This window comes from Mesonia ostreae, assembly GCF_031845265.1.
GTDB lineage: Bacteria > Bacteroidota > Bacteroidia > Flavobacteriales > Flavobacteriaceae > Mesonia > Mesonia ostreae.
Map to the genome: position 1 here is coordinate 1 of NZ_JAVRBG010000009.1, position 57,671 is coordinate 57,671.

Consider the following 57,671-nt stretch of genomic DNA (forward strand, 5'->3'; position numbering starts at 1 on the left):
TAATTTTGATACACCATTAGAAATGATGGAAAAACTTTTGTTTAACTCAAAAGTTGCGTTTATTACTTGAATCTAGCCCTAAATACTAGAACATAGATTGAGAATAACCATTTCATCCTAATCGAGTTGAATTCTTTCAAGCGAACCTTCTTCTGAATGGCAAGTCTACATCAACTATTGCCTAGGAACAAAAGTCCCCGAGTTCCGATTTAAGCCACAGAATCAATCAAAATATCCAGTATTTGAATTGCTGCATCACTAATTTTGGTACCCGGACCAAAAACAGCAACCGCTCCCGCATCAAATAAATAGTCATAATCTGCCGAAGGAATAACTCCGCCTACAATTACCATAATATCTTCTCGGCCCAATTTTTTAAGTTCTTCAATTACTTGCGGCACCAAGGTTTTGTGTCCAGCAGCAAGAGAGGAAACTCCCAATACGTGCACATCATTTTCTACAGCTTGTTTAGCTGCTTCTTGTGGCGTTTGAAATAACGGACCTATATCTACATCAAAGCCGACGTCTGCATATCCTGTAGAGACTACTTTTGCGCCACGATCGTGACCGTCTTGTCCCATTTTTGCAACCATGATTCTTGGTCGGCGACCTTCTAAATCGGCAAATTTATTTGCTAAATCTTTCGCTTTGCTAAACGAAGAATCGTCTTTCATCTCTTTACTATACACGCCGCTAAATGATTTTATTTGTGCTTTATACCTGCCAAATTCTTTTTCTAGCGCATCGCTAATTTCGCCAATACTCGCGCGTTCTCTGGCAGCTTCTACCGCTAAAGCTAATAAATTTCCTTCACCTGTCTTTGCAGATTGCGTTAAATCCTCTAGTGCTTTGCTTACTTTCTCTTGATTTCTAGTGGTTTTTATTTCTGCTAAACGTTTAAGCTGCTGTTTTCTGACCGTTTGATTGTCTACTTCTAGCGTTACGATAGGATCTTCCTTGTCTCTACGGTATTGATTGACCCCAACAATAATGTCTTTTCCGCTATCAATTCTTGCTTGTTTTTTGGCTGCTGCTTCTTCAATGCGAAGTTTTGGAATTCCGTTTTCAATCGCTTTGGTCATTCCGCCAAGCTCTTCCACCTCTTCAATAAGTTTCCAAGCTTCCTCCATAATATCTTGGGTTAGCTTTTCTACATAATAACTTCCTGCCCAAGGATCTACCGTTTTGGTGATCTGAGTTTCATCTTGGAGATACAACTGCGTATTTCTTGCAATTCTTGCCGAAAAATCTGTAGGTAAGGCGATGGCCTCATCTAAAGCATTGGTGTGTAAACTCTGGGTTCCGCCAAAAGCTGCCGCCGAAGCTTCTATACAGGTTCTCGCTACATTATTAAAAGGATCTTGCTCTGTTAAACTCCACCCGCTAGTTTGGCAGTGTGTTCTTAAGGCGAGGGATTTTGGATTCTTCGGATTAAATTGTTTTACTAATTTTGCCCACAACATACGAGCAGCACGCATTTTGGCAACTTCCATAAAATGGTTGAGTCCAATGGCCCAAAAGAATGAAAGACGAGGTGCGAAAGAATCAATATCCATTCCTGCGTCTAATCCTTTACGGATGTATTCTAGCCCGTCTGCCAAAGTATACGCCAATTCAATATCACAGGTGGCACCCGCTTCTTGCATATGATATCCAGAGATACTAATGCTATTAAATTTTGGCATCTTTTTAGAAGTGTACTCAAAAATATCAGAAATAATTTTCATGGAAGGTGTGGGAGGATAGATGTAGGTGTTACGCACCATAAACTCCTTAAGAATATCATTTTGAATGGTTCCTGCTAATTTTTCAGGCTGTACACCTTGTTCTTCCGCAGCGACGATATAAAACGCCATAATGGGTAAAACCGCACCATTCATCGTCATGGAAACCGACATTTTATCGAGCGGGATTTGATCAAATAAAACCTTCATATCTTCAACCGAATCTATTGCAACTCCAGCTTTACCCACATCGCCTACCACGCGATCGTGATCACTGTCATAACCTCTATGTGTAGGCAAATCAAAAGCGACGGAAAGTCCTTTTTGGCCTGCTGCTAGATTTCTCCTATAAAAAGCGTTACTTTCTTCTGCGGTAGAAAACCCAGCATATTGCCGAATCGTCCACGGCCGTTTTACATACATGGTAGAGTAGGGGCCTCTTAAGTAAGGCGGAATTCCTGCTGCAAAATTTAGATGATCTACCTCTTCTAAATCTTCTTTTTGATAGGCAGACTTTAACTCAATGTTTTCTGCAGTAGTGTAAGTGCTGCTTTTTACATCTTTATTGGGTTTATTTTTTAACTCTATATGTTGAAGGTCTTTTCTTTTCATAGTAGACTTCTTTTTTAGATAGCTTTTGGGTTGATAAAATTTAGTTCATCTAAAGTTTAGCTTTCAGCAGAAATTTTTTCAGCAGGATAACACGCGTATCACTATTCTTTCTTTAATCGTTCTTGTTCTAAGGTTTCTGCTAAACGTCTTTTAATGATAGGAGGGAGCAAAGTTTTTCTTTCTTTCTTCTCTAAAAATGGAGAATGCTCCAAATCATTTTTCATTTTATCCTCTGGATTTTCGTATTTATTGGTTCCTACCAAAATAGATTTTCCAGCATTAAATTCTTCTTGTTCCTTTTGAGCGGCTTCTTTTATTTTTCGCTGAATAATTCCTTCTTTTAGCTGCACTAAAAATCCGCCTCCTTTCTCCATACTTTTAAAAAGTGCTAAAGCTTTTTCGGCCAGTTGTTGCGTAAGATCTTCTATGTAATAGGTGCCATCTGTAGGATTGCTTACTTTGTCAAAATGACTTTCATTCTTTAATATAAGTAATTGATTTCTAGCGATTCTGCTTCCAAATTCATTTTCTTTATGAAAAATCTTGTCGTAAGCCAGATTACAAATAAAATCAGATCCTCCTAAAATAGCACTCATACACTCGGTGGTAGTTCGCAGTAAATTAACGTTGTAATCGTAAATAGTCTTGTTACGATCTGAAGGATAAGTCAGTATTTCAATTTCTTCTGGTAGTTGATATTCGGCAGCTAGGCTAGCATAAAGCTGTCTCAGGGCTTTAAGTTTAGCAATTTCAAAGAAATAGTTTGAGCCTACTGCCACTTTGAAGATAAGTTTCTGTGTTTTTAGAACTTTGAAATGCTGATTAAGGTATTCATTGGCGTGCGCTAAAGCATACGCCAATTGTTGCACCATATTAGCGCCTGCATTTTGGTAAATACTTGTATCTATGCTTATATGAGCTGTCAAATTTGAAGTATGCGCTAAGATATAATCTAAAGCTTCTTGATCATTTTTTAAGGAATGAAACCAATTTCCAGTGGCTGCAAGTTCTCCTATAGGATCAATTCCTATACGGATTTGATGTTTATTTCCTTTTAAAAATTCCGAGAAAGTGATGATATATTTGGGATTAACAAACTGAAATTCTACATAAATAGGTGTATGTTCTAAGTCTATATTTTTTAAGATTTCAACCAGATTAACCGATTCACTTTCAATCACTAACCATAATGATTCTGAACCTTTACTTAAACTGTAGTTAATATCATCTACAATCTTATTAGAATCACTCACCATTAATTTTTCAACAATATTCCAATCCTGCGGACTTGCAATGGAAGGCTTGTTTTGTAAATCCTCTTGATGGTAAAAAGGTTTAATGTCAATTCCTTCTGGAGTATGTGTGATCAAACTTTCATAGTTAGCTCCTTTTAAATCAACTTGTATTTTTTGTCTCCATTCTTTAGCGGTTACCGCCTCAAAATCTTTCATTAAATTTTTTGTCATGGCTTATTTTTTGGAGTGCTATCGTATTCTATAATATAGATTTCTTCATCTTCTTTTTTCATAAAATATTCTTCGCGAGCATATCTTTCTAAAGCAGAAGAATCATTTAATCCGTTAATGATGGTTGTATCGTGAGTGATTTCAGCTCTATAAAAGGCTTTATTGTCTTTGAGCTCATTTATATCTTCATTTAATTCTTGATGTACCAACCAAGAATTACTGTCTAGAAACAGCATCCAGACGCCAAAAAGCAATAAAATAAGCACATATTTATTGCTGATGATGCGAAACCATCTATTTTTTAAAAGCGCTTTAAGACCCATAAGAGCGAAGATACAAAATTAGTCTAAACGCTGTCTAATAATTGTTTGCACAATATCAACAGCCACGGTGTTGTAACGGTTGTAAGGAATAATGATGTCTGCATATTCCTTGGTAGGCTCAATAAACTGCTGGTGCATAGGTTTTAAGGTGGTTTGATAACGATTAAGCACCTCGTCAATATCTCTGCCGCGTTCGTTAATATCTCGTTTTAGTCTTCTTATCAAACGCTCATCACTATCTGCATGAACAAATATTTTGATGTCACACATCTTTCTCAATTTGGGATTGGTGAGAATAAGAATCCCTTCAACAATCATTACTTTTTTTGGCACTGTGGTGATGGTTTTTCCTGTACGATTGTGATCTACAAAAGAATACACGGGCTGCTCTATTGAATTTCCTTTCTTTAATTCCTTCAAATGGCTTACCAGCAAGTCAAAGTCGATGGATTGCGGGTGATCAAAATTGATCTGTGTACGTTCATCATAAGAAAGCTCGTTCGTCTCCCGGTAATAAGAGTCTTGCGAAATCACAGCCACTTCTTCGTGTTGCAATTCTTCTACAATGGTATTTACAACAGTTGTTTTACCACCTCCTGTACCGCCTGCAATTCCTATAATAAGCATAATTTATCCTTTGTGAATTCGCAAAATTACTATTTTTAGGAAGCAATTCTATATTTTTTTATAGATAATGCCATATTTATAGTTTGATAAGAATTTTAATAGCGCTTTCGCGGAATAAAATGCAGCCGTAAAACCCTTCCATCATTCCTTCGGAATGCCATACTTGGACCAAGCTCAGCACAGGCTCTTCCCTTATTAAGGGAAAGAGCTTTTTAAAATTTTTATAATTCCCAAAACTCTAAGTAATTTATTATTCTTTCTTATTTACTTCTTAATACAGTAAAAACATGAATCAAAAGCTCCCCTCCTTAAGCAAGGAGGGGTCTTTTTTACTTGTAAAAAAGGGGGTGGATATGAGAACCCTTCTTTCATCACTGGTATCTTGACTCCCGGCCAGAATGAATTCTTTCTGGCTGGCGCTCGATATGACATTTGAAATCTAAAAATAGATTAAAACTCCAGTAAATTAATGACTATGCTCTGCATCTCCTTTTTTAAGTTCGGCCATCAGGTAATAAGCGTTGTTAATGGCAAACTTAGCTGTAATTTTTGGTTTTTCTAAAAATTTAACCGCAATCCAATCACCTTCCTTATTAGAAGTTCTCACTTCTAATGGTTTAAAACTCCAAGCATCTCCTTCTCGTTCTGCCGTAAAGACATAAGATTTTCCTCCCTCTTTGGCTATTGCAGTTACTGGAAAAGCTTGTGTTTTGTTATTTTCTACTTCAATACGACCCTGAATATACATTCCTGGAAGAAGATTATCGTTTTTGTTATCAATTTCGGCGTGTACGTGAACCGCTTTGGGATTTTGCTCAAAAGTTTTTCCTACGGAATATATCTCGGCTGTCAACTCTTCTCTAGGAAGCGACTGAATAGAAAAACGTATCTTTTGTCCTTTTTTTACTTTATTCACATCCTTTTCAAACACCATTAAATCGGCGTGAATGTGATGGGTGTTTACAATCTCAAACAAGCTGGTTTGTGGTTCTACATATTGTCCGGTTTTAATTTTGACGTCTTGTACAAAACCTTCAATCGGACTTTTAAGCGCTATTTTTTGATAAATAGTTCCGTTTTGTACCCCTGCGGTAGAAATATTTAATTGCTTTAACTGAGCTTTAAGTCCTTGCATCATCGCCTTAGCAGCCTTGTAGTCTGCTTCTGCTTTCTGAAAATTCATACCAGAACCCACGCCGGCTTTATACAATTTCTCTTGGCGCTCATATTCCTTTTTTAAATATTCACTATTGCTGTAGGCATTGAGGTAATCGGTTTGTTTTTGTACGATGTTGGGGTGCGACAAATATGCCACCACTTGGTTTTTTTTCACTTGTTCTCCTTCAATCACCTCAATAGACGCAATGTTAGAACCCATAACCGAAGTGATTACAGCTTCATTTTGCGGCGGAACTTCCAACTCTCCGTTGGCTTCCACAAAACCGCTCATATTCCGTAAAGAAATAGTATCTATTTTCATTTGTAGCGCCTCAAACTGCTGCGCGCTCAGCATCACTTCTTCTTCGTGATTCCCTTCATCAGTATTTTTTTCTTCTTTTCCTGAAGTAGAATTGTGCTCATCTTCTTTTGACTGCTCTTGACAGCTTATAAGCGCAAGAATCAATACAAGAATTACAGGAAATTTATATAAAATTGATTTTTTCATAATTTAATTTTTAAAATATTGTATTTCAAAGCTTTGTGTAAGATAGTTTTCTAAAGCAGTCATCGCATCCTGCTCAATTTGGATGGCATCACGCATCATTTGAGTAAACCCGGTATAATCTACGGCTCCTTCTTTATACGCCAATAATGCGCCTTTGCGTTGCTCTTTGGCTAAAGGCAGACTTTCATTTTTATAAAACCGCCAAGTATTTTGCCATTTTTTATAGGTTTCCCAAGATTGTAAATAAGTGCTTTTTAATTGACTTTTAGTAAACTCAGCTTCTGTGGTTGCAATTTGCTGATTGATTTTTGCCGTTTGAACTCGGTTTTTCTCTGTTCCAGAAAATAACGGAACTGAAATTCCTGCTTGGTAACTATAAAAATCGGTGGAACCATTTACTTTTTGCCAACCTCCCTGAAGATTTAATTTAGGCAAGCGGTCGGCTTTTGCTGCTTTGTATTCTGCTTTAAAAGTTTCTATTTGTTGTTGCGAAGCTTGATATTCGGGATGATTTTGCAACTCAAATTCTTTTCCTATTAAGGCAACATCTTCATCTTTAAACTGAAGCGGAACGCTATACAACTCATCAGCCATCAGCCAGAGATTAAATTGCTGCAAACGCACCAAATAATCTTGCTTTGCTTGCTGCAACTTATTTTGAATCTGCAAAGCCTGATTTTTCGCCGAAGCAAAAGTCAGTCTAGAAATAGCTTCCAACTCATAATTAAGTCTTACTGCCTCAGCGAATTTTTGATATACTGAATCTAACTCTTTATATAAAACGAATTGCTTTTGTGCAATATAAACAGATTTCCACGCTTGCTGCACTTCTTTTTTCACTTCCAATTCCGTGAGTTGATAGGCAATTTCGGCTAACTTCACTTGTTGTTCAGCCAATCGTTTTTTAGCGGAAATCCCAAAGAGATCAATCCCTTTTTGTCCTAAACCTACCAAAGTGTAAGTGCCACGCTCGCTAGAAATTTCCTCGCCTCCCGTAAAAATTTCAGTTGTACCAAAATCATAGGCTAAGGAAGAAAGTTGCTTTTGTTTTTCAATCGCTAACTGACCTGTTTTCAATAAAGGATAATTCTTTTCAGCCAAATCTAACGCCTCTTTTAAGGTAATCACTGTTAAAGAATCTTCTTTTTCTAGCTTTCGCTGAATTTGTGCCGAACTCCATTGAGGAATAGCAATAGCGCCGAGAAGTATTGCGGTAGCGACTATATTCTTATTAATTCTTACTCTTTCTGCTCGTTTTTCGATCCACTGGTAAAATATAGGTAAAATGAACAAGGTAAGTAGAGTGGAAGTGATAAGACCGCCAATTACTACTGTCGCTAATGGACGTTGTACTTCGGCCCCCGCAGATGCGGAAATCGCCATTGGTAGAAAACCGAGAATATCTGTTAATGCAGTAAGCATAATCGGTCTAATCCTTCTTTTGGTTCCTTGAATTATTCTATCTTTTAGATTGGTGACGCCTTCTTCCTTAAGTTCATTTAAGCCGCTAATCATCACTAATCCGTTAAGAACGGCAACCCCAAAGAGAACAATAAAACCTACGCCTGCCGAAATACTAAACGGCATATCCCGCAACCACAAGGCAAAAACACCACCAATGGTCGCCATAGGAATGGCAAAATAAATCATTAAGGTTTGCGAAAAAGATTTTAAGGCGAAGTAAATGAGTATAAAAATAAGGATTAACGCAATAGGAACAACCGTTTGCAACTTGTTGCTCGCACGTTCTAGATTTTCAAAAGCACCTCCATAACGAATGTAATATCCCGGCGGAAGCTCAAACTCGGCATCCAAAATGGTTTTTATTTCTTCTACGACCGATTTTACATCCCGATCTCTGATATTGATTCCCACATAAGTCCTTCTATTGGTATTATCTCTACTAATTTGCATAGGTCCCGGCTCATAATCGATGTTGGCCAATTCGCGTAGCGGAATTTGAGTTCCGTTGGCAAGTGGGACAAATAAGTTTTTAAGATCGTCAATATTCTGTCTATTTTCCTCTTTTAACCGAACCACCAAATCAAAACGTTTTTCCCCTTCAAAAATAACACCTGCGTGGCCACCAGCAAAAGAAGCTTGCACCAAACGATTAAGCTGATTAATGTTTAAGCCATAACGAGCAACTTTATAGCGGTCATAATCTATAGTAATTTGAGGAAGACCGCTGGTGGCTTCCACTTTCATGTCGGCTACACCACGAACGTTTCCAATAAGCTTACCCATTTCTTCAGCTTTGCTAGATAAAATTTCTAAATCTTCTCCAAAGAGTTTAATGGCTACATCTTCTCGCACTCCAGTTAGCAATTCGTTAAAACGCATCTCTATAGGCTGAGTAAATTCATAATTTACTCCTGGAAGCATACTTATAGATTCTTTAATCTTCTCTACTAATTCTTCTTTAGAGCTGGCTGAGGTCCATTCAGCTTTAGGTTTTAAGGTCACAAATACGTCGGCTATATCCATAGGCATAGGATCTGTAGGTACATCGGCAACGCCAACTCGGCTAATGACATGTTTTGCTTCGGGAAATTCAGCTTTTATCATTTGCTCTATTTTGGTAGTGGTTTTGGTAGTTTCGGTTAAGGAACTTCCAGGTTTTAAGATGGCGTGAAAAGCAATATCACCTTCATCCAACTGCGGAATAAACTCTCCGCCCATACGAGTAAACATAAAAATGGTCACCGCAAAAAGACCTACAGCAATGCCAACAATAAGTTTACTTTTATTAAGCGATTTGGTTAATAAACCTTCGTATTTATTCTGTGTAGCGAGAATAAATTTATCTCCGTAAGACTTCTTGGATGTTTTTGGAGCTCTTAAAAACAAAGCAGAAACCATAGGTACGTAGGTAAGACATAACAGCATCGCACCAATCATCGCAAAGATAAAAGTGAGCGCCATTGGCTGAAACATTTTTCCTTCCACGCCTTCTAAAGCTAAAATGGGTAAGAATACAATAAGAATAATGAGTTGCCCAAAGAATGCGGCATTCATCATTTTTTTAGATGATGTTGAGGCGATTTCATCTCGCTGTGAAGAAGTAAGCTTCTTCTTTTTATGAATCTGACTGTATAATAAAAAGACGGTACTTTCTACAATAATCACGGCACCATCTACAATAATACCAAAATCGATAGCTCCCAAACTCATGAGGTTGGCCCAAACGCCAAACGCATTCATCAATATAAAAGCAAAAAGCAAAGAAAGCGGAATGGTGGAGGCCACGATTAGTCCGCCGCGCCAATTTCCTAGTAATAATACCAAAACGAAAATAACTATAAGTCCGCCTTCTAATAGGTTATTTCTTACTGTTCCTGTGGTCTCGGCAATCAATTCACTACGGTCTAGAAAAGGTTCTATATAAACTCCCTCAGGTAAGGATTTTTGGATTTGTTCTACCCGCTGTGTCACTTCTTTAATCACGTTGTTGGAGTTAGCTCCTTTTAACATCAACACCATTCCACCAACGGCTTCGCCTTTTCCGTCTTTAGTTAATGCACCATAACGCACAGCGCTACCCATACTTACTTCTCCTATATCTCTTATTTTAATAGGAATGTTATTTTGGGTTTTTACAACAATACTCTCGATGTCTGCTTTGGTTCTCGCCAAACCTTCTCCACGAATAAAGTTTGCTTGGTGGTTACGTTCTATATAAGCGCCGCCTGTATTTTGATTGTTGTTTTCTAATGCGGTATATACTTCGGAAATACTCATTCCAATGGCTCGCAAATCTTGTGGATTTACGACTACTTCGTATTGCTTTTTGTTTCCCCCAAAGGCGTTTACTTCAATCACGCCGGGAACCATCGCCATTTGTCTGCGTACAATCCAATCTTGCATGGTTCGTAGCTCGGTGAGAGAATATTGATCTTTAAATTCTTCTTCTACTTCTAATGTGTATTGATAGATTTCTCCGAGTCCGGTGGAGATTGGACCCATTTCGGGCTCTCCAAAACCTTGCGGAATTTGTTTTAGAACTTGTGGCAGTTTTTCGCCTACCAATTGCCGCGGAAGGTAATTTCCCATATCGTCATCAAAAACAATGGTTACTACCGAAAGTCCAAACCTAGAAATAGACCGGATCTCTTTAACATTTGGCAGGTTGCTCATGGCAATCTCTACGGGATAGGTTACAAATTGTTCTATGTCTTGAGTTCCCAAATTGGGAGACTGGGTAATGACCTGTACTTGATTGTTGGTAATATCTGGAACGGCATCAATGGGGACTTTGGACATACTCCAAATCCCAGCACCAATGAGTACGAGGGTGAAGAGACCAATCACAAATTTGTTGTGAATGGAAAAATCAATGATTTTGTTAATCATGGGTATAAATTTTAATTCAGTTAAATCGAATTTCTAGAAATAAGCCTAAAAGTTTCGATTGAAAAAAGTTCGATTTTGATTTGAAATGTGAATAGAATCTACATATTGAAAAATCAAACGTATCAATTCCGCGAAAGCGAAATTTAAAATAAGAACATACGTATCCTTATAATTACTGAATTAAACTCGGGGAGGTTGGAGTAGTGGGTTGGTAATGTCTTTGCCAGAATTATCTATATGTGCAAATTTTTGTGTAGAAGCCTCATTATGAAGGGTTTCAAAATTGGTTACCTGATATTTAATCACATGAATGTGACAACAGTGGCACTGGCAAAAAGGAGAGCATAAATCTAAGAAATTGTCGTGAGAATGCGAATGTTGCTCTGTATTTGCTACATTTTCTACCAAATCATTAGAGAGATTTTCTTGTGCTACATCGTTGCAAGGAACGAAATTGATCCCTAGAATATAGATGGAAAATATAAGCGCGATAACTCTCAAAAAATATGATTTTTGTAAAATTACGAAATAATTAAATACAAGTATTTGAAGCAGCGTATTTTTTAAATTATTTAGGCAATCCTCTCCTAGGTAATTAGCTCTGTTCATTTTTTTCATTGATGAAAAAACGACCCAAAACCTGCCCATAGCGAAGAAGTACGTTTGGGCGGGAAATCTGGGCTTACAAAACTCTGTCTAAATTTTTTGCTTGCCTCCTAAATTTTAGGAACTCGCTATAAAAATTAATCTTTAAAGAATATTTAGGATGGCTCAAACCCGTCCGTATCGGTCCAGGCGGACAGCTTAAAATTTTACGGGCACTTCACTTCATACCTGCCCGACTTATCATTCAGGCAGGTTTTAAGATAAATTTTCGATAGGCCAAACACGAGCTTTGAAAGAAATAACCCTAAAGATTGAAAATACTGCGAAAACCACTTAAAAGAGAGCTTTCAAAATTTATTTAAAAATCGTTCAGGACGCCATTATTTCTTAGGAAAATAGTACATTAAACTTATCCAAACGCATAGAGTCAAGAACTCTGTTTAATATCTAATGAAAAATTCCAGTTTTCACGTGAATTTGGATTTGGCTTACTGGATAGTTTCTTGAATAGAACCACAATGCAACATTTTATCGCCAAAATACGGGTTCATAATTTCTTTTTCTCTGGAAAACCAAAATGCACCTTCATTATCGAACGCCATTGGGCAATATTGCTTGTAAAGTTCACCAGAAGTTATTTGTTTAGAAAAAACAGGAGCTAAGAGGGCACTAAGTTTAGAAAACGCAGTTCTTTGCACTTCAATATTATCTTCGTTTTCAGCAATTTCTTTGGCCAAATCTACTTGTGTCTCGTCCCTTAAATTTTTTAACAAGGCATTAGCCGCTTGTTTTGCCGATGTAGCGTCCGTTTTTACCAAAGCATCTTTTAAATTGAAATAAGAGTTTGCCAATTGCTCGTCCTTATCTGTTTTAAAGGTCAGTTTTGAAGTATTAGTTCTGTTTTGTTCTTCTTTTGAAGTCATTTCTTGTTCAGTCACCGTAGAATCGGAATTAGAACTTTCTGTCTTTTTATCATCTTTGCAAGCTGTAAAAGCCAATGCAGACAAGAGTGTGGTAGTAAGTAATATACGTTTCATAAGATTATAATTTAAGTTGAATATAAAATTTACGCTAAAATAAGAATTTAAGTGAATGGATGCGAGTAATAAGCTAGAAAAGAGAGGATAGAATATAGGGCATAGACTTGATTGTAACTAATCTGTAGTTTTTATTTCAAAATTTTATACTGTTGTTTAGTACCGATAATTTTAGTGAATTCTTCAATACATAAGTAAAAAGGAAATAGAATGTAGAGCATAGAAAAGAGAACGTATAAATTAGATTGATAGCAACTAGGCTGTAGAAAGTATATTAAAATATTATTTCATACTATTAAGTAGGAAAAAATCCGTAGTAAAGGAATTATTCCTATTTTTACGTAATAGAAGTAAACAGGGTTTTTTGAAATGGGGGAGTATCAAATTACTGGATATTGAAGATAAAATTGAGATTTGGAAATTAATTCTGATGCAAAACGCAAACTATTTTTGAAGTTGAATGCTATATCTTTCACACTGATTATTTTTGAAATCTGATGAGGTTGATGGTTTTTTATATTCGACATTTATGCCATTCTAAACTTGTTGTTTGTAATATTTTTTAAGCTCAAAAAAGAAAAGATTATGGGTGCAAAATGAGGCACTAGAAGACAACTATTTTCCTTCAAAAACTCATAAAAACAGCGATAGAAAAATCTTATAGTTATAAATTTGGAATAAAAAGTGGAGGCGGGCAAAGTCGGAATTAATTGTCGAAATAAGTATACACTACACCCGAACTGACATAGTGACACTAAGGTATTTTATTTTATTTGTATATAATTATAAATCAGATAAATAAGTTGTATTATTTAAAGTTATAATTTGATTAAACTTTAAAGTTTTTATTAGGAATTTATTTAGCTAAACTTACTTTTTAAGCCTAGTTTTTAAGGAATAATATCATAAATAATACACCTTAAATTTTAAAACAATTCTCTTTTTCATAAAATCTTTAATCTGTAGTTAACGTATGTAAATTTTCAGGTTTTAATTGGGCTTAATTTAAGTTTATATTGGTCTTAAATGAGTATTTCTCGAAGCATTTATTTGTTCTATTCTTCGGTTTTCTTGCCAATAAAATAGACAGATTTTGCGTTTAAAACCTAGTATTTTTTAAAGGAAATAGGTTATTTTATTCAGAAGAAATGGCGAAGTTTTGAATAAGGAGTTACGAGAAAGTTGACGTGGAAATCGAGAAAGAATTTGCAGTTCTTTAGTGAACGCTTTGCTGTTTAATTTGGAAGTCTTTTTAAGTAAATTTCAAAAATCTAAAAGTTTAAATTCGCTATTCAAGCTTTTTTTTAAAGAAAAATAATTTCTTAGCTTTTTACAATCGCTTTAAATAGTATGAATCCGAAGAGCCTATTGGTTATTATGTAGTTTTTCGAATTACAATTCTGTATATTTCAGTTTCACTAGGAAGAATACAAAAAATCAAGTTGATTTTAGAAAGTACACTTCCTATCAAATTATTAGAATAGCTTAAAACCCATTTAAAATGAATAAATTTCCGAAACGGCATGAAGCTTTAGAACCCGTGAGCGAGGAGCATTATAAAGTATTATTCTTTGGATGGAAAATTAGTGAAGGTTTGCGAAATGGTGTCGAGACTGCGAGAATTAAAGCCTACGCAGATTGGTTTAAGAAGAACTATCTAGAACCGCATTTTGAGATTGAGCAAAAGTATGTTTTTCCTATTCTAGGCTTAAATAACGTACGGGTAAAAAGAGCCTTGGCAAATCATCGCAGACTAATGCGTTTATTCAACGAAACCGAAGAAGTGAATAAGGCATTGAATAGAATAGAAGAGGAGGTAGGTCGTTATATTCGTTTTGAAGAACGCGTTTTATATAATGAGATAGAAGCAGCTGCTTCAAAAGAGCAGCTGCGAGAAATTGAAATACAGCACCAAAAAATTGATTTTTCTGATCAAGCTTGGAAAGACGAATTTTGGGCTTCTTAAGCGTGTTTTTGATGCATTTTCTTCAATATATTTCCATAATTTTTGGTAAGCTTGGTTAATGTGGATATATGTTCTTTCACTATAAAAAAATTTACAGAAACTGCTGTTAACAACATCCAGTATTGGGCTCACAAGAATTTTGAGAAGAAACTACAGCAGAGTTTTGTTGAATTTTCTGTTTTTTGGTTGCTTCTTTTTCGGCGTAGACCGTAATACTAAAGATTCCTGCTCCATTTGTATTAAAAGCTGACATCTCTTCCTTAGAGAGATATTTTTCAAGAATATCGTCTGGAATACGAATAGGTTTTTCCTTTTGAATGTTTATATTTTGGAAGCCAGCATTTTTGATTAATTCTAAATAATCAGATTTCTGAATCGCACCAGCCACACAACCGGCATACATTTCGGCATCTTCTTTTAATGCATTTGGAAGTTCGCCTACCAAAACCACATCTGAAATGCTAAAATGACCGCTAGATTTTAAGGTTCTATAAATTTCTGCAATTACTTTCTTTTTGTTGGGTACTAAATTCAGCACGCAATTGCTCACAATAACATCAGCCACGTTTTCATTAACGGGCATAGCATCAATGTCGCCTTCGCGAAACTCTACATTATTAAGTCCCAATTTTTCTGCATTTCTACGGGCTTTTTCTATCATAATGGAGGTAAAGTCAATACCAATAACTTTTCCCTCGCTTCCGGTTTCGTTTCTAGCGACAAAGCAATCATTTCCAGCGCCAGATCCAAGATCAATTACCGTATCTCCCCTTTTTATTTTGGCAAATTCCGTAGGAAGTCCGCAGCCCAAGCCTAAATCGGCATCCTCTACATAGCCCTTGGTTTGGGAATAATCGTCCATCATAATATTGTAAACTTTGTTGGAAGGCGTGGTTGCGCCGCAGCAAGAAGAAGCATTTAAGGTCTTTTCTTGTTCCGCTATTTTCGTATAGCGTTCTTTCACGATATCCTTTAATTCTTGTTCATTTTTCATAAGTATATGTATTTATTGCCAGGATTAGATGGCTTATGTTTTTATTTTCTAACAGCAATCAGGTTCTGGAATATCTTGGTCTAAAAACTGATGCATCACCTCTTTCATTGCGGTCCAATTTTTAAAATCTATACAGTAGCAAACCCTCGTTCCTTCAATATTTCCTTTAATTAAGCCTAATTTTTTTAACTCTTTTAGGTGCTGAGAAATGGTGGGTTGCGCCAATTTTATTTCGTTTACCAAGTCCCCGCAAACGCATGTTTTAATAGTGAATAAATGTTGCAAAATGGCTACACGTGCTGGATGCCCAAAGACTTTTGCGAAAAGAGCAATTTCATTCTGTCGTTCTGTAAAAATTTCTGTTTTAGATACTCCCATATTTAATTCATTGTTATATTGCAATATTACGATGAATAATTTAATTCGTATATTTTTTTCCGGATTATTTGTTTTCAATAAATCGTAAAATAGGATATTAAAATTTAAAAGTGGAAGTATTTCCTTAGCAGAAAATGCTTTTTCTGGTTATACTAAGTCGGACGCACAGTGTTTATAATTTTCTGATTAAAGGTTGATTCTATACCATTTAATAGTTTCTTTTAGTAATATCAATGTCCAAATCAAGCTTTAAATTTTTATTTCTTCTTATTTTGATTTAGATATCTGATAGTGAGATATTTTAAATGAATTTTTAGGGTCTTGGTGGTTTTCTCTAATTGTGGACTTTCCTGAATCGTCTGAAATGAAACAAAGGAATTATCAGAATGATTACGAGCCTTATTTCCTGAAGGAACTCTTTCAGGCCGGCGCTCGGCGACTTTACCAATAGCCTTGTATTCTGGACACTAAACGAAAATGTAAATGAATATTCGCTAAAAAATCAGAAGATATTGAATTCAAGAATAACTATAATTTTGTATACTTAGAAGATATTAAAAGATACAGAAAGCAGCAAAACTGCTAACAAAAGATAACCTATGAAACACCTCAAACTAAATTTTGGAGATATAGCGCAGCCAGAAATTCTTTAATATGACAAAGAAGTTGAAAAAGCCTGCATTCATATTTGCAAAACTTTGAATATTGATAATATGCCAGACTATGATTCAAAAACACTATTTTGAATTACAGCAGGGGGAATTTAAGAAAAAAGTAGTCGTATGCGAAAATAAGTTAAAAGTCGGAGACAGAATTTTTTAAGATTTCTTGATCAAAAAATTTGACGCCGATACTAATAATGTGTTGTTTGTTTTTAAAGGAGAGGTCTTAACCGATACCGTTCATTTTTCTGACTATAATCAAACCAAGGTTTTGCACGCTATACAGGATGATGTGCTTAGTTTCGAAAGAAATATGCGGCAATACCTCTTTCTTAAAAACTTTAGAAACGAGGATATCTTAGAGTATTTTAAATACCGAGCTGGAAAAAATGAAAGCTCTAGAAGATTTTATGAAGGTAAACTTCACCGCTTAGAGAAACGTAAAGATGAACTTACTCAACTGGGAGAATTTCAGATGTTTGACCTCAAAGACTTATTGGAGTTTGGAAACGATTCTCAGTCTCATCATTTAATTGGGTATTCCAAGATAGATTTGCAGGGGAGAAGTGTGTATGAATCGACTTTGGTGAATAGTTTGAGAAATATGGCAATGCACGGATAGAACCCTGCGGAGCTAGATGAAGAGACCTGGGTATATTCTATAGAAAGTCTAGAATATTTATTTGAGGGTTTAAAAGCTTTGGAAACTTTTACCAATCGCATAGAAAAATTAATCGCAGACCTTGAAAATTACCAAAAATCGGTACGCATGTATAATCGGAGTAAGCTAGAATTCATACATCAACACCATCCCAAAGCTTTAAATTACTTTATATCGAATTAGAATAAGAGAATAGAAGGGGATAGGAGTTGTTATGAGAGCAACAAAAGCTATGGCATGTGGCTTCGATACAATTTTCTTTTGAAAATCACTCAGCCACCGAGCTCGATTTTTGGAATTTAAGGTGATTGAGTGCTTGCTTTTGCAAGTGTATCGAAATCTTCGGATTATGGTTTCGATTGTTTTTCTAGAATTAGTTTTTTGACCATCTGTCTTGTTAAAAAAGCATAGTAATAAATATAAATATTATTAGAATAATGTATTTTTAATAGTGAACTTAAAACTTTCTATCACGTTAAAATGGCTTGTAATTTGTATTATCATTTCTATCGTAGCTGCAATTTTTGGATTTGGTGGCATCTCTGAAGCGGCAGCAGGAATCGCTAAAATTATATTTGTGGTATTTATTATTATCACAATAATTGTCTTTCTGGTCTTTAAAAAGATTTTCTAAAGAGTAGTATTTAGTGAACTGGACTAGGACTTCGATACAATTTTCTCTAAAAAATAATATAGCTACCAAGCTCGACTATTTGAATACTGGTTTTTGAGAGTGTATTGAAATCTATGGATTATGATTTCAATATATTTTTCTTAATCTAGTGAAGAAAAATAGTCGAACATACCATAATTAAATTTCCTATTTTACAAACTCAGGTTTAATCGTCATTACGGGAATCTTCAAATTTCTAAATACATTTGCTGTAGTAGATCCCACAAACATACGAGCTAACTTACTGTGACCATGGGTGGCAATAACAACCAATTGTCCGTTATTTTCGGCATAATCGACTACCGCTAAATGTGCTGAAGCTCCTTTTTTGATCACTATTGAAATGTCTGCGGTATTTCCGTCTTTATCCTTTATTTGAAAAGCGCCACTGGACGATTTTGGCTCTTCTTTTATCCTAAGTTTTGAATTCTCCTTCTTAGTATATTCCTTTAAACCCCTAAGAATATAGCCTTTAATCGCTTCATCATTATGTGCATAAGGGATAAATTCACCCATCATAGGATTGGTGAAATTAGTTTTGGAAACACTTACTAATTCTACCTTAGCATTTCTTTTAATTGCTAGGCTATGAGCAAGAGGAAGAGCTTCAAACGAAACATCAGATCCATCTGTAGGCACAATAATAGTTTTTAAATTGGTATCACTATTCTTTAAAACACTCCATATGGGCGTATGCGAAATACGCATCAATTTTTCGGTTACGCTACCTTTATTAAATATAGAATGTCCTTCTCCCCGAGAGGCAATCATAATTAAATCATAGTTACCTTCTAGGGCACAAGCTTTAATTTCATCTGCTGCGTTTCCGAATTTTAAAATAGTTTTACCTCTATGGGCTTCAGAAATATTATTTTTAAATTCGGTCTCTAACTTTTCTTTCTTGCCTTCTAGATATCTTTTTCTTTGTGATTCATCTACAGGTTGCGTTACTAGCGGAATATCTGCGGAAAAATATGCAGGCTCATGAAGAATATGAACTAAATCTATTTTAGAATCAAAATCTTTAGCCATTTCTTCTGTAAAATCATATACTGCCGAGGCATTATCAGAAAAATCGGTGGCTACTAAAATTTTTTTAAAATTGGACATAATTAAGAATTTTAATGAATTTAACATCAATAATTACTCAAAGCTACAAATTTAAGTAGGCTTATTATATGATAAATATCATATTCTCGGACTTGTAGATGAGTTTACGTATGAATGTAGGAGTAATTCCGCACTTATTCGGAATATTGTTATGTACTTCATTAAAAAATTAAGATCATACACTGCTGGCGTGCAAGTGTATTGAAATCTTCAGAAATATAGCTTCGATACAATTTTCTTTAGAAAATCACTCAGCCACCAATAGGGGATGGAGTGCTCGTTTTTACGAGTGTATTAAATTTTACGGTACATGCTTTTATATGAGCGTTTACTTTCATCGTAAGTATTTATCGAATTTTAATGAATCCTTATTTCAAATAAAAAATGATTTAGCCCAAGGCTAAATCATTTTCCGTTAAGTCGGGATGACAGGATTTGAACCTGCGACCCCACGCCCCCCAGGCGTGTACGCTACCGGACTGCGCTACATCCCGAATTTATATTTACAACAAAATAGTTTAATTTTAAACTAATTAATCTTGATCAAATCTACACTTTGCGTAGTGCAGTTTATCCTGAGCTGCCACCCAAGGAGCATGCCTGCATTGAGCGCAGACGAAATGTCGAAGGGCTACATCCCAAATTATTTAAGTTAGCAAATATAGGAATTTTGGTTTGTAATTTTCAAGATTAAAAAGCTTTTTCAAAAAAATGTATTTGGAGATATCTAGTTTTGTTAATTGAAGAGTTTTTTATGAGAATCTGAGCCAAATAAAAAGTACAACGAGAAGTATAAAGCAATATGTTATTATCTTTTATACAGTTAAGAAATCCGTAAAGTAAAGACTTAAAAATATTAACAAATAAAATTAACTGACTGTAGAAAATCAAGAATACATAGTCAACATTAATTAAATGTTAAATGAAAATTATAGTCTTTAAATGAATTGAGATTGCTCGAAATTTGCAAAATGCAAGAAAATTTTTCCGTCCGAGATCCTAAGCGCGAAAGGGTAATTTTACTAGTACTGGGAACACTTATCGCTTTAGGTCCGTTTTCTATAGATATGTACTTACCTAGTTTTGAAAGTATAGCCAGAGAATTTGTGGTGAGCAAAAAGGAAGTCGGTCTTTCCCTTACCACATATTTTATAGGAATTGCCTTAGGACAGTTAATTTATGGTCCTATTATGGATAAATTCGGTAGAAAAATACCGTTATTAATAGGCTTAGTGGTTTATTTTATCGCTGCTATAAGTTGTGCTTACTCTCCAAGTTTAACGTGGTTGGTGGCTTCTCGGTTTTTTCTAGCTTTAGGAGCTTCAGGAGGAATGGTAGCTGCAAAAGCTGTGGTGAGAGATATTTTTCCGCCAGAAGAAGTAGCGAGAGCCATTTCTTTTTTAATGCTCATTATGGGCGGAGCTCCAATTATTGCACCTACCGTGGGCGGAATTGTAATTACGCACTTTTCGTGGCACGTCATTTTTCTAATTCTCTCCGTTTTCTCCTTACTGATGTTTTTTAGTGTTTATCGTTTTCTGCCAGAAAGTATTGTTCCAGATGCTTCCGTAGAGCTTAAAATGGGAAAAGTGCTAAAAAAATACTACGGAATTTTAACCAACAAAGTATTTCTTACTTTTTCGATGGCAGGAAGTTTTACTATTGGCGCTTTATTCGCCTATATCTCGAATGCCCCAATCTTGTTTATGGATAATTTTAATTTGTCTGAAACTGAATTTGGTTGGCTTTTTGGATTAAATGCAGGCGGACTTATTGTTGGCTCACAGCTTAATAGGCTGGTTTTGAAAAGGTACACTACGTTTCATGTTTCTAAGGTTATTAGCATTTTGCTTGTGGTTTTGGCGCTGCTTTTAATTGGCAATAGTTTATGGTATTCTAATTTCTACTTAACGGTAACCAATTTATTTTTAATTTTATTCCTCCTAGGTTTTCAAAACCCAAATACTACGGCATTGTCTCTTTATCCTTTTACAAAAAAAGCGGGAAGAGCTTCTGCCTTAGTTGGAAGTTTAAAAATGGCCATGGGGGCTGTAGCTTCCTTTATCATTAGTAGTTTTGACACTACAAATATGCTACCTATGGCTATTGTAATTTTTGTTTGCTTGCTTTCGAGTTGTTTTTTTATCTTTAGATTTCAAATTAAAGAAAAGAAGATAGTGTTGCAAATGCAATAAATACTTTGTATTCCGAAAGACCTTACAAGTTTTTGAGGCCTGTGAGATTTAATATTTATAAATTTTCGGGTTTCATGAATAAAAACGGCATTCAACATAATTTTTCGAGGCATAGATGATAAAAAAGAAGAAAAACATTAGAGATTTAGACGTAGAGAAACACTCGGCTGAACATGCGCACGACGATGGTCATAGTCACGATGGCGAAGAAATAAATTTTAAGAGCTACCTGCCTGCCATAATCAGTTTTGTCATGTTAATTGTGGGAATTGCACTTAGTTACTTTAAAGTGCCATTTTTTAAAGGCTGGGTAGAAATTGTCTGGTACATAGTCGCCTATACTCCTGTAAGTTTTCCTGTGTTAAAGGAAGGTTGGAAGAGTATTTTAAATGGGGATTTCTTTACGGAATTTTTACTGATGTCTATCGCTACCATCGGCGCATTTGCCATTGGCGAATATCCCGAAGGAGTCGCAGTAATGTTGTTTTATGCTGTGGGCGAATTGTTTCAGAATGCAGCCGTTAACAGAGCAAAATCAAATATCAAAGCCTTACTTGATGTAAGACCGAATGAAGCTTTGGTGTACCGAAATAAAGATTACACTTCCGTAAATCCCGAAGCTGTGGAGATTGGAGAGAAAGTTCAAGTTCGGGTGGGAGAAAAAGTTCCGTTAGACGGAATCTTACTTTCTAAAAAAGCTTCATTTAATACCGCAGCTTTAACTGGAGAAAGTAAACCAGATTCGGTTGCAAATGGCGAAAAAGTATTTGCCGGAAGCATTAATTTAGAAGGCGTTATTGAAATTGAAACTACCAAAGCGTTTAAAGACAGTTCTATTGCCAGAATTCTTGATATGGTTCAAAATGCCACCGCAAGAAAGTCCAAGACCGAATTATTTATTAGAAAGTTTGCACGAATTTATACGCCTATTGTAGTATTTCTAGCTATTGCCTTGACGTTTTTACCATATTTCTTCGTGGAAGATTATGTTTTTCAGGATTGGTTATATAGAGCTTTAATTTTCTTGGTAATTTCTTGTCCGTGTGCCTTAGTGATTTCGATTCCGTTGGGTTATTTCGGCGGACTTGGAGCTGCTTCAAAAAATGGAATTCTATTTAAAGGCGCCTCATTTTTGGATGAAATGACCAAAGTAACTACGGTAGTGATGGATAAAACCGGAACCGTAACTAAAGGGGTTTTCAAGATTAAGCAGATAGAAGCTATAGATAGGGAAGAGGCAGAATTTATGAAATACCTCATGGCGATGGAAGAGCAATCTACGCATCCTATTGCCAAAGCTATTCTAGAATATAAAGCCGAAGGGGAAGATTTTGAGGCCACCAATGTTTCCGAAGTAGCAGGAAAAGGATTGAAGGGTACGGTGAATGGTAAAATTGTTTTAGTCGGAAATAAAGCCTTGATAACCTCCAATAATATTGAAGTTCCGAAGGAAACAGATAGTATTGTAGAATCTATCGTTATGGTTTCTATAGAGAACAAATTTGCGGGTTACGTGATTATTGCAGATGAACTGAAGGAAGATGCCCACCAAGCGATTAAACAAATTAGAAAGTCGGGGATTTCAAAAATAATGATGCTTTCAGGAGATAAAGATTCCATCACGCAGCAAGTAGCTAAAGAATTGGGAATAGATGCTGCGAAAGGCGGATTGCTTCCAGAAGATAAATTAACTGAAGTAGAAAAACTGATGTCAGCAGATCATAAAGTTGCTTTTATTGGAGACGGGATTAATGATGCCCCAGTATTGGCTGCAAGTGATGTAGGGATTGCGATGGGCGGTTTAGGAAGTGATGTAGCGATTGAAACCGCAGATGTCATCATACAAACAGATCAGCCTAGTAAAATTGCAATGGCCATAAAAATAGGTCGTTCTACACGGCATATTGTTTGGCAAAATATTGGTTTAGCCTTCGGAGTAAAAGCTATTGTTTTAATCTTGGGTGCTGGAGGATTAGCTACTATGTGGGAAGCCGTTTTTGCAGATGTTGGCGTTGCTTTACTAGCAATTTTAAATGCCGTGAGATTGCAAAAAATGAAGTGGTAAATAAACAAGAGCCTAGAGATAAGAAGCAAGAGACAAGAAACAAGAAAAAGATACAAGACTTATTTGTAACTAACTATTTTAGAGTAGAAATGTTTTTATCATTTCTATAAATTCATATTAAAAAATCTGTTAGCCCTAGGATCAACAGGTTTTTTATTGTGATGATAGCATTTGCTAGGCTGCCATTTTCTCTTCTTTCATCTTTTTTCGTATTTGTTTTACGGTAAGTGTACTTCCATCGTGGCTCCATCCTGGAGGCCCAAAAGCATACATAAATTTGTCTCCCCAGTTTTTGGATTTCTTCATATCTGTCCAAATGTTTTTATATTCGTGCGTTAAAATCACAAATATATTGTAGGAGTTGGGAGGTGCGGTAACTCCATATTCAATATCTACAGAATCATCTAATTCTTTCCAGGTGCCAAAAATCCGATCAAAAATATTAAGAAAGCCTCCGTGATTTTTATCCATATATTCAATATTCCGAGAATGGTGGACTTGGTGCATGGTGTGCGTATTCATAAAGCTTTCTAGAAATCCTAAATTTTTAATGTATTTAGTGTGTAATTGAAATTGCCATAAAGCCTCAATTCCTAAACAAACTACAAGCATTTCTGGAGGAAAACCAATCATTACAATCCATACATAAAAGAAAGGTTTGTAAAAAATAGTAAACCAACCATTACGCACCGCAGTTCCTAAATTAAAATTGTCTGAAGAATGATGTACAATATGTGCCGCCCATAAAAAACGCACCATATGGTTTTGTCTATGAAACCAATAATAGGCATAATCATCTAATAACATACAGATGATCCAAATGTACCAGGCATAACCGAAAGATTCGTAGCCCATAATATTGGTACGAACTCCATCTACCAAAGGATTAAATAGGTCATAAGCAACACTAAAAACCAAAATCATACCAACGGTCTTTACAAGTGCGCCAACCACGGCAGATCCTATTCCAAGCGATACACTAGATAGCAGGTCTTTCCATTTGTACAGATCTTTGTTACCTGAATTTTTACTGTAGGTAAGCTCCAAGGCGATTAAGCCTAAAAAGCAAGGAACACCGTAAACTAAGGGGTTAGTAAAATCCATGAATTAATTATTTTAAGTAGAAGAAATTTTTAAACGCCGCTAAATTACATAAAGTAGGTTTTATAAAAGCTTCCAGCGGGTTAAATCTTTTATTCTAAGTAATCGTTTAGTTTTAAAGGATACTAAAACATCTTTATAAGTATTATTTAGAGTTTGATAAAATAGATTCTCTTGATTTTGGCTTCCGCGGAAGTGTTTTATAGTTCACAGCGTAATTATTATATAACGGGAAGTATTTATGTTTTCAGAAAAAAATACCTTCTTATAAAGTCCTAAAAAGTCGCTTCGGAAAGTTATTCAAAAATAATAGTCTTAATGCTATACTGGGATAGGACTACTAAAAACGTGTTAAAGCGCATTTATCTTTTTCAGTAGCCTTGACTTTCTGTAACTTTCGGATTTTAAAATAAGTATTTATGACAGCCAAAGAAAAAGTAGCTTCTTTAAGAGAAGAAATGAAGAAAAATAATATTGATGCCTTTATCGTATATTCTGCAGATCCGCATATGGGAGAATACCTTCCAGCCGAATGGCAGGAAAGAACTTGGCTTTCTGGATTTACTGGTTCTGCGGGATTTGTTGTGATTACAGCAAATAAAGCAGGTCTTTGGACAGATGGGCGTTATTTTACCCAAGGTCCCAAAGAATTACAAGGATCTGGGATTGATTTATTTAAAGACGGGGTGGAAGGAACACCGCAGTATATCGATTGGATTATTTCTGAAACTTCAGCAAATGCCACAGTTGCCGTTAATGGTTTGGCTACTTCCCACGCCAATTGGCAGGCTTTGCATAAAAAGTTGTCTGAAAATAAGCGTAACCTTAAGGATTTACCATTACTGAATAATGTATGGACCAAGCGTCCAGCACCAAGTACCAATGCTGTTTTTGTGCAACCTATGGAGCGCGCGGGCCAACCCGTAACCGAAAAAATTGCAGCTATTCGTGAAAAAATGAAACAAGAGGGAGCTACAGCACACGTTCTTTCTAGCTTAGATGATGTGGCTTGGACACTTAATCTACGCGGAAGTGATGTAAAATGCAATCCCGTATTTTTAAGCTATGTTTTATTAACGATGGATGAGTGTTTTCTTTTTGTAGATACTAGTAAATTAGATGAGGAGGCTCAACATCTCATGAAAAAATCTGGAGTAGAGCTAAAATCTTATGAAAACTTTTTTGATTATTTATCGAGCTTAAAAGATGAACGTATTTTAATTGCACCTAACTCTAATCAATCTGTTTTTGAAGCGGTTAAGGAAGAGAATACCATTATCGAAAAGCCTGTACCTGGACATTTGATGAAAGCTATAAAGAACAAAACCGAGCAAGAAGGTTTTGAAAAAGTAATGGTGCGCGATGGAGTAGCGATGGTAAAATTTCTTCACTGGTTAACGCATACTGTGGGGAATGAAGAATTGGATGAATATAGCATCGGTAAAAAGTTACATGGGTTTAGAGCAGAAGGAGAGAACTTTATTGGCTCTAGTTTTGATAGTATAGTGGGGTATAAAGGCAACGGAGCCATTATTCATTATTCAGCTAAAGCAGAAGGAAGTTCTAAAGTAACCAATAATGGCAGTATTTTGGTAGATTCTGGCGGTCAATATTTAGAAGGAACTACAGATATTACGCGAACATTTCCGTTAGGTGATGTTTCAGAAGAATTTATGGAAGATGCCACAAAAGCGCTTCAAGGTTTAATACAACTGTCGCTAGCAAAATTCCCTAAAGGAACCGCAGGAGTACAGCTTGATGCATTAGCAAGAATGCCATTGTGGAAAGAAGGAAAAGATTACAATCATGGTACTGGCCACGGTGTAGGTAGTTTTTTAAACGTACACGAAGGTCCGCAGAGTATTCGTAAAGATCTTAATCCTGTAGAGTTACAAGAAGGAATGGTGCTTTCTAATGAGCCTGGTTATTATGTAGAAGGTAAATATGGTATTCGTCACGAGAATCTAATCTTGATTAACACTTGGAAGAAAACTGAATGGAATACGTTTTACGAATTTGAAACTTTGACTTTGTGTCCATTTTTCAAAAGTATTATGGAAAAATCTATGCTTTCTCAAGAAGAGATTGATTGGATCAATACGTATCACCAAATGGTTGAGGAAAAATTAACTCCGCATTTAGATGGAGAAGTAAAAGAGTGGTTTAAAGAAATGGTGTCGCCATTGTAGTAAAAAATCATTTTAAGCCACAAGGTAAATACCCCGAGTTTCTGTCTCGGGGTAATTTTTTGAAACTTTATTAACTCATTGCAACTTGTGCACAGCCTCTTTCATAAAAGAGTTCTCTTTCATATTTAGGAACAAGAAGACCTCCTGTAGCCCAAGCAACATGTGTTGCATTCTTCATATTGAGTTGATGCGTTTTTGCATAACCTGATTTTTGCACGAGTTGAGGTCCTATTAAGCCAGCAGTCGCTGAAGGTTCCAGAAAGATACCTTCGGAATCTTTTAATTGCGTTAAAAGTTTAAAAAGATGCTCATCTTCTATCGTAAAAATACCACTGACTAATTGCTTACTAATTTCTGTCGCAAAATTAGAAGGTCTTCCCACGGCTAATCCATCGGCTTCTGTTTTATTATCCAGTCCAATATCTTGAACGCTAATCTTACTCATTTCACCCGTCACCAATCCTGTTAATACAGCAGGACAATGTGTAGGCTCTACAAAAAAGCAGTGAACGTGATCTCCATAAATTTGTTTTAAACCAAAAGCCGTTCCACCTGGAGAACCACCAACGCCGAAAGGAGAATACACAAATAGAGGGTGGTCTGCATCTACCTTAATATCTTGTGCTTTTAGTTGCTCTGCGATGCGAAGTGCTCCAACGGTATAGCCTAGGAATAAATCTTGAGAATCTTCATCGTCTACAAAATAAGCATTGGGATCTGTTTTGGTAGCTTCTCTTCCTGCATTAATAGCTTTGCTAAAGTCACCTTCAAATTCTACAACGCTAACTCCTTTTTCACGTAATAAATCTTTTTTCCATTTTTTAGCATCAGAAGAAACGTAGACGGTAACTTTAAACCCTAACTTCGCACTAATAATCCCTATGCTAAGCCCTAAATTTCCTGTTGATCCCACGCCAATCTTATACCTACTGAAAAATTCTTTAAACTTAGCGGAAGTTAAGATACTATAATCGTCTTCTTTCTTCAATAAGCCTGCTTTGAGCGCTAATTTTTCGGCATATTTCATAATTTCAAAAAATCCACCTCGTGCTTTAATCGAGCCAGAAATTGGAAGTTTATTATCACATTTCAGAAATAAATTTCCTTCAATTTCCTCGTTATTCCTATTTAATACCGATTTCATCTTCGGAATTTCTCGCAATGGAGATTCTAAAACGCCCAAACTTTTCTTGGTTTCTGGAAAAGCTTTAACAAAGAAAGGAGCAAAACGCTTCCAAAGCAATTCAGCTTCTTTCATAGTTTCCATATGCATAGAAAATTCAGAAACATTTTCTATAGATTTAGCTTCAGGATTTAACCAAGCAACAGGTTTTGTACGTATAATATCTTTCAGAATTGGAGCTTCTGCAACCAACGAATCTATTTTAGTTTTTGAATACATATAATTGATATTTATTCGGTATAAATTATATTATTTAGAATGATTAAAAATAAATAATTAAATCTGATTTGCCTTAATTATGAAGTTAATTTTTAATTTATAGTATTTAGCCTAGATGGTTTTTTAAGGAGAAGAAATTAGTATCCTTATAGAAGAGATAAAAAGCTCTTCAACATGTTTCGACGAGTTTAACTTCTCACTAGGGAGTAAATAATCGGATTTGGAATTGAATCAACTCATTCACAAAAATCAGAATTGAAATTGAATTGTACTGCAATGAATTTATAAAGTACGAGCTCTAAAAATCAAAACTCTAAAACTTTCGTTTAATCATTCTTTTAGGTTGTAGATTAGAGTTTTGTATAATTTCAAAATCAATAACGCCTAATATTAAACCTTCTTTGGTGGTGACATCTACCTGCCATAAACCTGGTTTAATATTTTCTTTGTAGGTATATCCTCGAAAACCATTATCACGTCCACCGGTGATTTTATAACTAATTGTATCAACAATATCCCATTGATCTGTGTTTTTATTTAAATATTTCCAACGATGAAAAATGGATTTTTTAATTTCTGTGGGAGCAAAAATAGAAGCAAAAACAAAAACTTTTTCTCCAGGACGATGTATAAATTTTAGTCGGTGATCCCTCCAAAACACATACCAGTCATCCCGTTCATAAGAAACTATGTAAGAATTGTTTTTCTTTTGAACGTGGTGCGCCACCATCCCAGATTCTAGAGCTAAGGGCACAGGTGGAATGAGATTGGTATAGTAAAAAATATTAATGGTTACGTACATTGCCAAAATAATGCTAATAAGTTTTTTAAGACTGATTTCTGCGCGCGTGCTTGGGCTTTTTTTGTAAATAATACTTATTAGTAGGAGCGTTAAGAATAGACTAACAAGCCCTGAAATAATAAAAATAGGCGTATTCATTTTCTTGATGAATACAGGAATCATAAAGGTGAAGAATGTAAAACTTAGAAAATAATAAACACTAAACTGCAAATATTTATTAGAAATTCTTTTTTTAAGCATTTCGTTAGCCAAGAGTAAGGCTAAAAGAATAACAAAGAAGGTGATGGTTTTGGACATGGAAACACTTCGTGAAAAGTAGATCACGTATGCACTGGAAAGTCCACCAAAGAAAAATTGAATGGCCAAAGGAAAATAAATTTGATATTTCTCTAGAAAAGTATTTTTCCATTTTCCATCATCCATCAAATTGTAAAGATAGAGCGTAATCGATAAAAGACTCATATGTATGCTTAAAACAGACAAATCATACACGCGGTCAATGCGACCCAGAGTTAAGGAATCAAAAATAAATCCGCATATAAAAAATAGAATAGGGAGATACTTTCCATGCCTTTGTATAAAGCTTCGAAAACGGCTATTTCTATATCTTTTTAAGATTCTATTCATTATGTTAGAAGAGCACAAAAGTATGAATAAAATGAGAAGTGTTTGAGAGAGAAACTCAATTTAATTTGAAACACCACTAAAAATAACTCAATTGCGTAGAAGTTTAATTCAATAGATTAAATAATGATTTCAAATCAGAATTTTCTTTTTAAAGTCGTAGAAATTAATTAATTATGTCACGAATATATTAATTTGATTTAAAAAAAAATCAAATACATTTTTAATCTTTAACTAACAAATCTTTTTATTATGCTTAAATGGTCATAATTTTACTCGTTATTGCAGTAGTTGCAGCAATTTTTGGATTCGGCGGTATTGCTGATGGAGCTGCGGAAATCGCAAAAATCCTATTTTATATTTTTATAGTACTTTTTGTACTTTCCTTATTATTTGGTAAGAAAATTTTTAAATAGGTAATACAAGTTTTTTATTAAAAGATTCCATTTTGAAAGATGGAATTTTTTTTTAAATCGCATATCAAGAATTGGAAATAAGCACAAAAGTACTATGACATTAGATAGCGCAAAAGTTTAAAGTAAAAATACCCTTTACAAGACTGAATAACTCACAGGATAAAAACACTGTAGAAAATTAAATGGGCTTTCTCAGAAGTTTCTTGAAAACAAAAACACATATAAACAATTGAAGCCAAATACAGTAGGAATACATTGCTTCAATAGAAAACTAAGATCAATTTGGCCAAATACACTTATAAATTGAACATTTTCTATTTTAAGATGAAAGTGAGCTCATCTTTTTCATAGTCTGCAATTATTTTAGTAGCACTATAAAAATTAAAAAGAGCCTTTGCAAATTATACGAAGGCTCTTTTCTCATATTTCTAAAAATTAAATAGTTTCAACATTTAAAATTTCTAGTTTTCTCTCTCCATCTTTAAAGGGCCAATCTACGACGTCGCCTACCTGTCTGCCAATTGTGGCAACACCCACATCGCATAAAATGGACAACTTTCCTTTTTTATTATTTGTTTTGGAGGTTGACACAAACATATATTCTTTTTCTTTGTTTTCTGTATGATCTTTAATTTTCACACGTCGGTTAACCGTCACAATATCATCTGGTAAATCTCTTCTTAGTACTTGTTTAGCATTTTTTAATTCTAAAGATAACAGATCTTCTTCTTGTTGAGTTACTTTCTTTCTTCGGATATGATCTTTCACCATATCATATATACCGGTTGTTAAAATTACATTTTTTGACATAATATTTTTTTTGAATTTTCTTCTTAGAAGTATGTAATTGTGACTCAATCACTCAAGATAATACGCAGCATATTGCGCTCTTTTTTTTGAGTGTTTAAAGCAGTGTTAAGAAGAAAAAGATTAAAAAGATTAAAGTTTTGAGAATGCAAATAGAGTAGCCCTGTTTTGAGTCGCAACAGGGATTAATTAATAAACTCTTTCGAATTTTTTAAAAAAATATCGTCAAGTAAGTAGGATAATGACAAAGCTAATCCTAAGGGATATTTTTTGGTATATTGAAAGTAAGCTGTTGCCATTTGAAATCACATTAACGAGTTACAAAGTTAGCCATTATATTTAATCTTTACAATGTAATAATCAATAGAGTATATTAAAGAAACAATTGTTTATTGGTTATTCTTCTTGATATTATTTTTAGCGAAAATTTGGAGTTTTAGCTACTATAGGATGTAATGATTTGCATAAGAAAAGATGAAGCTGTTTTAAATATACACTGTTTTAAAGCGTTTTTATACGTTAACTATTAAACTTTTTCTGGAAAATAATCTGTCAATTCATTAAAAATATCTGAGTGTGAACGTATCTCGATTCTTTCATTATTTATAGTTTTAATGATGAAATTTATTTTGTGTATACTTTTCATACCGTGAACAATATTTAGAGTACCACCAAATTTTTTAATCTCATCATATTTTAATTCCATATTTCTTGTCAATGATGTCATAGAAATTCCGTCAGATTTTAATTCTAATTCAGCTTTTTCATATTTCCTCAAACCTTTTAGCCAGCTGCCAAATATTACTAGGAATGATGAGCAAGATAAAACAATGTAAATATTGCGATTTACCACTTCGAGTAAATATATTGTGGCGATTTCAAAAGGAAGATATTTTGCAGGAAGTAAACATAATCCAAATATAAACAAGAACAAAAATCCGAAACTTACAATTTCAGCACCTATGTTACTTATCTTTCTCTTTTTGGCGAATTCTATTTCAAATGTAACTTTCAAATGTTTTATAATGGTCTTATGTATGAAATTTTGCGTGTTAATCAACGCTGAATTTTCGGATTAACGTAAATTCGAATTTGTTATTTTTGTGTTTATTTTTATCAATTTACTCTAAATTATGAAAATACCATCCATATTTTTATTGATTTGACGCTTTCTCTGCTTCTATATCGCGATTTAACTTATTGCCATTCGCCAACCACTTCAAGCTCGCCAATAATATTACCCTTTATAGTTTTACCATGCTAACTCATTTTGTAGTCCATTGTATAGATAGTTTCATTCTTTTGCACATTCACGATTACTTCATTAAATTCACTGGAATATAATCCGTTAGAGGTAAAAAAGCTTCCATTATCGTTAGTTTCAATAGATCCATCATGAACTACACGATTGGTATCTGCAATATCAAAGGCTACATATTTCTCGTTAATATCTCTATTTAATTTATTTTTTAAAGAGTCCGAGTTATACATCTAGTTTTCTCATGTCGTAATTTTTTGTTGAGAACTGTTGTAAATGAAATTAAAACGAGATTTTTTAGTTTATGAGAGATCTTGTACTAGTTGAAGTTCTCCAGTATAGGTTCCATTAATAGTTCCATAATCAATAGTTTCAAATGTATAATTTAGTGTATATATGGCATTAGATACTTCTATGATAATAGTTCCAGAAATAATCTGATCTTCACTTATAGAATTAGAATTTGTCACACAATTATCAATCACGACCATATTTGTTGATATATTCGTTTCATTTAGCGATGGTTGAAATGTATTTAGCTCGTATTCATATGTACCTGATTCTAATTCTGAAACAGAGGTTGAACGGAGATTGAAAACTACTCCCTGAGTTAGGTCGCTAGAGAAATCACAACCTTGACCGTAAAATTCATTGTTTAGGAAGCTGCCATTTAATAGATAGATGGCGTGCACACTATTATTGGTTCCATCGAAATCAGAAATCATATATCCGATTGGCGTGGAATAGTCCGTATTTCCTATGGTGAAATTAGAATTATCCTCTTCGTCATCATTTCCATTATTGTCTTGCCCGTCACCATCGTTATTCCCATCGCCATCTTGATTATCGCCACTATCGTTATCTTGGTCATTTGAATTGTCATCTGTAGGATTTTCAGTTACTGCTTCTAGTTCACCTTCTACTGGTTCACTTTCACAACTGGATAATGTAAAAATTAAAAGTAGAATGGATAAGATTGTAAGTTTGCTAATGTTCATATTTTTATTGTTTTAATGAATTTGTTTATGGCTCGTGATATGCAAATTATAATAGTCAGTGATTTTGAGAAAATGGCTATACAACTGGATCAAGTATTGATTACTCTATACGCTTGTGGCGATAGCAACCGATTAATTTTTATTGTGTTATGATGAGTACCGTTCATTTGTTATAATTTATATGTCATCAATTTACCGTTTCCAAAACTTGCTATTTTACCAGTACCTTTCTCGTAATAATTCAAATATTCTGTTAATTTGTTTTCGTCACGATTAGATATTTGGGTTGCTCTCATTACTAAAAGTCCGCTATATTTTTTGGTTGGCGTTTCTAAATTGGCATTTAAATCCACGATTTCGTATTTCCAAGAATTATCACTATTGCGCCAGCTAAAACCAACTTTAGGTTCCTTGGGCATTATCATATTCTCAGTACCAGATTTCTTGTCAAAATACATCACATTTCCATTTTCTAATCGATACAAAGTTTTGGTCGTTTTACCAGAAGAATTTTTAATTTGTCTAACGGAATAAGTGTTTCCATTCTTTGACTGAATTTGATCTAAGTCTTTGTGAAAAACAAAGGTATCAGAATCAGCATATTTAAACGTTGCATCTATACCTGAAATTGGATAATAGGACTCAACATCACTATTTTTGATTGATAGGGTAGCCCCACAACCAATTAAAATAAATGGAATTATTAAGGTAAGTATTTTTCTCATAAATTGATTAATAGTATTTGATTCAGCGAAAACTTCCGCCTAAAGTTAAGTCAGAATTTTTGTATTTTGTTTTTAGAGTAGAGGTGTAACTCATTAAGGTCTAAAATTATAATTGACATTAAGAATAAATTTTTAAGATCATCTTATTTTTTACACAACTATGCATTGTTATTATACTATCTAAATTGCCATTATCGGAATAGTATACTTTTGATTTTTCAAAATGTCTTACACTCATTTGGTAATTATAAGTTTTGATGTATGCATCCAATCTATTATTATTTTATACATATTTTATGGTGTCTACTGTTAGATCATTAGAGATGTTGAAAGTAATTTTTTCGATCATTTTTTTATCACTATTGAGTGTAATAACCTTATTATTTTCAGGAACACTATTAAGTCCCCCAAAAGGAATTATTTTCTTAATTAGATAAACTTTATTATCGACATATGTCAAATCGGTATATAATGAGTCAAATAATCTTCCTACCATCTCATTACCAATTTTTTTTATTATTCGATTAGACTCATCATACCTAAATTTCACTAAATTATCACTTCTTGGATGCAGACTTAATATTGACTAGTATTGACCATATATTCCTATATAACTATTAATTTTAAAATTAGTATCATCTTCAAATTGACTTTCTAAATCATTTTTACTGCAACCTATGTTAGATAATAAGGTAGCTAATACTATACATAAGAAATAATTATTATTTTTCATTTTTTCCAAACTTTTATTTAGTGTATGAATTGTAAAAAATTTCAGTTAAAAGTTCAATTTAATACTATTGTGCCTGTTTCTATATATACTGTTGAAAACAATACTCTTATAATTCCCTTTTAGGTTCCTTTTTATGTTTTCTTGTCAGAATTACAATTGTTCCGAAGATTAAGATTAAAATTATTTTACCTACTAAATAACCATATCCATATTTGGTAAGTCGGTTGAAGTCGTATACCAAAATGGTTAATATGTTGAGAAGTAAAATAATTGATATTCCTAAGAATATAAAAAAAAGCACTTTTTTCATAAGATTGTAAAAAAAAGAGAGTTCGTTACTAGTAATAAACTCTCTCTTTTCGATGCTATTTGGTTACCGTTGTAGTTGATGGTGCATATAACCCAAAAGTTAGTGAAGAAACTAAGCCGTTCACAAAAGATTGTCTTGTATGAACTGTATAGTTTTCTGCTCCATCAGCCATTTGTTTTGAGTCAGAAACTCCAACAGGTGCTAGTCCAAAAATCACATAGTGATTCCATTTTGTTGTTTTTTCGTTTCCTTGAGCTCCTTCTCCTACAACACTTGTGTAAGAATAACAAGAAGTGAATAGCATGGATGCAGCAAATAAGACTGTCATCATTTTCATTGTTCTTTTAATCATTTGTTTAAATTTAAGGTTACTATTTATTTATAATACTCATTTTGAGTTCGTTCAGTAATATTTATAATGTCAGTTTATTTATGGTTTGTAGTGTTCAAATTAGCTATTACTTTTCTACTGAGCACTAGCCGAGTTTTTAATTTTCTTATTACCTTTTTTTATCAATAAGTCAAATTAAAAAATTTGGCGATTTTCCAAAAACCTTTAACTTTTTAAATCAACAAAATGGTTATTAGGTACATAAGTTGTTGAGCATAGTTTTCTAATCGTTACAATATTTAATTAATTCCAAAATATCAGTTTTATATTTTGGATATTTTTCTAATATTTTTAATTCTATTGCTTTCTCTGTATCAGAACAGGCTTTCTCTTTTAATTTGGTCGCTTTGTAAATAAGTGCTCTGGTTTTAAATGAAATTGAGTTATTTGGCTCTTTTTCAATTGACTTGTTAACATCCGATAGAGCTTTTCCGTATTCTTTTGTCAAATAATAAACTTGACTTCTATGTTCGTAGGAAAAAGCATTTGGATTTACAGTTAGTTCAGCCGTAAAATCTGCAATAGCTTTTTCGTATTGTTCTAAATTTCGATATGCAAAACCACGATTGGTTCGTGCTGTGTGCATACTCGGCTTTAAGGCTATAGCTTTTGTAAAGTCAGGAATACATTCTTCGTATCTTAAATCCATTTCTCGAACGTATCCACGTTGAAAATATAAATCAGAATTATTTGGATATAAAGTTATCAATCTATTGAGCTTTTGTTCCGCTTGTTCCCATTGCTCATTTTTAATCAACTCTTTTGCCTCTGCAAGGATTTCCTTCGGTTTTGTTGCAGTTTGCTTTTTTGCTCCACATCCAAAAAATATAATTGAAATTAGAATTATTAATATATTTCTCATTTTTTTAATTTGTGCCGGTGTGTTTGTATATGGCTCTTAGCGTGCATATTAGCAATTATTATCGGATCAACTACAAGCTAAATCTTTTGTATTTTGAAACACTTTTTAATTTTTAGTAGCCAAATCAATAGATTTGGTGCTTAACCGAATATTATAAATTTTCGGTTTAGTACAGACCCAGCTATTTACTATTTAGGTGATTACAAACAGTTTCTATATTCTTTCATATGATAAAATTGTTAATTCGTTGGTATCTGGATCGTTTGTTTCCAATACCATATCAGTTTCTGTAAGAGTTGTTATTTCCATAACAAAATCTTCAACATCAGTTTGAATAGTTAAAATTATTCCATTTAAATTATATGGATCAGTTAAGGAGTCTAATTGCTCACAATTATTTCCATAATATTCATTTTCTGTTATTGATGTTTCTGTAATATTCATTGTAACAGGGCACATAATGCTATTAGGATCCCCATTTTTAGCGATTAAATTCCAATTACCAAGAATTGTAACGCTTGGTTCATCATCATCACCATTTCCATCATCTTGGTCATTTCCACCATTATCGCCATTTCCATCATCATCACCATTTCCTTCACCATTTCCATCATCATCGACATTTCCTTCATCATTATCATCGCCATCGTTACCTTGGTCATCAGGATTATCATCTGTAGGATTTTCTATTTCAGATTGAAATTCGCTCTCTAATGGTTCGTTCTCACAGCTTGATAATGTGAATATTAATAGAAAAATTGATAAAATTGTAAGTTTGCTAATTTTCATTTTTTTGTTTTAATTTTGGATAACCTGTCATATCAACACAAACATACACGTTTAACGTTAAAATTTTAACAAAATTAAAATAATTTTTGCGAGTATAACAGATTTCGTTAGATAACTGAAGACATTATCTAACCAACTTTTGTTCTTCGGAAAAAATAAAAAAAAATGCCTCCTAATAAGGAAGCATTTTTTGAATTTAGAACTCTTTTTTCAAAAACCCATTAGCATTCAGCTAGATATAATGTAAAGCTGATGAACGCTTTAAATGTACGAAATCTAACAAGGATTAAAATGGATAACTTTTTTGAAAATCATTTTATCAAGAGCAATAGAAAATTTTTATATTGAAACACTAGGGTTTATACATTAGTTAAAATTTAGTCTTTGCTCTTGTTTCTTTGCTCTTGTTTCTTTGCTTTTGTTTCTTGGCTCTTGTTTCTTTGCTCTTGTTTCTTTAAACCAAAATAACTACTCCATTTTTTTCTTTTTAGGTTCGTCTTTATACCAAGTCAACAATTCCACTTTTGTGTTGGGGCGGTTGGTTTTAATAATATTCGCAAATTTTCTTACATCGGCATACCCGTCATCACCTCTATAATGATAAGGATAAACCACTTCTGGTTCAAAGTCTAAGACCGCATCGGCAGCGGTAGAAACAGGCATGGTGTAAGGTAAATTCATACATACAAAAGCTTTGGTGATTCCTTTTAGATTTCTCATTTCAGGAATATCTTCTGTATCTCCAGAGATATAGATTCGTTCCTCTTCCCAAGAGACTACATAGCCGTTTCCTCTTCCTTTAGGATGATATTCTAAGGCTTCTTTACGTGTATTATACATAGGAATGGCCTCAACAAGCAACCCATCTATCTTTTTTTCATCCCCATTTTCCATCATAATGGTATTGGGATGAATCTTTTCGGGTAATTGATCTGCAACCGCCTTGGGCGCTATGATTTTTACCCCTTCAGCAAAAATGTATTTTATCATTTTCATGTCAAAATGATCTCCGTGAATATCGGTAATCAAAATATGTGTAGGAGCTTGGTGACCTTGATAATCCTTTTTTTCGCCTGTAGGATCAATATAGAGTACAAAATCTCCCATACTTAAAATCATCGAGGCATGTTCAATAGGTGTAATTTTCACTTCGTCCTTTTCCTCTTTTTCTTCGGGAACAGGATCGCTAATGTCCATTTTTTTGTTGGGTTCATTTTTACAACTCAACAAAGTAATTAGCGTACAAGCTAATAAGAGACGTATGTTTTTCATGGGTGTTTTATTTTTTAGTTGGTTTCGGGTCTAATAAAATCAGATACAAAATAGGATAAAGCTTTCGCTATCATCGGATTTTTACTCGCATCTGCTTCGCAAATATGCAAATAATATACCTGTTGCTTTTTTGCTAAATTGATAAAACTTCTAATTTCATTGATTGAAAATCCTGAAGGTGTCATCGCGCTGCTATTAAAATCCTGAATCGCGTCACAATCTAATTCTAAAGCAAATTTATCTCTTACGAAGTTGATCGCTTTCTTAAATCTGATTAATTTATCTATGGTAGTAAGATGCAAATACTCTTCAAATAAGCTGTAACTAATCGTTTTATCCTCGTTCATCATATCAAAAATATAACGCGGAGTATAGTTTTGATGAATTCCCACCAGCGCATAATGATTTAGAAAACCTTCTTTTTTAGCATAACTAAAACCATTTCCGCTGTGACGGAAATTTGTAGTTCGCAAATCGGTATGTGCATCAATATTTAGCACGTCAATTGGCTTTTCCAAGGCTTTAGAGCAGCCTTTTATATTGCCATAGCTGTTGTTGTGACCTCCACCAATAATGATAGGCACTTTTTGTAAAGAAACAATTTTTTGCACCACTTCACTTAGCATATCGTCAATTTCAGGTAGCATCTCACCAAGGAGTTTTGGATCTTCTACGTGCTCTGCTTTTTGTTGAAGCTCTTCGGTTTTAATATTTCCTAAAACCACGCAATTGTTTGCGTTATAGGAATTATGCTGAATGTTTAAAAAAGCTTTTAAAAACGGCTCCCAAGTACTCGAAGCTCCAGGTTTTCCCTGATTTGCTCGTATTCCAATATCTTCAGGCACTCCAAAAATTACGTATTTGGCAGCGGTATGCTCTAATTCTTCAAACGAAGAAATGTAATTGATACTTTCTCCCAATTTGGTTTCGCCTTCTCTGGAATTGATATACGCTTTCGCGGAATTTTCAGTAAGAAAATTAAAAAAAATCATAGTTAAATTAGTTAATAGGTTTTCCTTCTAAAAATATAGTTTCTATATGATTGCTACCAAAAGAGTAGGGTAAAAATCCGTAAGAAGGAATGGGTTTAGTTAGTATTAAATTGGCTTTTTTTCCTTTGGTAATTGAGCCGTGGGTTTTAGAAATGCCCATTGCATACGCGGCATTAATGGTTGCAGCGTTAATCGCTTCTTCTGGCGTCATTCCCATTTTAATACAGGCTAAGGAAACCACAAGATTCATATTTCCGCTAGGCGTACTTCCTGGATTATAGTCGGTAGCCAGCGCTAACGGCAATCCTGCGTCAATGATATCCCGAGCCGGAGTGTAAGGAATACTTAAAAATAAAGAGCAGGAGGGGAGCGCTACCGGCATGGTATCACTATCTTTTAAAACTTCAATGTCTTCTAAAGTCATCACTTCTAAATGATCAACGCTTAACGCGGAATTCTCCACGCCAGCTTTAATCCCGCCAATAGAATTAAACTGATTCACATGAATTTTTGCGGGCAAATTGTACTTTTTACCAGCTGCCATAATACGTACCGTATCTTCAACAGTAAAATAACCTTTCTCACAAAAGACATCCACATAATCTGCCAGTTGCTCTTCGGCAATTTTAGGAATCATCACATTTACTATTTCGTCGATGTATTCTGCTCTTCGGTCTTTATATTCTTTAGGTAAGGCGTGCGCTCCCAAAAAGGTCGCTTTAATACGAATAGGGAAATTCTCCTTCAGACGTTTAATCACCCGAAGCATTTTTAATTCCGCGTCAAGCGTTAATCCGTAACCAGATTTAATCTCGATCGCACCCGTACCTAATTGCATCACTTCTTTTAATCTCGTTAAGGTTTGTTGGTAAAGACTTTCTTCATCGGTTTCTTGTAATTTCTGAGCGCTGTTTACAATTCCGCCGCCTTTATTGGCAATTTCTTCGTAGGTTAAGCCGTGAATGCGATCTACAAATTCTTGCTCTCGGTTTCCCGCATATACCAAATGCGTGTGAGAATCTACCCAGCTAGGTAAAATTATTTTTCCAGTAGCATCGATGGTAGAATCGGCTTTTATGGCAGGAAGCGAATCCATCGTTCCAAAATCTTCAATAAGATCGTCGTGAAGCAAAAGCCAGGCATTTCTAATGCTTGGTAAATCTTTCATTTCTTCGCCTTGTAATTTATCTATGGAGGTGTCTCTTACCTGCAGGAGTTCTTTGATGTTGGTAATAAGTGTTTTCATAAAGATAAAGATATAAAAAGCCACGAAATAACGGCTTAAAATGTGGCGCATTATTAATAAAATGCGTGTAAATAATATAAATTTATAGATAAAACCTATTACAATAGAGGATATCTATTTTACTATAAAAAATTATAAGAAAACTTTAGGTAAATACTAGATATAAGCCTGTATTTTTGTATCAGAATCAGAAACAAATTAGTAATCTAAAAATTATAAAATATGTCTATTGTAGGTAAAAAATTTCCAGATTTAAAAGTAAACGCTATGAATGAAATGGGCGATACTTTTCAGATTAATGTGTTAGAAGAAGCACAAAAAAACAACAAGAAAGTAGTTCTTTTTTGGTACCCAAAAGACTTTACATACGTTTGTCCAACAGAATTGCTTGCTTTTCAAGAAGCTTTACCAGAATTCGAAAAGAAAAATACGATTGTCATTGGAGCATCTTGTGATACAGCAGAAGTTCACTTTGCGTGGTTAAATACTTCTCAAGATAATGGAGGAATTGAAGGTGTATCTTATCCAATCTTAGCAGATTCTAACAGAAACTTAAGTTCTCGTTTAGGGATTTTAGATATTGAGAATGAGCAGTACGACGAAGAGTCTGGTGCAATCACCGTAGATGGAGATAATGTAACGTACAGAGCGACTTACTTAATCGATGAAGAAGGAACGGTATTTCACGAAGGTATTAACCATATGCCATTAGGAAGAAATGTGAAAGAATATTTAAGAATGATTGATGCATATACCCACATCCAGAAAAACGGAGAAGTTTGTCCTGCAAACTGGGAAGAAGGGAAAGATGCAATGAAAGCAGATAGAGACGGAGTAGCTTCGTATTTATCTAAAAAATAATTCTAATTTTTCCTTTACGGACGTGTTAGAAGAAGTTACCAACCTGGTAGGTTTTACTTGCCAGGTTACTATAAAAAAAAAGGCTCTAGTTTAGCAGTGCGTTAATCATATTTTTATTTGTCATTCAGAGCGCAGCTTGCGGAGTGAAGAATCTCTATTTAAAAGAAAAGATTCCTCCTACGTCGGAATGGCAACTGTTACAGCTTTATTAAACTACAGTCAAAAAAGAATAATTTAAATGTTTGGGAGTAGATCCTGAAGGTTTAGCCCTTAACTAGGGAAATAAAATTGCTATGGTAAAAGAGTTAGAAAAAGATAATTTAAGCGAGATCGTTTCAGATCACGATACAGTTGTAGTACAATTTATGGCTGGATGGTGTGGAAACTGTCGCTTGATGAAACCAAAATTTAAAAAATTAGCTTCAGAAAATGAAAATGCACATTTCATATTAGTAGATGCAGAGAAATTTCCAGAATCAAGAAAATTAGCGAAAGTGGATAATTTACCAACCTTTGCTACGTATAAAGGAGGTTCTTTTGTCAACCAAGTGCAAACGAATAAATTAGAATCATTAAAACAAATTGTAGATGAAGTTACCAGTAATTAGACACCTGCAGAAAAATAATGAACAACAGAAACTAGAACATACCTTAGAAGTTCTAGAATCTTTTACAGAACACCGTTCGGTGACTGAAAATGATATGGATGTTATTGGAGAATTAATCACCAATATTTGTGGCGCTATTGAAGTACACGAAATGGTGGATGGAGGAATGGCAGAAAAAGATGCCGCCAATAGCTTTGCAAAAAAAGTGATGGGTTCTATCGATAGATAAAATTCTTAAAAATAAAATCCAGATAATGGGTTTAAATTGAAGAAAGGCTACTGTTTAGTAGCCTTTTTTTATAAATTAAAAATAAAGAAGCTCCAAACAAATTTGGAAGTAGGATTTTAGAAAATAGATAACTGCAAATCCGTTTAGTTTCTTGTATAATCAAATAATAATGTTAATGTCATGTCGAGCGGAGTCAAGACGCTTTTGTTTAACCTTTCGACTCCCCGCCAAAATGAATTCTTTCGCGCTGGCGCTCAAGGTGACAAAAACTACTTTGAGGAATGAAAGCGGATAAACAAATAGATAATTACGTTGAAGACAAATCTTAGGAGAATTTAAACCTACATAAGCCATCAAGGTTTTAAGATTATAGTTACTTTTAAACTTTTAAGGAAAACGATGAAAGATAATTTTATTACAAAGCGACTAAAGGGCGGAGTTTATGCCGTGAAAGGTTTTTATTTGCTCTTAAAAACCGAACCCAGCATACAAGTACAAGCCGCAATTTCTATTCTTGTGGTGATTGTAGGGTTTTATTTTGATATTTCTAGGGAAGAGTGGATGCTGCAAACTTTAGCCATTGGTTTGGTAATGAGTTTAGAAGGGGCAAATACTGCCATAGAAGAAATAGCCGATTTTGTGCACCCCGATTTTCATACCAAAATAGGACTTATCAAAGATTTTGCTGCGGGGGCCGTTTTTTTTGCAGCCGTAGCTGCCGTAATTATAGGAATACTAATCTATTACCCTTACATTGTAAATATTAATCTATAAAGCGTAAAATTTCCTGCCTAGAATCTGCAATCATATTTGTATTTTAGCGGCTTATTTAAGTGTAAATGGCGAAGAAAAAAACAAAAGCAAAAAATACAAAAAAAGCTTCCTATAAACTTCCAAAGGTGAATTTCACTAGGAAGCATAAAGTGCTTTTAGGAGCTTTTTTAATGCTTTTAGGCCTTGCTTTAACGATTGCTTTTGTCTCTTTTCTATTCAATTGGAAATATGATCAAGATACCATAGGCTATTTTACAGAACGCCAGGTAGAAACCAAAAACTGGCTGAGTAAATTTGGAGCAGAAATAAGTCACTTTTTTATCTACAATGGTTTTGGCGTCTCTTCTTTTAGTATTGCAATATTAACTTTCCTCACGGGAGTGTATCTTTTCTTTAATCTAAAGGCAAAATCACTATTTAGTTTTTGGTTTTGGGGAGTTTTGGTGATGGTCTGGTTTGCAACGGTACTCGGTTTTTTTGCAGATAAAAATTCTTTACTAGGCGGAATTATAGGCTATGAGACCAACGATTTTCTTCAAGATTATTTAGGCTTCACGGGAACGGTATTGGTACTTATTTTCGTGTTTATCGTTTATTTTGTGATTCGGCTTAATGTGACGCCAGAGCTTATAGGCGGTTATTTTAAACGAACTCGGGAGGAAGTGACGCAAGATTTTGAAGATTCTAAAGCGAAAGAAGAGAAAATTCTTCAGGAGTTTTTAGAGAAGGAGAAAGAAAATCAGCATAAAAAAGAAGAGCCTACAACTATAAAACATACCGATCACGCTTCCGCGGAAGCGAAACAAGACGAAAGTCTGGTACCACAACCTACTCCAGAGCCAAAAGCAACGCCTCCGCCTGAATCTAAATCAGAAAAAATTGTGATTGAAGGGAACAAAGATGAAGGAGATGTTTCTATGGAAGTGGAAACCACGGTAGAAGAAGAGGCAGAAGTAGACAATTTGAGTAAAAAATTGGTGAAAGACTTTGGAGAATTTGATCCTACGCTGGAGCTGAAAAATTATAGATTTCCTACGATAGACCTTTTAAAAGATTATAATGCCGGCGGGGGCGGGATTACCATAAACCAAGAAGAGCTCGAAGAGAATAAAAATAATATTGTAAGAACGCTTAAGAATTACAAGATTGAAATTGCGCAAATTAAAGCAACGGTTGGTCCCACCGTAACCTTATATGAAATTGTGCCTGAAGCTGGCGTGCGTATTTCAAAAATTAAAAATTTAGAAGATGACATTGCTCTTTCCCTTGCGGCTTTAGGGATTAGGATTATTGCGCCTATTCCTGGAAAAGGAACCATAGGAATTGAAGTTCCCAATAAAAATTCGACCATTGTAAGTATGCGATCTGTGATTGCATCCTCTAAGTTCCAAAAAGCAGAAATGGAACTTCCAGTGGCTTTAGGAAAAACCATTTCTAACGAAACTTACGTGGTAGATTTGGCAAAAATGCCGCACCTTTTAATGGCAGGTGCAACAGGACAAGGTAAATCTGTAGGTTTAAATGCGGTGCTTACTTCGTTATTATACCAAAAGCATCCTGCTGAAGTAAAATTTGTACTAGTAGATCCTAAAAAAGTAGAACTTACTTTATTTAATAAGATAGAAAGACATTATTTGGCGAAGCTTCCAAACTCTGAAGAAGCCATTATTACCGATAATACGAAAGTAATTAATACGCTTAATTCGTTATGTATTGAAATGGATGACCGTTACAACTTGTTAAAAGATGCCATGGTTAGAAATATTAAAGAATACAACGAGAAGTTTAAAGCAAGAAAATTAAATCCGGAGAACGGACACAAATTCCTTCCTTATATTGTATTGGTGGTAGATGAGTTTGCCGATTTAATTATGACCGCAGGAAAAGAGGTAGAAACGCCTATTGCCAGATTAGCACAGCTTGCAAGAGCGATTGGGATTCACCTAATTATTGCTACACAAAGACCTTCTGTAAATGTAATTACGGGAATGATTAAAGCCAATTTCCCTGCGCGAATTGCGTTTAGAGTAACGAGTAAAATTGATTCTAGAACTATTTTGGATACCGGGGGAGCAGATCAATTGATAGGAAAAGGTGATATGTTATATACCCAAGGAAACTATTTGGTACGTTTGCAATGTGCTTTTGTAGATACGCCAGAAGTAGAACGAATAACCGACTTTATTGGATCCCAAAAAGCATATCCAGATGCGCATTTACTCCCAGAGTATGATGGAGAGGAAAGTGGCACAGGAGTTGATATAGATGTAAGCGAAAGGGATAAATTGTTTCGTGAAGCTGCAGAAGTGTTGGTTACAGCTCAGCAAGGATCTGCTTCTTTAATACAAAGAAAATTAAAAGTAGGTTATAATAGAGCGGGTAGAATTATTGACCAGTTGGAAGCTGCAGGAATCGTAGGTCCTTTTGAAGGTAGTAAGGCAAGACAGGTGTTAATCACCGATTTAAATGCCTTAGAAGATTATTTAAATAACGAATAAATAAAGATAATGAAAAAGATTTTTTTATTAATTGCAGCTATAGGTTTAACCAGTTTTGCACAAGCACAAAATTCTGCCAAAGCAGAAAAACTTTTAAATGAGGTTTCTCAAAAGGTAAAATCCTACGATAATATGGTGGTAGATTTTAAATACACCTTAGAAAATACCGAAGAGAATATTAAACAAGAAACTAGAGGAGATGTAAGCCTTAAAGGAGAGTTATACCGCCTTAATCTAATGGGCATCACTCGGGTTTTTGATGGTAAAAAATTATATACCATTGTTCCTGAAGACGAAGAAATAACTATTTCTACCTATGATCCTAAAAATGATCAAGGGATTACACCTTCCAAAATGCTTACGTTTTATGAAGATGGTTATACCTACAAATGGAATACTACAGAAAATGTAAAAGGTAGAACGATTCAATATATTAAATTAAATCCTATAGATTCTAAAGCAGAAATAAAAGAAATTTTATTGGGTATAGATGTGCAAACAAAGCATATTTATAACTTAATTCAGAAGCAGGATAATGGTACCAAAGTAACCATAAAAGTAAATACGTTTAAAACGAATGAGCCACTTTCTAATAAACTTTTCTCTTTTGAAGAGAGTAAATACAACGGCTTTTACATCAATAGACTGGACTAATTGAAAATAATTGACAAGTACATATTCTCTAGCTTCTTAAAGACTTTTATTGCAGTTTTTACGATTCTAATGTTCATTTTTTTGCTGCAAACCATCTGGTTATATATATCAGAACTTGCTGGTAAAGATTTGGACTTTTTGATTATTGGTCGCTTTCTATTTTATTTTTCGCCCAATTTAATTCCTTTGGTCTTGCCGTTAACCATTTTGGTGACGTCTATAATGACTTTTGGTAATTTCTCAGAAAATTATGAGTTTGCTGCTATGAAATCTTCTGGGATTTCTTTGCAGCGAGCTATGCGAAGTCTTATTATTTTTGTTTCGTTTCTTAGTATAACTGCATTTTTCTTTGCCAATAACGTAATTCCTTGGGCAGAATTTAAGTCAATTAATTTGAGAAAAAATATTTCTAAGTTAAAACCAGCTATGGCAATCGTAGAAGGTGCTTTTAATGATATAGGAGATTTTAATATTAAGGTAGATGATAAATCTGGAAAAAATGATCAGTTGCTTAGTACAGTAACTATTCATAAGAAAAACCCAGATAGAAGAGGTAATTTTACAGTAATTAAAGCCGAAAACGGAGAATTAGCAGGAGATGAAAACTCAGATATTTTATCCTTGATTCTTTTTAACGGAAACTATTATGATGAGCCTCAGCCCAATGATTATGAGGCAAGAAGAAAAAAGCCTTTTGTAAGAAGCTATTTTGATGAATATAAAATTAATATCGACTTATCCAGTTTTAATGAGGTAGATTTAGAAGAAGAAAAATACAATTATTCCTATAAAATGTTAGATAGCAAGGAGCTTAGAATTGCTTTAGATTCGCTTTCTTCAGATTTAAACCAAGATAAGAAAAGCTTCTCAGGAAACATTTTGAATAGAAGCGGCGTGGAGCGAATAGGTTCAAATGCGCAGCATACAAAAGATACCACTCGACTCAATAAAATTTCTTTGAAAACACCCCAAGGTGAAAATCCTAGAGATTATAATATTAAAAATCTAGAAGAACTGTTTGATTCATACGGCCTTCAAGAGCAACAGCAGCATCTAAATATTGCTATAGGAGGTATACGAGGAACGCTCTCTAATATTAAAGGAAAAAAAGCAATCTTACAGAAGAAAGCAACCACTATTAATAAAACCGAAATTCAGCTGCATGATAAATATGCACTTGCTATGGCTTGTTTTATTTTGTTTTTTGTGGGCGCACCATTGGGAGCCATTATCCGTAAAGGAGGTTTAGGTTTACCCATGGTAGTAGCGATTTTGCTATTTTTAACCTATCACTTTATAGGCATATTTGCTAAAAATAGTGCAGAAAATGGCGCTATAAGTCCGTTTATCGCTTCTTGGTTGTCTACATTTATTATGCTTCCATTAGGCGTATTTTTAACCTATAGAGCAACTACAGACCAAGGTTTCTTTAACCCAGATGTAATACTATTACCCGTTAAAAAATTCTTTAGAAAAATAGGATTAGCAAAGAAAGAGAAGGAATAGATACTTAACTTTGTAAAAAAGAAAATTAAGATGATTCAAGATACCAAATCCACACCCATACAACTCCATTCTGTAAAAGAAGCTATAGACGATATTCGCCAAGGAAAGATGGTGATTGTGGTAGATGATGAAGATAGAGAAAATGAAGGTGATTTTATCGCTGCTGCGGAAGCTGTAACGCCAGAAATGATAAATTTTATGGCGAAACACGGTCGTGGACTTATTTGCGCTCCACTTACAGAAGATCGCTGTGACGAATTGGGTCTTAATATGATGGTAGATAATAATACGGTGTTACATCACACGCAATTTACAGTTTCGGTAGATTTAATAGGTCACGGTTGTACAACAGGAATTTCGGTTCACGATCGCGCAAAAACTATTAAATCTTTAGTAGAGAATGAAACCAAGCCACACGATTTGGGAAGACCAGGTCATATTTTTCCGCTTAAAGCGAAAAACGGCGGAGTTTTAAGAAGAACAGGACATACCGAAGCTTCTGTAGATTTAGCACGCCTGGCAGGCTTTAAGTCGGCAGGAATTTTAGTTGAAATCTTAAATGACGATGGTACAATGGCGCGTTTACCGCAATTGGTGGAAGTAGCTAAAAAGTTTGACCTTAAATTAATTTCTATTGAAGACTTGGTGGCGTATAGAATGCAACACGATTCTTTGATAGAGAAAAAAGAAGATTTTGAGATAGAAACTCGCTTTGGACATTATAGAATACGAGCGTATAAACAAACCACCAATAATCAAGTTCATATTGCTTTAACAAAAGGTACCTGGGATACAGGGGAGTCAGTTTTAGTGCGGGTAAATTCTACATTGGTTAACAATGATATTTTAGGAACGCTTACCAATAACGCCGATAAGAAGCTAGACGATATGTTTAAAGCCTTAAACAAAGAAGAATGCGGCGCCATTGTCTTTATCAACCAAGAAATGGCAAACCTTAATATATTAAATAGATTAGAAGAGTTAAAGGTTTTACAAGAAAATGGAGAAATTAAAGCTCCGAGATTAGCTCTAGATAATAAAGATTTTGGGATTGGTGCTCAAATTCTTCACGACTTAGGAATTCATAAAATAAAATTACTCTCTAATTCTAAACAGACAAAGAGAGTAGGAATGATAGGTTACGGCTTAGAAATCACCGAATACGTAAATTACTAAAGCTTATTTCTTATAATGTAGCGTCGTGTCGTCTAATGGTTTTCTTACCTTTTTAAATTGAGAAAACATATCATCCTCGGCACGATAACCTATAGGTAAAAGTAGAGTAGGTTTTAAGTGGAGTTGATCTAAGTCTAAAACCTCTGCCAATTTGCCAGGATGAAAACCTTCCATAGGGCAGGAGTCAATCTTTTCCAGAGCACAAACAGTAAGTAAATTTCCCATAGCAAGGTAAACCTGATTTTTGGCCCAAGCATCAATTTTGTTTTTACTGCTTTTTTCAAAATCTTTCAGTAGAAAATTTTTAAAAGGCTTTAGGATTTCGTCGGGGGTATTTCGTATATCCTTTACACGCTTAAAATAATTTAAAATAAATTCTTCATCAATCGCATCATCAATGCAAAAAACAAAAAGATGAGAAGCAGTTTTAATTTGTTTTTGGTTATAACAAGACTCCATAAGTTGCTCAAGAACCTCTTCTTCATCTATAATTACTAATTTTATAGGCTGTAGCCCATAAGAAGACGGTGTAAGAGAAAAAGCCTTTTTTAAGACCTCAATTTTATCTATAGGGATCTTTTTTTCAGTATCAAATTTTTTAGCAGCGTAACGCCATTCTAACGAATTTATAATATCCATCAATTTCAACTTTATTTATATAATTGGTAATTTACAAAGATACATATTCATAGTGTTAATTCTTAGGCTTCTTATTTCTAGATGTTTTAAAAACGGATAATAAATAAGCTAAGCTGAAGAGGAGAAGGAAATTTTTAGTTGATGAAGTAAAAAAAATGTTTTTAAAAGAACACTTTCTGAGGCAATAAAGGTCTGACGCTGTTGCATTAAGAATTGTCAATTAAAATCTAACTTTTTTCATCATCACAGAGTATATTTGTTCAAAATCATACTTATGAAATCAACGATTACACTTTTTCTTTTATTTTTTATCTCTTTAATTTCTCAAGCACAGCTAGTTATTAATGAACTAGATTCAGATAGCGACAGCATTGACGATCTTGAGTTTGTTGAAATAAAATCGAACACTCCTAATTTTAACCTTAACGGATATGTGATTGTGTTTTTTAACGGCTCCAACTCTGGTGGGAATAAAAGCTACCTCACTTTCGATTTATCTGGTTACACTACAGATATTAACGGATTGTTGTTAATGGGAAGTAACCAAGTTTCTCCCGTGCCACAATACATTATTTCTCCCAATTTAATCCAAAATGGGGCAGATGCGGTTGCAATTTATCAGGCTGACTTTACTGATTTTCCTGAAGGTACCTTAGCGACACAAACTAATTTAATTGATGCTTTGGTGTATGATACCAGCGACCCAGACGATACTACATTAATGTCTCTTTTGGGCGAAAGCGTACAAATTAATGAAGACGAAAACAACAATAAAGATTTTGAATCTATTCAACTAAATAATGACGGAGTAACCTACACGGTAACTACGCCAACGCCTAGACAACTAAACGATGGTACTGGTGTTATTTTAAATGGCTTAAGTATTTCTACTTCGGCAACTCAGTATGATGAAGGCGATAGTTTTGATATTACTTTTACCACTGAAAATGCGGTAACTCAAGATCAAAGTTTCGGGTTTACTTTAAATAATGCTGGTTTTGATGCGACAGATTTTACAGGAAATACTTCTCTAACCATTCTTAACGGAGACAATAGCGTGACAACGAGTATACAACTTACAGAGGATACAATAGATGAAGGAGACGAAATAGCGATGATTCAATTAACTAATTTGCCTACGGATTTTATCGCGCTAAACGACCAAATAGAATTGCGCATTGTAGATAATGATTTTGTAATCTCTCCGTGGGGAACACCAACTAATCCCACCTACGGAATAGTGACTAACACGAAACCTAGCGGATATTATGAAGATATTGACGGTTTGTCTAGCAGTGACTTGACCAACGCATTGCAAGGAATTATTGCAGAAGAAGGCGTGGTAAGAGCGCAAACCTACGCCGATGTAATCGACATTTTAAAAAAAGCAGATCAAAATCCAGAAAATTCTAACGAGGTATGGTTGGTATACTTAGAGATTTCTAGGTCAAAACTAGATTTTCAAACTACCTCTAACAATTTTGGAACTTGGAATAGAGAACATACGTATCCTAGATCTAGAGCGGGTTATTTTAGTATAGAGGAGGATGATTTTGCCGATGGGAAAGATATTTTTTGGAACACTACTGCCGATTCTCTTCGTCACGGAAACTCAGATGCACACGCTTTAAGAGCGGTTGATGGACCAGAAAACAGCTCCAGAAATAACCAACATTACGGGCAATATACGGGACCGCAGAATACGCAAGGAAGTTTTAAAGGAGATGTAGCAAGAAGCGTTTTATATATGGCGATTCGCTATAACGGCTTAGAAATTGTAAATGGTTTCCCAGAAAATGGATCAGGAGAATTAGGAGATTTGGCCACTTTACTAGACTGGCATAGAAATGATCCTCCAGATGATTATGAAATGAACCGAAATAATATCGTTTACGAATGGCAAAAAAATAGAAATCCGTTTATTGATTATCCAGAGTTGGTAGAATATATTTGGGGAAATCAAGCAGGGAGTACTTGGCAGAATCCATTAGGGATAGATGATAAAAATAGTAAGAATATTAAGATTTATCCTAACCCGTCAAGCGGAAGTTTTTTCGTAATCGGAATAGAATCACGTTTCAATTTGTCTATTTATACTGTTACTGGACAAAAGTTAACTTCTTTTGAGTTAGAGCCTGCCGAAGAGATACAACATAATTTACCTAGCGGGATTTATTTGATTGAATTTAAAAATGAGCAACAGCGAATCACAAAAAAACTTATTATTAGGTAACTGCTCAGCTCACTAACAATGAATGCCTTAACCTAAAAAGTTAAGGCATTTTTTTATGAAAATTTTTGAAATACCTATTCCTTTTTAATTTAAATTCGTTTAGATGATAACGACCTTATGAATAAATTTATAGTAGTTGACCAGCCTAAAGCTTGGCAATTTTTAGAAGAAAATGCACAAATCATTTCTGCAAAAGAATACCTTACTAACCCAGCTTATGCATCGCTTAAAAAGGCAAGAGTTTTTAATTTATGCAAGAAGTTTTCTTACCAATCTAAAGGATATTATGTTTCTCTTTTAGCAGAAGCCAGAGGTCATTCGCCGTTACCTACCGTGAAAAATCTGGTAGATTTAGGTGCTTTGAAACTTGTAAAAATCGTTTCTGAAGAATTTGATGATCTCATTCAGCAGAGTTTAAAGAGTATCAAATCTAAAGAATTTACCCTAAGTATCTATTTTGGGCAAAATGTGGCCAAAAAGTACAAAGACTTAAGTGCGATGATTCATCGTCATTTTCAAATTCCTTTTTTAAGAGTGAAATTCATTTTTACCAATAAATGGCAAATTCAACAAATTAAAGCTATTGAAGGGGCTGAAATTCCAGAAGATCATCAAGAAAGTTTAAAGTTATTTGCACAGCAATATTTTTCTAAAAAAAGATATGATATCGCACGTCCTTCCAAAACCATGTATGATTTGGCTATTTTAGTGAAAGATGGGGATATAGCACCGCCAAGCAACGCAAAAGCTATTAAGAAATTTATAGAAATTGCAGAGAAAATGAATTTTTATGTAGAAGTGGTTACCCCAAAAGATTTATCAAGACTATCTTCTTTTGATGCATTGTTTATTAGACAGAGTACAGAAGTAATGAATGAAGCTTATGCTTTTGCACGTAAAGCGAAACAAGAAAATATAGCCATTGTAGACGAACCAGATGCAATTTTAAAATGCTGCAATAAGGTGTTTATGGCAGAAGCGCTGGAGCTTGCAGGTATTCCTGCTCCCAAAACCAAGATTGTTCATCAAGAGAATGTGCAAGCGGTTTTAGACGAGATTCAATTGCCTTGTGTCTTAAAAGCTCCAGACTCTACCTTTTCTTTTGGAGTTAAAAAAGCCAAAACAGAGGATGAATATTATCAATTGGTGAAAGAGATGCTTAAAAGTTCTGAACTTATTATTGCGCAAGAGTTCTGTCCTTCAGATTATGATTGGCGTATAGGAATGTTAGATGGAGAAGCTTTTTACGCTTGTCGTTATTATATGGCGAAAGGACATTGGCAAATTTATAACTGGGATGCTAAAGAGAAGAAAGATCAAGATGGTAACGCCGATTGTTTACCTATAGAAGAAGTACCAAAACCAATTTTAGATGCTGCGATTAAAGCTACTAAAATTATGGGAAAAGGCCTTTTTGGTATTGATGTGAAAGAAATAGACGGTAAAGCTTTAGTAATAGAAATTAATGACAACCCTAATATTGATGCCGACGTAGAAGATGCCTATTATGGAGATAAAATTTATACTAAAATTTTAGAAGCACTAATTAAACGTTTAAATGAAAAATAAGAAATACCATTTATTTGAAGTGGTGGGGATAGAACTTGAGTATATGCTTGTGGAGCAGGATACTCTAAAAATAGCTCCCCGTGTGGATGAATTATTTACGCTCAAATGCGGAAGTATTACTTCTGATATAGAAAATGGAACGATTGCTTGGAGTAACGAATTGGTGGCGCATGTAATCGAAATTAAAACCAATGGTCCTTCGTCCCAATTGAAGCAATTGGCAGATGATTTTCATAAAAATATCAAAGAAATCAATGCGTTACTGCACCAAAAGAAATTGCAATTATTACCCACAGCTTCACATCCTTTTATGAATCCTTTGAAAGAAACCCTTCTCTGGAAACATAGTTATAGTGAAGTTTACGAGTTATATAACCGTATTTTCAACTGTAAAGGTCATGGTTGGTCTAATGTGCAAAGTATGCACATCAATCTTCCGTTTTATGATATGCAGGAGTTTGAACAATTGCACGCTGCCATACGTGTTTTATTGCCTATAATTCCGGCTTTAACAGCGAGTTCTCCCATTTTGGAGGGAAAGCTTACGGGTTTTCTAGATACGCGTTTGGAATATTATAAAAACAATCAAAAGAAAATTCCAGTGATGACAGGAAAAGTAATTCCAGAGCAGGTATTCTCTTTTAATGAATATAATCAAAAGATCTTTAAACCTATTCAAGAAGCGATTCAACCTTACGACACTGAAAAAGTGTTGGGTCATTTATTTTTAAATTCTCGTGGTGCCATAGCTCGATTTGATAGAAATGCCATCGAAATAAGAATTATTGATTTGCAAGAGTGTCCTAAAGCAGATTTGGCTGTGGCGGAATTGATCATAGCATGTTTAAAATTTATGATTACTGAATTAGATCTAAATCAATTAAAATCTTGGCACGAAGATGAATTATTTTCTATTTTTAATCAAGTGATTTCTGAAGGAAACCAAGTAATACTTTCAAATTCTTTTACAAGTTTGTTTGGGATGAACGCAGAGAGAGCTTCGGTTAAGCAGTTGTGGGAATTTCTATATAATAAAGTGATTTATGTATTATCCAAAGATGCTCAACAGACTATCCTATGGATTTTAAAGGAAGGTTCTCTATCTGAACGAATTTTAAAAGCCATCAATGATGATTCATCCGAAAAAAGAATTAAGGAAGTTTATCATCAATTGGGAGAATGTTTAGCAAGTAATCAATTATTTAAACCTTGAAATTAGTAATTACCTGTGAGCACGGCGGAAACAAAATTCCATCGGCTTACGCTTTTGCATTTAAGGAACATACAGATATTTTAAAATCTCATAGAGGATGGGATTTAGGTATATTAGACGTGTTCGATTTTGTTAAAGAAGAAGCAAATTTTTATAAAGCTTCACGAATATCAAGGCTTTTAATTGAAAATAATAGATCTCTACATCATAAAGATTTATTTTCGCCTTACACTAAGATCTTATCTAAGCTTCAAAAAAAACACATTATAGACCAACATTATTTATCTTATCGGATGGAGGTGGAGCAAGAAATAAAAAAATTTCTTGATCAAGGAGAAAAGGTGTTGCATTTATCTTTGCATTCTTTTACCCCCCAATTAAACGGTGAAATAAGAACTACAGATCTAAGTTTTCTTTATAATCCTAAAAGAGATGAAGAAAAGTTTTGGATACTTAAAATGAGAAAATCTTGGAAAATCCTTTCAAACTTAAAGCTTAGGTTAAATTATCCTTATTTAGGAACGGCAGATGGGTTTACCACCTATCTACGGAAACAATTTCCTGAAAGGTATAGTGGAATTGAAATAGAACTCAATCAAAGCTTGCTAAAGCAAGGTCAATTTTCTCTACTTTTGAAGCAAAATCTTAAAACTATGATACAGCAACTATAAAAATTTCTCATTAATTTCTTGGGTGATTTCCCTCACTTCTCCGGCTTGCATTTCATCAATAAAAATTTCGCCTATTCTCACGCGAACTAAGCGAAGCGTGGGAAAACCAACGGCCGCAGTCATTTTTTTTACCTGTCTAAATTTTCCTTCTTTTAAAGTAATAGATGCCCAACTTGTTGGTCCGTGGCGCTTGTCTCTTACTTTTTTTGCTCTTTCTGGTAATAATGGAGGATCAGTAAGAAGCTTAGCTTTGCAAGGCAGGGTTTGATACTTTTTGCCGTGAATGCTAATTTCTATTCCTTTTTGAAGTTCATTGATGGCTTCTTGAGTAACGATTCCGTCTACTTGCACATAATATTCCTTTTCAAACGATCTCGATAGAATGTGATGACTCATTTTACCATCTGTGGTAAGAATAAGTAATCCTTCAGAATCTTCGTCTAAACGACCTACAGACATTGTTTCTGGGGGAAAGTTATGTAATTCTCCTAATTTTTTCTTGTTTTTTCTCTTTTGCTCATTACTAATAAACTGACTTATGTATCCGTAAGGTTTATAGATTTTAAAATGTTGATGCATTATTTAAAGGCTTTATTTAAAATACTCATCACCCCACGAATAAAAGTTGCGCTAGTAATTACTTTTAAGATATGATCTGTAGGAGACTTTCCGTAACTTTTTGAGGCTTCTTTTTCTACTACTTTACGTTGTTCTTTTGCTTTCTCTTTTTGACTTTCTTCTTTGGCCAATTTTATTTTATTGGTAAGTATTTCATAAGCGCTCTCTCGGTTAACAGGGGTATTGTATTTATTAATTAAGCTAGAAGATTGCAGTGTTTCGTCAATTTCTGACGGATTAAGTATATCCATTCTGCTCATAGGTGCCCTCAGCATTGTCGCTGCTAGGGGAGTAGGGCGGCCTTTTTCATCTAAGGCGGTCACTAATGCTTCTCCAATTCCTAAAGAGGTTAAAACTTCTTCAGTTTTATAAAAATCTGATAAAGGATAATTTTGAGCGGTTAGTTTGATGGCTTTACGATCATTTGCGGTAAAAGCTCTTAACGCATGCTGAATTTTAAGTCCGAGCTGACTTAAAACTTCACTAGGAATATCGGTCGGATTTTGTGTTATAAAGTAGATTCCAACTCCTTTAGAACGAATAAGTTTTATGATGCTTTCAATTTGACTTAATAATGCTTTTGAAGCATTTTTAAAAATAAGATGCGCTTCATCGATAAACATGACCAATTCAGGAGTGTCACTATCTCCTTTTTCTGGAAAAGTAGAATAAATTTCAGCCAAAAGACTCAGCATAAAAGTGGAAAATAAAGCGGGTTTATCCTGAATATCGGTTAACCGAATAATATTAATAAATGCTTCTCCGCTTGCATTTTTTTTAAGCAAATCATTTACTTCAAAAGAGGGCTCTCCAAAAAATAGATCTGCTCCTTGTTGCTCTAAAGCTACAATTTTTCTTAAAATAGCACCTGTAGAAGCTTTAGAAACTCGGCCATATTCTTTTTCAAAAGCATCTTCCCCTTCTTCTGTAATGTAACGAACTAATTTTTTAAGATCTTCTAAATCTAATAAGGGCATTTCGTGGTCGTCACAAAACTTAAAGATAATTGCTAAGATTCCGGTTTGTGTAGGACTTAAATCTAAAATCCGCGAAAGCAAAACTGGTCCGAATTCACTTACAGTAGCTCTTAATTTGACTCCCTTTTGTTCCGAAAGAGATAAAATTTCAACAGGTGAGGCCTTAGCTTCGTATTCAAAACCAATTCTCTGATGTCTTTTAGCTAACTTTTCGGCATTAGTGGAAGCTTTTGCTAAACCACTTAAATCTCCTTTCATATCCATTAACACGACAGGAACTCCTTTTTGTGAAAGGTTCTCTGCTAATATTTGGAGCGTTTTAGTTTTTCCTGTTCCAGTAGCGCCAGCTATTAAACCATGCCTATTTAAAGTTTTTAAAGGAATTTTTACAGAAGCATTGGGATGGGGTTCGCCGTTAAGCATAGCAGCTCCTAAATAAATAAATTCTCCTTTGGTTTTATATCCTTTTTGTATATGCTGAATAAAAGAATCTTGTTGTTCCATATGTATGGTGTAAAGCGGGTTAAAAATTTCGAAGTTAAACTAAAAAAGCTCTATCCTAGGATAGAGCTTTAAATATAAAAATATATATTTTATTTACTCAACAATTAATTTCTTTACAGATTCTTGAGAACCGTTAGAAACCTTAAGAATATAAATTCCTGATTGAGGTTGATTTAAATTTATGTTTTTTGTTAATGACTCCGAAGTAGAAATGGTAGAAGTACTAATTAATCTTCCTCTTAAGTCATAAACTTTAGCTGAATATTTTTCTCCTGAAGCTTCATTAAAATTGATAGTAAAACTTCCGTTGTTAGGATTAGGATATACAGAGTAAAGCTGAGACAATTCATTAGAATCTGTTGCAAGTACATTAGTAATTCTAAAGAAACCTTCATTTACTGCGTAAAAAACATTATTTGTTCCTTTAATCTTTAACTTACAAATAGAAGAAGATTGTCCCGCTGGCATTAGTACCATAGCAGAACCGTTGTTAGTTACTCCAGAAGCAGCTAAAACATCATAATCTATTCCTGCATTGTAAGAAACATAAATGTCAACAGTAGAAGTGTTGATTCCATTTCCAGTTGTTCCTGCAACATCCCAAGTTACTTCTGTAGTCTCATATTGATCGTAGCTAAGACCAGATGTATTTTGAGAAGTCACTTTAAAAGGACCCGTATTGGCAACACTAACACTCACATCATCTCTATCACTTTGTCCACCAACTACATTGTTATCTCTTACAGTTACAGCAAATTCGTAATCTCTGGCCACATTACCAATTACTTCCCATGTTGGGGTTAAAATGCCGTTATTAACGCTTGAAGCATTAGGAAAAGAACGTGTTGGAGATTCCATTGGACTCAAGGATCTAAAAGCAGCACCTTGAGTAGAAGTTGTAGTAGG

General features: G+C 34.4%; 48 protein-coding genes and 1 tRNA gene (1 of these 49 running past the window's edge). 19 read left to right on the top strand and 30 right to left on the bottom strand.

All coding sequences use genetic code 11. The features are described 5' to 3' along the window. Window positions 1-209: 209 nt before the first annotated feature. From scpA to RLT85_RS09820, 8 genes are all read right to left on the bottom strand, one after another. On the bottom strand, window positions 210-2,336 hold the full coding sequence (scpA, locus tag RLT85_RS09785) for a methylmalonyl-CoA mutase (protein WP_311401855.1): 2,127 nt from the start codon (window positions 2,334-2,336) through the stop codon (window positions 210-212). Between the two features lie 101 nt (window positions 2,337-2,437). Then, window positions 2,438-3,802 carry a methylmalonyl-CoA mutase subunit beta gene (locus RLT85_RS09790; RefSeq protein WP_311401856.1) on the bottom strand — a complete coding sequence of 455 codons (1,365 nt, stop codon included), beginning with the start codon at window positions 3,800-3,802 and terminating at the stop codon, window positions 2,438-2,440. After that, the gene (locus RLT85_RS09795; RefSeq protein WP_311401857.1) at window positions 3,799-4,125 is read right to left on the bottom strand and encodes an FtsB family cell division protein; all 327 of its coding nucleotides are present in this window, start codon (window positions 4,123-4,125) and stop codon (window positions 3,799-3,801) included. Before RLT85_RS09795 ends, RLT85_RS09790 begins: the two co-directional genes overlap by 4 nt. Window positions 4,126-4,143: 18 nt before the next feature. Then, window positions 4,144-4,752 carry a uridine kinase gene (gene udk / locus RLT85_RS09800; protein WP_311401858.1) on the bottom strand — a complete coding sequence of 203 codons (609 nt, stop codon included), beginning with the start codon at window positions 4,750-4,752 and terminating at the stop codon, window positions 4,144-4,146. A gap of 466 nt (window positions 4,753-5,218) precedes the next feature. Further along, on the bottom strand, window positions 5,219-6,418 hold the full coding sequence (locus tag RLT85_RS09805; RefSeq protein WP_311401859.1) for an efflux RND transporter periplasmic adaptor subunit: 1,200 nt from the start codon (window positions 6,416-6,418) through the stop codon (window positions 5,219-5,221). A 3-nt stretch (window positions 6,419-6,421) separates the two neighbouring features. Beyond that, window positions 6,422-10,771, bottom strand: a complete 4,350-nt coding sequence (locus tag RLT85_RS09810; RefSeq protein ID WP_311401860.1) for a CusA/CzcA family heavy metal efflux RND transporter — start codon at window positions 10,769-10,771, stop codon at window positions 6,422-6,424. 180 nt (window positions 10,772-10,951) lie between these two features. Next, window positions 10,952-11,272 (bottom strand): DUF6660 family protein, encoded by a 321-nt coding sequence (locus RLT85_RS09815; protein WP_311401861.1) that lies wholly within the window; start codon window positions 11,270-11,272, stop codon window positions 10,952-10,954. 593 nt (window positions 11,273-11,865) lie between these two features. Further along, window positions 11,866-12,414 (bottom strand): DUF3347 domain-containing protein, encoded by a 549-nt coding sequence (locus RLT85_RS09820; RefSeq protein ID WP_311401862.1) that lies wholly within the window; start codon window positions 12,412-12,414, stop codon window positions 11,866-11,868. Between the two features lie 1,501 nt (window positions 12,415-13,915). On the opposite strand from RLT85_RS09820, the gene RLT85_RS09825 reads away from it, so the two are divergent. Continuing rightward, a complete protein-coding gene (locus RLT85_RS09825; protein WP_311401863.1) occupies window positions 13,916-14,380 on the top strand; it encodes a hemerythrin domain-containing protein in 465 nt (154 codons plus the stop codon). Between the two features lie 106 nt (window positions 14,381-14,486). Here RLT85_RS09825 and RLT85_RS09830 read toward each other — a convergent pair whose 3' ends face one another. Both RLT85_RS09830 and RLT85_RS09835 read right to left on the bottom strand, forming a co-directional pair. Next, complete coding sequence (locus tag RLT85_RS09830) at window positions 14,487-15,374, bottom strand: arsenite methyltransferase (protein ID WP_311401864.1); 888 nt, start codon at window positions 15,372-15,374, stop codon at window positions 14,487-14,489. A gap of 48 nt (window positions 15,375-15,422) precedes the next feature. After that, window positions 15,423-15,752, bottom strand: a complete 330-nt coding sequence (locus RLT85_RS09835; RefSeq protein WP_311401865.1) for an ArsR/SmtB family transcription factor — start codon at window positions 15,750-15,752, stop codon at window positions 15,423-15,425. 828 nt (window positions 15,753-16,580) lie between these two features. Here RLT85_RS09835 and RLT85_RS09840 point away from each other — a divergent pair. Together RLT85_RS09840 and RLT85_RS09845 are read left to right on the top strand one after the other, a co-directional pair. Next, window positions 16,581-17,036, top strand: a complete 456-nt coding sequence (locus RLT85_RS09840; RefSeq protein ID WP_311401866.1) for a hypothetical protein — start codon at window positions 16,581-16,583, stop codon at window positions 17,034-17,036. 490 nt (window positions 17,037-17,526) lie between these two features. Next, window positions 17,527-17,709 (top strand): DUF1328 family protein, encoded by a 183-nt coding sequence (locus tag RLT85_RS09845; RefSeq protein ID WP_311401867.1) that lies wholly within the window; start codon window positions 17,527-17,529, stop codon window positions 17,707-17,709. A 186-nt stretch (window positions 17,710-17,895) separates the two neighbouring features. Here the strand turns inward: RLT85_RS09845 and RLT85_RS09850 are convergent, their stop codons facing one another. Both RLT85_RS09850 and RLT85_RS09855 read right to left on the bottom strand, forming a co-directional pair. Next, on the bottom strand, window positions 17,896-18,858 hold the full coding sequence (locus RLT85_RS09850; RefSeq protein WP_311401868.1) for a universal stress protein: 963 nt from the start codon (window positions 18,856-18,858) through the stop codon (window positions 17,896-17,898). Between the two features lie 420 nt (window positions 18,859-19,278). Beyond that, window positions 19,279-19,352, bottom strand: a tRNA-Pro gene (locus tag RLT85_RS09855). 477 nt (window positions 19,353-19,829) lie between these two features. On the opposite strand from RLT85_RS09855, the gene RLT85_RS09860 reads away from it, so the two are divergent. Further along, a complete protein-coding gene (locus RLT85_RS09860; protein ID WP_311401869.1) occupies window positions 19,830-21,053 on the top strand; it encodes a multidrug effflux MFS transporter in 1,224 nt (407 codons plus the stop codon). Between the two features lie 115 nt (window positions 21,054-21,168). Next, complete coding sequence (locus RLT85_RS09865; protein ID WP_311401870.1) at window positions 21,169-23,118, top strand: heavy metal translocating P-type ATPase; 1,950 nt, start codon at window positions 21,169-21,171, stop codon at window positions 23,116-23,118. A gap of 174 nt (window positions 23,119-23,292) precedes the next feature. On the opposite strand, the gene RLT85_RS09870 is transcribed toward RLT85_RS09865, so the two are convergent. After that, complete coding sequence (locus RLT85_RS09870; protein WP_311401871.1) at window positions 23,293-24,222, bottom strand: sterol desaturase family protein; 930 nt, start codon at window positions 24,220-24,222, stop codon at window positions 23,293-23,295. 416 nt (window positions 24,223-24,638) lie between these two features. On the opposite strand from RLT85_RS09870, the gene RLT85_RS09875 reads away from it, so the two are divergent. Continuing rightward, window positions 24,639-26,408: an aminopeptidase P family protein gene (locus tag RLT85_RS09875; protein WP_311401872.1), complete on the top strand. Its 1,770-nt coding sequence runs from the start codon at window positions 24,639-24,641 to the stop codon at window positions 26,406-26,408. Between the two features lie 70 nt (window positions 26,409-26,478). Here RLT85_RS09875 and dsdA read toward each other — a convergent pair whose 3' ends face one another. Next, window positions 26,479-27,810, bottom strand: coding sequence for a D-serine ammonia-lyase (dsdA, locus tag RLT85_RS09880; RefSeq protein ID WP_311401873.1), 1,332 nt, complete (start codon window positions 27,808-27,810; stop codon window positions 26,479-26,481). 313 nt (window positions 27,811-28,123) lie between these two features. Continuing rightward, window positions 28,124-29,074, bottom strand: coding sequence for a DUF2914 domain-containing protein (locus RLT85_RS09885; protein WP_375712349.1), 951 nt, complete (start codon window positions 29,072-29,074; stop codon window positions 28,124-28,126). Between the two features lie 422 nt (window positions 29,075-29,496). On the opposite strand from RLT85_RS09885, the gene RLT85_RS09890 reads away from it, so the two are divergent. Further along, window positions 29,497-29,652, top strand: a complete 156-nt coding sequence (locus tag RLT85_RS09890) for a DUF1328 domain-containing protein (RefSeq protein ID WP_311401875.1) — start codon at window positions 29,497-29,499, stop codon at window positions 29,650-29,652. 435 nt (window positions 29,653-30,087) lie between these two features. Here the strand turns inward: RLT85_RS09890 and RLT85_RS09895 are convergent, their stop codons facing one another. The 11 genes from RLT85_RS09895 to hutI all read right to left on the bottom strand — a co-directional run bounded on the left by RLT85_RS09895 (window position 30,088) and on the right by hutI (window position 40,035). Beyond that, window positions 30,088-30,462, bottom strand: a complete 375-nt coding sequence (locus RLT85_RS09895) for a GreA/GreB family elongation factor (RefSeq protein WP_311401876.1) — start codon at window positions 30,460-30,462, stop codon at window positions 30,088-30,090. Window positions 30,463-30,985: 523 nt separating this feature from the next. Next, complete coding sequence (locus RLT85_RS09900; protein ID WP_311401877.1) at window positions 30,986-31,474, bottom strand: hypothetical protein; 489 nt, start codon at window positions 31,472-31,474, stop codon at window positions 30,986-30,988. 245 nt (window positions 31,475-31,719) lie between these two features. Beyond that, window positions 31,720-31,950, bottom strand: a complete 231-nt coding sequence (locus RLT85_RS09905) for a hypothetical protein (RefSeq protein ID WP_311401878.1) — start codon at window positions 31,948-31,950, stop codon at window positions 31,720-31,722. Between the two features lie 69 nt (window positions 31,951-32,019). Then, window positions 32,020-32,715, bottom strand: a complete 696-nt coding sequence (locus tag RLT85_RS09910) for a hypothetical protein (RefSeq protein WP_311401879.1) — start codon at window positions 32,713-32,715, stop codon at window positions 32,020-32,022. Between the two features lie 170 nt (window positions 32,716-32,885). Further along, on the bottom strand, window positions 32,886-33,440 hold the full coding sequence (locus RLT85_RS09915; RefSeq protein ID WP_311401880.1) for a hypothetical protein: 555 nt from the start codon (window positions 33,438-33,440) through the stop codon (window positions 32,886-32,888). 1,098 nt (window positions 33,441-34,538) lie between these two features. After that, the gene (locus RLT85_RS09920) at window positions 34,539-34,814 is read right to left on the bottom strand and encodes a Bor family protein (protein ID WP_311401881.1); all 276 of its coding nucleotides are present in this window, start codon (window positions 34,812-34,814) and stop codon (window positions 34,539-34,541) included. A gap of 283 nt (window positions 34,815-35,097) precedes the next feature. Continuing rightward, window positions 35,098-35,736, bottom strand: a complete 639-nt coding sequence (locus tag RLT85_RS09925; protein ID WP_311401882.1) for a tetratricopeptide repeat protein — start codon at window positions 35,734-35,736, stop codon at window positions 35,098-35,100. A 213-nt stretch (window positions 35,737-35,949) separates the two neighbouring features. After that, the gene (locus RLT85_RS09930) at window positions 35,950-36,525 is read right to left on the bottom strand and encodes a lipocalin family protein (RefSeq protein WP_311401883.1); all 576 of its coding nucleotides are present in this window, start codon (window positions 36,523-36,525) and stop codon (window positions 35,950-35,952) included. 468 nt (window positions 36,526-36,993) lie between these two features. After that, entirely contained in the window at window positions 36,994-37,797 is an 804-nt protein-coding gene (locus RLT85_RS09935) for an MBL fold metallo-hydrolase (RefSeq protein WP_311401884.1), read from the bottom strand. Between the two features lie 14 nt (window positions 37,798-37,811). Continuing rightward, the gene (locus RLT85_RS09940; RefSeq protein WP_311401885.1) at window positions 37,812-38,789 is read right to left on the bottom strand and encodes a formimidoylglutamase; all 978 of its coding nucleotides are present in this window, start codon (window positions 38,787-38,789) and stop codon (window positions 37,812-37,814) included. Between the two features lie 7 nt (window positions 38,790-38,796). Beyond that, on the bottom strand, window positions 38,797-40,035 hold the full coding sequence (gene hutI, locus RLT85_RS09945; protein WP_311401886.1) for an imidazolonepropionase: 1,239 nt from the start codon (window positions 40,033-40,035) through the stop codon (window positions 38,797-38,799). Window positions 40,036-40,257: 222 nt separating this feature from the next. Here hutI and RLT85_RS09950 point away from each other — a divergent pair, with 222 nt between their 5' ends. The 8 genes from RLT85_RS09950 (at window position 40,258) to ribB (ending at window position 48,341) form a co-directional block, all read left to right on the top strand. Next, window positions 40,258-40,896, top strand: a complete 639-nt coding sequence (locus tag RLT85_RS09950) for a peroxiredoxin (RefSeq protein ID WP_311401887.1) — start codon at window positions 40,258-40,260, stop codon at window positions 40,894-40,896. A 293-nt stretch (window positions 40,897-41,189) separates the two neighbouring features. Next, the gene (locus RLT85_RS09955; RefSeq protein ID WP_311401888.1) at window positions 41,190-41,504 is read left to right on the top strand and encodes a thioredoxin family protein; all 315 of its coding nucleotides are present in this window, start codon (window positions 41,190-41,192) and stop codon (window positions 41,502-41,504) included. After that, a complete protein-coding gene (locus RLT85_RS09960) occupies window positions 41,485-41,733 on the top strand; it encodes a DUF6952 family protein (RefSeq protein ID WP_311401889.1) in 249 nt (82 codons plus the stop codon). The genes RLT85_RS09955 and RLT85_RS09960 overlap by 20 nt, the downstream gene beginning before the upstream one ends. A gap of 399 nt (window positions 41,734-42,132) precedes the next feature. Further along, window positions 42,133-42,507 (top strand): diacylglycerol kinase family protein, encoded by a 375-nt coding sequence (locus RLT85_RS09965; RefSeq protein WP_311401890.1) that lies wholly within the window; start codon window positions 42,133-42,135, stop codon window positions 42,505-42,507. 65 nt (window positions 42,508-42,572) lie between these two features. Beyond that, window positions 42,573-45,005: a DNA translocase FtsK gene (locus RLT85_RS09970; RefSeq protein WP_311401891.1), complete on the top strand. Its 2,433-nt coding sequence runs from the start codon at window positions 42,573-42,575 to the stop codon at window positions 45,003-45,005. A gap of 9 nt (window positions 45,006-45,014) precedes the next feature. Continuing rightward, entirely contained in the window at window positions 45,015-45,659 is a 645-nt protein-coding gene (gene lolA1 / locus RLT85_RS09975; RefSeq protein ID WP_311401892.1) for an outer membrane lipoprotein periplasmic chaperone LolA1, read from the top strand. Continuing rightward, window positions 45,660-47,165: an LptF/LptG family permease gene (locus RLT85_RS09980; protein WP_311401893.1), complete on the top strand. Its 1,506-nt coding sequence runs from the start codon at window positions 45,660-45,662 to the stop codon at window positions 47,163-47,165. It begins immediately after the preceding gene. A 30-nt stretch (window positions 47,166-47,195) separates the two neighbouring features. Beyond that, window positions 47,196-48,341 carry a 3,4-dihydroxy-2-butanone-4-phosphate synthase gene (gene ribB, locus RLT85_RS09985; protein ID WP_311401894.1) on the top strand — a complete coding sequence of 382 codons (1,146 nt, stop codon included), beginning with the start codon at window positions 47,196-47,198 and terminating at the stop codon, window positions 48,339-48,341. A gap of 3 nt (window positions 48,342-48,344) precedes the next feature. On the opposite strand, the gene RLT85_RS09990 is transcribed toward ribB, so the two are convergent. Then, a complete protein-coding gene (locus tag RLT85_RS09990; protein ID WP_311401895.1) occupies window positions 48,345-48,980 on the bottom strand; it encodes an NAD(P)H-dependent oxidoreductase in 636 nt (211 codons plus the stop codon). Window positions 48,981-49,254: 274 nt separating this feature from the next. Between RLT85_RS09990 and RLT85_RS09995 the strand changes: the two genes are divergently transcribed. The 4 genes from RLT85_RS09995 to RLT85_RS10010 all read left to right on the top strand — a co-directional run bounded on the left by RLT85_RS09995 (window position 49,255) and on the right by RLT85_RS10010 (window position 54,666). Continuing rightward, window positions 49,255-51,213, top strand: coding sequence for an endonuclease (locus tag RLT85_RS09995; protein ID WP_311401896.1), 1,959 nt, complete (start codon window positions 49,255-49,257; stop codon window positions 51,211-51,213). Window positions 51,214-51,330: 117 nt separating this feature from the next. Next, window positions 51,331-52,782, top strand: a complete 1,452-nt coding sequence (locus tag RLT85_RS10000; RefSeq protein WP_311401897.1) for a RimK family ATP-grasp domain-containing protein — start codon at window positions 51,331-51,333, stop codon at window positions 52,780-52,782. Continuing rightward, complete coding sequence (locus RLT85_RS10005; RefSeq protein WP_311401898.1) at window positions 52,772-53,995, top strand: carboxylate-amine ligase; 1,224 nt, start codon at window positions 52,772-52,774, stop codon at window positions 53,993-53,995. The genes RLT85_RS10000 and RLT85_RS10005 overlap by 11 nt, the downstream gene beginning before the upstream one ends. After that, window positions 53,992-54,666: an N-formylglutamate amidohydrolase gene (locus RLT85_RS10010; protein WP_311401899.1), complete on the top strand. Its 675-nt coding sequence runs from the start codon at window positions 53,992-53,994 to the stop codon at window positions 54,664-54,666. The genes RLT85_RS10005 and RLT85_RS10010 overlap by 4 nt, the downstream gene beginning before the upstream one ends. Here RLT85_RS10010 and RLT85_RS10015 read toward each other — a convergent pair. From RLT85_RS10015 to RLT85_RS10025, 3 genes are all read right to left on the bottom strand, one after another. Further along, complete coding sequence (locus tag RLT85_RS10015) at window positions 54,661-55,245, bottom strand: pseudouridine synthase (protein WP_311401900.1); 585 nt, start codon at window positions 55,243-55,245, stop codon at window positions 54,661-54,663. The genes RLT85_RS10010 and RLT85_RS10015 overlap by 6 nt on opposite strands. Further along, window positions 55,245-56,765: a helicase HerA-like domain-containing protein gene (locus RLT85_RS10020; protein WP_311401901.1), complete on the bottom strand. Its 1,521-nt coding sequence runs from the start codon at window positions 56,763-56,765 to the stop codon at window positions 55,245-55,247. Before RLT85_RS10020 ends, RLT85_RS10015 begins: the two co-directional genes overlap by 1 nt. 93 nt (window positions 56,766-56,858) lie before the next feature. Beyond that, on the bottom strand, window positions 56,859-57,671 hold the 3' end of the coding sequence (locus tag RLT85_RS10025; RefSeq protein WP_311401902.1) for a zinc-dependent metalloprotease. The gene runs 1,449 nt beyond the window's last position; 813 of the gene's 2,262 nt are visible here — the last part of the coding sequence; its start codon lies beyond the right edge, outside the window — the gene reads right to left on this strand; it ends in the stop codon at window positions 56,859-56,861.

Bases quoted from the DNA above. Each gene is read 5' to 3' on its own strand.
- RLT85_RS10000 (WP_311401897.1), top strand. From the start codon at position 51,331: ATGAATAAATTTATAGTAGTTGACCAGCCTAAAGCTTGGCAATTTTTA.
- RLT85_RS10015 (WP_311401900.1), bottom strand. From the start codon at position 55,245: ATGCATCAACATTTTAAAATCTATAAACCTTACGGATACATAAGTCAG.
- RLT85_RS09935 (WP_311401884.1), bottom strand. From the start codon at position 37,797: ATGAAAAACATACGTCTCTTATTAGCTTGTACGCTAATTACTTTGTTG.
- RLT85_RS09970 (WP_311401891.1), top strand. From the start codon at position 42,573: ATGGCGAAGAAAAAAACAAAAGCAAAAAATACAAAAAAAGCTTCCTAT.
- RLT85_RS09795 (WP_311401857.1), bottom strand. From the start codon at position 4,125: ATGGGTCTTAAAGCGCTTTTAAAAAATAGATGGTTTCGCATCATCAGC.
- RLT85_RS09950 (WP_311401887.1), top strand. From the start codon at position 40,258: ATGTCTATTGTAGGTAAAAAATTTCCAGATTTAAAAGTAAACGCTATG.
- RLT85_RS09865 (WP_311401870.1), top strand. From the start codon at position 21,169: ATGATAAAAAAGAAGAAAAACATTAGAGATTTAGACGTAGAGAAACAC.
- RLT85_RS09810 (WP_311401860.1), bottom strand. From the start codon at position 10,771: ATGATTAACAAAATCATTGATTTTTCCATTCACAACAAATTTGTGATT.
- lolA1 (WP_311401892.1), top strand. From the start codon at position 45,015: ATGAAAAAGATTTTTTTATTAATTGCAGCTATAGGTTTAACCAGTTTT.
- RLT85_RS09910 (WP_311401879.1), bottom strand. From the start codon at position 32,715: ATGAACATTAGCAAACTTACAATCTTATCCATTCTACTTTTAATTTTT.
- RLT85_RS09915 (WP_311401880.1), bottom strand. From the start codon at position 33,440: ATGAGAAAAATACTTACCTTAATAATTCCATTTATTTTAATTGGTTGT.
- RLT85_RS09965 (WP_311401890.1), top strand. From the start codon at position 42,133: ATGAAAGATAATTTTATTACAAAGCGACTAAAGGGCGGAGTTTATGCC.
- RLT85_RS09960 (WP_311401889.1), top strand. From the start codon at position 41,485: ATGAAGTTACCAGTAATTAGACACCTGCAGAAAAATAATGAACAACAG.
- RLT85_RS10020 (WP_311401901.1), bottom strand. From the start codon at position 56,765: ATGGAACAACAAGATTCTTTTATTCAGCATATACAAAAAGGATATAAA.
- hutI (WP_311401886.1), bottom strand. From the start codon at position 40,035: ATGAAAACACTTATTACCAACATCAAAGAACTCCTGCAGGTAAGAGAC.
- RLT85_RS09885 (WP_375712349.1), bottom strand. From the start codon at position 29,074: ATGAGTCTTTTATCGATTACGCTCTATCTTTACAATTTGATGGATGAT.
- udk (WP_311401858.1), bottom strand. From the start codon at position 4,752: ATGCTTATTATAGGAATTGCAGGCGGTACAGGAGGTGGTAAAACAACT.
- RLT85_RS09805 (WP_311401859.1), bottom strand. From the start codon at position 6,418: ATGAAAAAATCAATTTTATATAAATTTCCTGTAATTCTTGTATTGATT.
- RLT85_RS09995 (WP_311401896.1), top strand. From the start codon at position 49,255: ATGAAATCAACGATTACACTTTTTCTTTTATTTTTTATCTCTTTAATT.
- dsdA (WP_311401873.1), bottom strand. From the start codon at position 27,810: ATGTATTCAAAAACTAAAATAGATTCGTTGGTTGCAGAAGCTCCAATT.
- RLT85_RS09875 (WP_311401872.1), top strand. From the start codon at position 24,639: ATGACAGCCAAAGAAAAAGTAGCTTCTTTAAGAGAAGAAATGAAGAAA.
- RLT85_RS09830 (WP_311401864.1), bottom strand. From the start codon at position 15,374: ATGAAAAATGAACAAGAATTAAAGGATATCGTGAAAGAACGCTATACG.
- RLT85_RS09955 (WP_311401888.1), top strand. From the start codon at position 41,190: ATGGTAAAAGAGTTAGAAAAAGATAATTTAAGCGAGATCGTTTCAGAT.
- RLT85_RS09870 (WP_311401871.1), bottom strand. From the start codon at position 24,222: ATGGATTTTACTAACCCCTTAGTTTACGGTGTTCCTTGCTTTTTAGGC.
- RLT85_RS09820 (WP_311401862.1), bottom strand. From the start codon at position 12,414: ATGAAACGTATATTACTTACTACCACACTCTTGTCTGCATTGGCTTTT.
- RLT85_RS09930 (WP_311401883.1), bottom strand. From the start codon at position 36,525: ATGAAAATTAGCAAACTTACAATTTTATCAATTTTTCTATTAATATTC.
- RLT85_RS09920 (WP_311401881.1), bottom strand. From the start codon at position 34,814: ATGATGACAGTCTTATTTGCTGCATCCATGCTATTCACTTCTTGTTAT.
- RLT85_RS09790 (WP_311401856.1), bottom strand. From the start codon at position 3,802: ATGACAAAAAATTTAATGAAAGATTTTGAGGCGGTAACCGCTAAAGAA.
- RLT85_RS09990 (WP_311401895.1), bottom strand. From the start codon at position 48,980: ATGGATATTATAAATTCGTTAGAATGGCGTTACGCTGCTAAAAAATTT.
- RLT85_RS09835 (WP_311401865.1), bottom strand. From the start codon at position 15,752: ATGGGAGTATCTAAAACAGAAATTTTTACAGAACGACAGAATGAAATT.
- RLT85_RS09890 (WP_311401875.1), top strand. From the start codon at position 29,497: ATGGTCATAATTTTACTCGTTATTGCAGTAGTTGCAGCAATTTTTGGA.
- RLT85_RS09905 (WP_311401878.1), bottom strand. From the start codon at position 31,950: ATGTATAACTCGGACTCTTTAAAAAATAAATTAAATAGAGATATTAAC.
- RLT85_RS09940 (WP_311401885.1), bottom strand. From the start codon at position 38,789: ATGATTTTTTTTAATTTTCTTACTGAAAATTCCGCGAAAGCGTATATC.
- RLT85_RS10005 (WP_311401898.1), top strand. From the start codon at position 52,772: ATGAAAAATAAGAAATACCATTTATTTGAAGTGGTGGGGATAGAACTT.
- RLT85_RS09825 (WP_311401863.1), top strand. From the start codon at position 13,916: ATGAATAAATTTCCGAAACGGCATGAAGCTTTAGAACCCGTGAGCGAG.
- RLT85_RS09895 (WP_311401876.1), bottom strand. From the start codon at position 30,462: ATGTCAAAAAATGTAATTTTAACAACCGGTATATATGATATGGTGAAA.
- ribB (WP_311401894.1), top strand. From the start codon at position 47,196: ATGATTCAAGATACCAAATCCACACCCATACAACTCCATTCTGTAAAA.
- RLT85_RS09925 (WP_311401882.1), bottom strand. From the start codon at position 35,736: ATGAGAAATATATTAATAATTCTAATTTCAATTATATTTTTTGGATGT.
- RLT85_RS09860 (WP_311401869.1), top strand. From the start codon at position 19,830: ATGCAAGAAAATTTTTCCGTCCGAGATCCTAAGCGCGAAAGGGTAATT.
- RLT85_RS09850 (WP_311401868.1), bottom strand. From the start codon at position 18,858: ATGTCCAATTTTAAAAAAATTTTAGTAGCCACCGATTTTTCTGATAAT.
- scpA (WP_311401855.1), bottom strand. From the start codon at position 2,336: ATGAAAAGAAAAGACCTTCAACATATAGAGTTAAAAAATAAACCCAAT.